General features: G+C 69.8%; 57 protein-coding genes and 4 pseudogenes (1 of these 61 cut by a window edge). 29 read left to right on the forward strand and 32 right to left on the reverse strand.

Annotated features, from left to right (window positions below; translation table 11 throughout):
- On the forward strand, window positions 1-284 hold the 3' end of the coding sequence (locus tag OG230_RS00580) for a phosphatidate cytidylyltransferase (protein WP_328908126.1). 520 nt of this gene lie to the left of the window's left edge; the window shows 284 of its 804 coding nt (coding positions 521-804); the start codon falls outside the window, past its left edge; the stop codon is at window positions 282-284.
- Window positions 285-594: 310 nt separating this feature from the next.
- Here OG230_RS00580 and OG230_RS00585 read toward each other — a convergent pair whose 3' ends face one another.
- The gene (locus OG230_RS00585; protein WP_328908127.1) at window positions 595-1,056 is read right to left on the reverse strand and encodes a hypothetical protein; all 462 of its coding nucleotides are present in this window, start codon (window positions 1,054-1,056) and stop codon (window positions 595-597) included.
- A 347-nt stretch (window positions 1,057-1,403) separates the two neighbouring features.
- On the opposite strand from OG230_RS00585, the gene OG230_RS00590 reads away from it, so the two are divergent.
- Window positions 1,404-1,901, forward strand: coding sequence for a hypothetical protein (locus tag OG230_RS00590; protein WP_328908128.1), 498 nt, complete (start codon window positions 1,404-1,406; stop codon window positions 1,899-1,901).
- A 301-nt stretch (window positions 1,902-2,202) separates the two neighbouring features.
- Here OG230_RS00590 and OG230_RS00595 read toward each other — a convergent pair whose 3' ends face one another.
- A complete protein-coding gene (locus OG230_RS00595; protein ID WP_443051469.1) occupies window positions 2,203-2,775 on the reverse strand; it encodes a TetR/AcrR family transcriptional regulator in 573 nt (190 codons plus the stop codon).
- Window positions 2,776-2,882: 107 nt separating this feature from the next.
- Between OG230_RS00595 and OG230_RS00600 the strand changes: the two genes are divergently transcribed.
- On the forward strand, window positions 2,883-3,647 hold the full coding sequence (locus OG230_RS00600) for an SDR family oxidoreductase (RefSeq protein ID WP_328908130.1): 765 nt from the start codon (window positions 2,883-2,885) through the stop codon (window positions 3,645-3,647).
- A 357-nt stretch (window positions 3,648-4,004) separates the two neighbouring features.
- On the opposite strand, the gene OG230_RS00605 is transcribed toward OG230_RS00600, so the two are convergent.
- Entirely contained in the window at window positions 4,005-4,757 is a 753-nt protein-coding gene (locus tag OG230_RS00605) for an alpha/beta fold hydrolase (RefSeq protein WP_328908131.1), read from the reverse strand.
- A 71-nt stretch (window positions 4,758-4,828) separates the two neighbouring features.
- The gene (locus OG230_RS00610; protein WP_328908132.1) at window positions 4,829-5,035 is read right to left on the reverse strand and encodes a hypothetical protein; all 207 of its coding nucleotides are present in this window, start codon (window positions 5,033-5,035) and stop codon (window positions 4,829-4,831) included.
- Between the two features lie 56 nt (window positions 5,036-5,091).
- Between OG230_RS00610 and OG230_RS00615 the strand changes: the two genes are divergently transcribed.
- From OG230_RS00615 to OG230_RS00640, 6 genes are all read left to right on the forward strand, one after another.
- On the forward strand, window positions 5,092-5,523 hold the full coding sequence (locus OG230_RS00615; RefSeq protein WP_328908133.1) for a PucR family transcriptional regulator: 432 nt from the start codon (window positions 5,092-5,094) through the stop codon (window positions 5,521-5,523).
- Between the two features lie 155 nt (window positions 5,524-5,678).
- Entirely contained in the window at window positions 5,679-6,635 is a 957-nt protein-coding gene (locus OG230_RS00620; protein ID WP_328908134.1) for a GlxA family transcriptional regulator, read from the forward strand.
- Between the two features lie 131 nt (window positions 6,636-6,766).
- Window positions 6,767-7,765, forward strand: coding sequence for a type I glyceraldehyde-3-phosphate dehydrogenase (gene gap, locus OG230_RS00625; protein ID WP_328908135.1), 999 nt, complete (start codon window positions 6,767-6,769; stop codon window positions 7,763-7,765).
- Between the two features lie 460 nt (window positions 7,766-8,225).
- Window positions 8,226-8,873, forward strand: coding sequence for a hypothetical protein (locus OG230_RS00630; RefSeq protein WP_328908136.1), 648 nt, complete (start codon window positions 8,226-8,228; stop codon window positions 8,871-8,873).
- A 276-nt stretch (window positions 8,874-9,149) separates the two neighbouring features.
- The gene (locus tag OG230_RS00635) at window positions 9,150-9,794 is read left to right on the forward strand and encodes a dihydrofolate reductase family protein (RefSeq protein ID WP_328908137.1); all 645 of its coding nucleotides are present in this window, start codon (window positions 9,150-9,152) and stop codon (window positions 9,792-9,794) included.
- 184 nt (window positions 9,795-9,978) lie between these two features.
- A complete protein-coding gene (locus OG230_RS00640) occupies window positions 9,979-10,635 on the forward strand; it encodes a hypothetical protein (RefSeq protein WP_328908138.1) in 657 nt (218 codons plus the stop codon).
- 35 nt (window positions 10,636-10,670) lie between these two features.
- Here OG230_RS00640 and OG230_RS00645 read toward each other — a convergent pair whose 3' ends face one another.
- The gene (locus OG230_RS00645) at window positions 10,671-11,063 is read right to left on the reverse strand and encodes a hypothetical protein (RefSeq protein WP_328908139.1); all 393 of its coding nucleotides are present in this window, start codon (window positions 11,061-11,063) and stop codon (window positions 10,671-10,673) included.
- Window positions 11,064-11,127: 64 nt separating this feature from the next.
- Between OG230_RS00645 and OG230_RS00650 the strand changes: the two genes are divergently transcribed.
- Complete coding sequence (locus tag OG230_RS00650; RefSeq protein ID WP_328908140.1) at window positions 11,128-11,361, forward strand: transposase; 234 nt, start codon at window positions 11,128-11,130, stop codon at window positions 11,359-11,361.
- Window positions 11,362-11,504: 143 nt separating this feature from the next.
- Window positions 11,505-11,978 carry a GNAT family N-acetyltransferase gene (locus tag OG230_RS00655; protein ID WP_328908141.1) on the forward strand — a complete coding sequence of 158 codons (474 nt, stop codon included), beginning with the start codon at window positions 11,505-11,507 and terminating at the stop codon, window positions 11,976-11,978.
- A 348-nt stretch (window positions 11,979-12,326) separates the two neighbouring features.
- Here OG230_RS00655 and OG230_RS00660 read toward each other — a convergent pair whose 3' ends face one another.
- Window positions 12,327-12,986, reverse strand: coding sequence for a maleylpyruvate isomerase family mycothiol-dependent enzyme (locus OG230_RS00660; RefSeq protein WP_328908142.1), 660 nt, complete (start codon window positions 12,984-12,986; stop codon window positions 12,327-12,329).
- Window positions 12,974-14,452, reverse strand: coding sequence for a MocR-like pyridoxine biosynthesis transcription factor PdxR (gene pdxR / locus OG230_RS00665; RefSeq protein ID WP_328908143.1), 1,479 nt, complete (start codon window positions 14,450-14,452; stop codon window positions 12,974-12,976). The genes OG230_RS00660 and pdxR overlap by 13 nt, the downstream gene beginning before the upstream one ends.
- A gap of 55 nt (window positions 14,453-14,507) precedes the next feature.
- On the opposite strand from pdxR, the gene OG230_RS00670 reads away from it, so the two are divergent.
- The 4 genes from OG230_RS00670 to OG230_RS00685 all read left to right on the forward strand — a co-directional run bounded on the left by OG230_RS00670 (window position 14,508) and on the right by OG230_RS00685 (window position 18,402).
- Window positions 14,508-15,683: an MFS transporter gene (locus OG230_RS00670; protein WP_328908144.1), complete on the forward strand. Its 1,176-nt coding sequence runs from the start codon at window positions 14,508-14,510 to the stop codon at window positions 15,681-15,683.
- 133 nt (window positions 15,684-15,816) lie between these two features.
- On the forward strand, window positions 15,817-16,704 hold the full coding sequence (locus OG230_RS00675; RefSeq protein WP_328908145.1) for a ketopantoate reductase family protein: 888 nt from the start codon (window positions 15,817-15,819) through the stop codon (window positions 16,702-16,704).
- A gap of 105 nt (window positions 16,705-16,809) precedes the next feature.
- A complete protein-coding gene (locus tag OG230_RS00680; RefSeq protein WP_328908146.1) occupies window positions 16,810-17,208 on the forward strand; it encodes a RidA family protein in 399 nt (132 codons plus the stop codon).
- Window positions 17,209-17,607: 399 nt separating this feature from the next.
- A complete protein-coding gene (locus OG230_RS00685; RefSeq protein WP_328908147.1) occupies window positions 17,608-18,402 on the forward strand; it encodes an IS5 family transposase in 795 nt (264 codons plus the stop codon).
- Here the strand turns inward: OG230_RS00685 and OG230_RS00690 are convergent.
- Window positions 18,350-18,862, reverse strand: a complete 513-nt coding sequence (locus OG230_RS00690; protein WP_328911636.1) for a hypothetical protein — start codon at window positions 18,860-18,862, stop codon at window positions 18,350-18,352. The two genes, OG230_RS00685 and OG230_RS00690, sit on opposite strands and share 53 nt — an antisense overlap.
- Before the next feature lie 314 nt (window positions 18,863-19,176).
- Entirely contained in the window at window positions 19,177-19,596 is a 420-nt protein-coding gene (locus tag OG230_RS00695) for a hypothetical protein (protein ID WP_328908148.1), read from the reverse strand.
- 160 nt (window positions 19,597-19,756) lie between these two features.
- On the opposite strand from OG230_RS00695, the pseudogene OG230_RS36350 reads away from it, so the two are divergent.
- A pseudogene (locus OG230_RS36350) lies at window positions 19,757-20,260 on the forward strand (transposase); the annotation flags it as partial.
- Window positions 20,261-20,306: 46 nt separating this feature from the next.
- Here the strand turns inward: OG230_RS36350 and OG230_RS00700 are convergent.
- Window positions 20,307-20,690, reverse strand: coding sequence for a VOC family protein (locus tag OG230_RS00700; protein ID WP_328908149.1), 384 nt, complete (start codon window positions 20,688-20,690; stop codon window positions 20,307-20,309).
- 63 nt (window positions 20,691-20,753) lie between these two features.
- On the opposite strand from OG230_RS00700, the gene OG230_RS00705 reads away from it, so the two are divergent.
- A complete protein-coding gene (locus OG230_RS00705) occupies window positions 20,754-20,882 on the forward strand; it encodes a hypothetical protein (protein ID WP_328908150.1) in 129 nt (42 codons plus the stop codon).
- 419 nt (window positions 20,883-21,301) lie between these two features.
- Here the strand turns inward: OG230_RS00705 and OG230_RS00710 are convergent, their stop codons facing one another.
- Entirely contained in the window at window positions 21,302-22,171 is an 870-nt protein-coding gene (locus tag OG230_RS00710) for a hypothetical protein (protein ID WP_328908151.1), read from the reverse strand.
- Window positions 22,172-22,426: 255 nt separating this feature from the next.
- Here OG230_RS00710 and OG230_RS00715 point away from each other — a divergent pair.
- Window positions 22,427-22,874 (forward strand): annotated as a pseudogene (locus OG230_RS00715) (transposase family protein); the annotation flags it as partial.
- Window positions 22,875-23,114: 240 nt separating this feature from the next.
- On the forward strand, window positions 23,115-23,483 hold the full coding sequence (locus tag OG230_RS00720; protein WP_328908152.1) for a VOC family protein: 369 nt from the start codon (window positions 23,115-23,117) through the stop codon (window positions 23,481-23,483).
- 47 nt (window positions 23,484-23,530) lie between these two features.
- Here OG230_RS00720 and OG230_RS00725 read toward each other — a convergent pair whose 3' ends face one another.
- On the reverse strand, window positions 23,531-23,965 hold the full coding sequence (locus OG230_RS00725) for a transposase family protein (RefSeq protein ID WP_328908153.1): 435 nt from the start codon (window positions 23,963-23,965) through the stop codon (window positions 23,531-23,533).
- 259 nt (window positions 23,966-24,224) lie between these two features.
- Between OG230_RS00725 and OG230_RS00730 the strand changes: the two genes are divergently transcribed.
- Window positions 24,225-25,388, forward strand: coding sequence for a serine hydrolase domain-containing protein (locus OG230_RS00730; protein ID WP_443051470.1), 1,164 nt, complete (start codon window positions 24,225-24,227; stop codon window positions 25,386-25,388).
- 387 nt (window positions 25,389-25,775) lie between these two features.
- Here OG230_RS00730 and OG230_RS00735 read toward each other — a convergent pair whose 3' ends face one another.
- Together OG230_RS00735 and OG230_RS00740 are read right to left on the reverse strand one after the other, a co-directional pair.
- The gene (locus tag OG230_RS00735) at window positions 25,776-26,288 is read right to left on the reverse strand and encodes a hypothetical protein (protein ID WP_328908154.1); all 513 of its coding nucleotides are present in this window, start codon (window positions 26,286-26,288) and stop codon (window positions 25,776-25,778) included.
- Entirely contained in the window at window positions 26,285-26,827 is a 543-nt protein-coding gene (locus OG230_RS00740) for a hypothetical protein (protein ID WP_328908155.1), read from the reverse strand. The genes OG230_RS00735 and OG230_RS00740 overlap by 4 nt, the downstream gene beginning before the upstream one ends.
- A gap of 8 nt (window positions 26,828-26,835) precedes the next feature.
- On the opposite strand from OG230_RS00740, the pseudogene OG230_RS00745 reads away from it, so the two are divergent.
- Window positions 26,836-27,219 (forward strand): annotated as a pseudogene (locus OG230_RS00745) (transposase); the annotation flags it as partial.
- Between the two features lie 17 nt (window positions 27,220-27,236).
- Here the strand turns inward: OG230_RS00745 and OG230_RS00750 are convergent.
- Both OG230_RS00750 and OG230_RS00755 read right to left on the reverse strand, forming a co-directional pair.
- Window positions 27,237-27,821, reverse strand: coding sequence for a histidine phosphatase family protein (locus tag OG230_RS00750; RefSeq protein WP_328908156.1), 585 nt, complete (start codon window positions 27,819-27,821; stop codon window positions 27,237-27,239).
- Window positions 27,822-27,937: 116 nt separating this feature from the next.
- Window positions 27,938-28,918, reverse strand: a complete 981-nt coding sequence (locus OG230_RS00755) for a phosphotransferase family protein (RefSeq protein WP_328911638.1) — start codon at window positions 28,916-28,918, stop codon at window positions 27,938-27,940.
- A gap of 425 nt (window positions 28,919-29,343) precedes the next feature.
- Here OG230_RS00755 and OG230_RS00760 point away from each other — a divergent pair, with 425 nt between their 5' ends.
- On the forward strand, window positions 29,344-29,901 hold the full coding sequence (locus OG230_RS00760; protein ID WP_328908157.1) for a TetR/AcrR family transcriptional regulator: 558 nt from the start codon (window positions 29,344-29,346) through the stop codon (window positions 29,899-29,901).
- A 102-nt stretch (window positions 29,902-30,003) separates the two neighbouring features.
- Window positions 30,004-31,689, forward strand: coding sequence for an alpha/beta fold hydrolase (locus tag OG230_RS00765; RefSeq protein ID WP_328908158.1), 1,686 nt, complete (start codon window positions 30,004-30,006; stop codon window positions 31,687-31,689).
- Between the two features lie 172 nt (window positions 31,690-31,861).
- On the opposite strand, the gene OG230_RS00770 is transcribed toward OG230_RS00765, so the two are convergent.
- The 11 genes from OG230_RS00770 to OG230_RS00820 form a co-directional block, all read right to left on the reverse strand.
- Complete coding sequence (locus OG230_RS00770) at window positions 31,862-32,452, reverse strand: hypothetical protein (protein ID WP_328908159.1); 591 nt, start codon at window positions 32,450-32,452, stop codon at window positions 31,862-31,864.
- A 152-nt stretch (window positions 32,453-32,604) separates the two neighbouring features.
- A complete protein-coding gene (locus tag OG230_RS00775; protein WP_328908160.1) occupies window positions 32,605-32,934 on the reverse strand; it encodes a nuclear transport factor 2 family protein in 330 nt (109 codons plus the stop codon).
- 143 nt (window positions 32,935-33,077) lie between these two features.
- Window positions 33,078-34,424: an FUSC family protein gene (locus tag OG230_RS00780; protein WP_328908161.1), complete on the reverse strand. Its 1,347-nt coding sequence runs from the start codon at window positions 34,422-34,424 to the stop codon at window positions 33,078-33,080.
- A 119-nt stretch (window positions 34,425-34,543) separates the two neighbouring features.
- Window positions 34,544-36,025, reverse strand: coding sequence for an aldehyde dehydrogenase family protein (locus OG230_RS00785; RefSeq protein WP_328908162.1), 1,482 nt, complete (start codon window positions 36,023-36,025; stop codon window positions 34,544-34,546).
- Window positions 36,026-36,328: 303 nt separating this feature from the next.
- On the reverse strand, window positions 36,329-37,222 hold the full coding sequence (locus tag OG230_RS00790; RefSeq protein ID WP_328908163.1) for an SDR family NAD(P)-dependent oxidoreductase: 894 nt from the start codon (window positions 37,220-37,222) through the stop codon (window positions 36,329-36,331).
- 194 nt (window positions 37,223-37,416) lie between these two features.
- Entirely contained in the window at window positions 37,417-38,427 is a 1,011-nt protein-coding gene (locus tag OG230_RS00795) for an alcohol dehydrogenase catalytic domain-containing protein (protein WP_328908164.1), read from the reverse strand.
- A gap of 274 nt (window positions 38,428-38,701) precedes the next feature.
- Window positions 38,702-39,697, reverse strand: coding sequence for a GlxA family transcriptional regulator (locus OG230_RS00800; protein WP_328908165.1), 996 nt, complete (start codon window positions 39,695-39,697; stop codon window positions 38,702-38,704).
- Window positions 39,694-40,887, reverse strand: coding sequence for a trans-sulfuration enzyme family protein (locus tag OG230_RS00805; protein ID WP_328908166.1), 1,194 nt, complete (start codon window positions 40,885-40,887; stop codon window positions 39,694-39,696). The genes OG230_RS00800 and OG230_RS00805 overlap by 4 nt, the downstream gene beginning before the upstream one ends.
- A complete protein-coding gene (locus tag OG230_RS00810; protein ID WP_328908167.1) occupies window positions 40,884-41,357 on the reverse strand; it encodes a rhodanese-like domain-containing protein in 474 nt (157 codons plus the stop codon). The genes OG230_RS00805 and OG230_RS00810 overlap by 4 nt, the downstream gene beginning before the upstream one ends.
- Before the next feature lie 95 nt (window positions 41,358-41,452).
- On the reverse strand, window positions 41,453-42,475 hold the full coding sequence (locus OG230_RS00815; RefSeq protein WP_328908168.1) for a helix-turn-helix domain-containing protein: 1,023 nt from the start codon (window positions 42,473-42,475) through the stop codon (window positions 41,453-41,455).
- Between the two features lie 85 nt (window positions 42,476-42,560).
- On the reverse strand, window positions 42,561-43,757 hold the full coding sequence (locus OG230_RS00820; protein ID WP_328908169.1) for a L,D-transpeptidase: 1,197 nt from the start codon (window positions 43,755-43,757) through the stop codon (window positions 42,561-42,563).
- A 192-nt stretch (window positions 43,758-43,949) separates the two neighbouring features.
- Between OG230_RS00820 and OG230_RS00825 the strand changes: the two genes are divergently transcribed.
- Genes OG230_RS00825 through OG230_RS00845 form a run of 5 tightly spaced genes read left to right on the forward strand, consistent with a single transcriptional unit; the run spans window position 43,950 to window position 49,666 of the window.
- Window positions 43,950-45,122: a lipid II:glycine glycyltransferase FemX gene (locus OG230_RS00825; RefSeq protein ID WP_328908170.1), complete on the forward strand. Its 1,173-nt coding sequence runs from the start codon at window positions 43,950-43,952 to the stop codon at window positions 45,120-45,122.
- On the forward strand, window positions 45,119-46,786 hold the full coding sequence (gene murJ / locus OG230_RS00830; RefSeq protein ID WP_328908171.1) for a murein biosynthesis integral membrane protein MurJ: 1,668 nt from the start codon (window positions 45,119-45,121) through the stop codon (window positions 46,784-46,786). The genes OG230_RS00825 and murJ overlap by 4 nt, the downstream gene beginning before the upstream one ends.
- A gap of 47 nt (window positions 46,787-46,833) precedes the next feature.
- On the forward strand, window positions 46,834-47,517 hold the full coding sequence (locus OG230_RS00835) for a response regulator transcription factor (RefSeq protein WP_328908172.1): 684 nt from the start codon (window positions 46,834-46,836) through the stop codon (window positions 47,515-47,517).
- An 11-nt stretch (window positions 47,518-47,528) separates the two neighbouring features.
- On the forward strand, window positions 47,529-49,040 hold the full coding sequence (locus OG230_RS00840) for an ATP-binding protein (protein WP_443051621.1): 1,512 nt from the start codon (window positions 47,529-47,531) through the stop codon (window positions 49,038-49,040).
- A 35-nt stretch (window positions 49,041-49,075) separates the two neighbouring features.
- Window positions 49,076-49,666 (forward strand): hypothetical protein, encoded by a 591-nt coding sequence (locus OG230_RS00845; protein WP_328908173.1) that lies wholly within the window; start codon window positions 49,076-49,078, stop codon window positions 49,664-49,666.
- A gap of 95 nt (window positions 49,667-49,761) precedes the next feature.
- On the opposite strand, the gene OG230_RS00850 is transcribed toward OG230_RS00845, so the two are convergent.
- The 4 genes from OG230_RS00850 to OG230_RS00865 all read right to left on the reverse strand — a co-directional run bounded on the left by OG230_RS00850 (window position 49,762) and on the right by OG230_RS00865 (window position 53,550).
- Window positions 49,762-50,532, reverse strand: a complete 771-nt coding sequence (locus OG230_RS00850; RefSeq protein ID WP_328908174.1) for a crotonase/enoyl-CoA hydratase family protein — start codon at window positions 50,530-50,532, stop codon at window positions 49,762-49,764.
- Between the two features lie 51 nt (window positions 50,533-50,583).
- On the reverse strand, window positions 50,584-51,792 hold the full coding sequence (locus tag OG230_RS00855; protein WP_328908175.1) for a cytochrome P450 family protein: 1,209 nt from the start codon (window positions 51,790-51,792) through the stop codon (window positions 50,584-50,586).
- Between the two features lie 167 nt (window positions 51,793-51,959).
- Complete coding sequence (locus OG230_RS00860; RefSeq protein ID WP_328908176.1) at window positions 51,960-52,838, reverse strand: class I SAM-dependent methyltransferase; 879 nt, start codon at window positions 52,836-52,838, stop codon at window positions 51,960-51,962.
- Window positions 52,839-52,953: 115 nt separating this feature from the next.
- Entirely contained in the window at window positions 52,954-53,550 is a 597-nt protein-coding gene (locus OG230_RS00865; RefSeq protein WP_328908177.1) for an XRE family transcriptional regulator, read from the reverse strand.
- Window positions 53,551-53,648: 98 nt separating this feature from the next.
- Here OG230_RS00865 and OG230_RS00870 point away from each other — a divergent pair, with 98 nt between their 5' ends.
- Window positions 53,649-54,662: an NAD(P)/FAD-dependent oxidoreductase gene (locus OG230_RS00870; protein ID WP_328908178.1), complete on the forward strand. Its 1,014-nt coding sequence runs from the start codon at window positions 53,649-53,651 to the stop codon at window positions 54,660-54,662.
- Window positions 54,663-54,833: 171 nt separating this feature from the next.
- Here the strand turns inward: OG230_RS00870 and OG230_RS00875 are convergent.
- Window positions 54,834-55,372, reverse strand: a pseudogene (locus OG230_RS00875) (DUF1062 domain-containing protein).
- Window positions 55,373-55,585: the final 213 nt, after the last annotated feature.

A 55,585-nucleotide genomic window follows, 5' to 3' on the forward strand; every position in this document is an offset into this window, starting at 1 on the left:
TGGGCGGGCCACGGCTGTCACCGCTCTCCCCGGCCAAGCGGTGGAGCGGAACCCTCGCCGGCGCCGCGGCCGCCGTCGGCGTGCTCGCCGCGCTGTCCGCGCTGAGCTGGCCGGCGGCGGTCGCGGTGGCGGTCGGCGCCCCGGCGGGGGACCTGCTCGAATCCATGGTCAAACGAGGCGCGCGGGCGAAGGACTCCGCCCACTGGCTGGCCGGATCCGGGGGCCTGCTCGACCGGATCGACTCACTCCTCCTCGCCCTGGCCGTCCTGCTCCTCCTGCGCTGACTCCGCGACGCCGGGGCCCCGGGACTACTCCGGGACTCCGGGACTCCGACGGGAGTACGACCTCCGGCCAGCAGCCGTCGCCGCAGATCGCGCGCACTCGTCTCGTCGAATCCGATGCCGAGGCATATAGACAGCGGAATGCTGTCGAGCGACGCAACAAACAGGTTGAAGCAGTGGCGTGGAGTGGCGTGGAGTGGCCTGGCCTGGCCTGGCCACGCGAACGGACAAGCTCGCCCTCGCCTACCAGGCCGCTCTCCTCCTCGCCACCATCCTCATCCGGGCACGGCGGTGACGATGGAGAGACGGCCTTTCAGTCATAGAAGAAGCGCTCAAGGTCCTCGATGGATCCTGGCCCGGTGAAGAAGCCCTCGGCCTTCGCGATCTCGTCTTCTGGTGGCACTTCGCCCTTCAGGAGCTGCTTCATCCAGATGTCGCCTTGCTCTCCGACCGCGTAGATACCAGACAGCAGCTCGGTCATGCCGGCAGGGTTCGGAGGGAGGAGTCCGGCGACCGGTTGGAGAGCCCAGCCGCCTGACCTGGCAGCGAGGCGCAGCACCCCGGCCCAATTCGCGATCCTCCCGATGCGTATGTGCCAAGTGTCCTCGGTGAACGGGGCCATCCGCCCACCATGGAGAGGGTTTGTGGCGGCACCGATGTCCTTGATCACTTGCCGCTCCACGGCGTCACGGACCCAGCGCCCTTGCTGCGCTTCGTCGATGGCGGCCTCCCACCACTTCCACCCGCCGTCGAGTCGCTCCGCGAACGTGTCCATGTGGACAGGCTTGCATGCACGATGCCGCACGCGTCTAGGGGCACCAATCAGTGGAGATCGTGTGCCCTGTCGTGGCGTAGGGGATCAAGGCGGTGAGCCTGGGTCGGTGCGCCCGGCATGTGCTTCCGCTGCTCCGCGTCGTGCCCCTGAACAGGCCACGGCCATGGTGCAACGCTCCGGGCGAACGGCAAACGGCCTGGGGAGAATTTATGAGTCCCTCTGATTCACTGAGGCACATGGGGATCGGGGCACTCATCACACAGACGCGACGGCTGGCGGCACACGAGGGGCGGTGGATGGCGAGCCTCGGGCTGTGGGTGGCTCGGCGCTCGCATGGGGTCGGGGACATGGACATCGCTGTCGGGTACGCGCGTGCTCAGACGCCGACGGCGTACGGGCTGGTCTTCGTGTTCGCGATCGAGACGGTCGGGGTGTCTTTCATGCTCGCCCCGTATCCGGTCGCCCACCTGGTCATGCTGGTTCTCGACCTCTACACGGTGTTTCTGGTCTTGGGGCTGCACGCCGCCGCCGTCACACGCCCACACGTCGTGGGGCCGGGCGAGCTGCGGGTGCGACGCGGTGCACGGCTCGATCTGCGGATACCCCTGGAACGGATCGCGTCCGCCCGTTACGACCTCCGCTTCCCGGACGCGAACAAGTCCGAGGACGGTGTGCTGGACGTGGCCATCGCCTCTCAGACCTCGATCACCATTGCGCTGACCCAACCAGTCACCGCAGTAAGCCTGTTGGGGCGGCGCACGGAGGTTCATACGGTCCGCTGCCACGCCGACGAACCGCAGACCGCCGTCGCGGCGATCAAGAGGCTGCTGCCGATGGACAGCTGACAGGGGCGACACTGCCCACGCGAGTCGGTCATGCGGAACCGCGGACCGTGACATGAGACGGGCCGCACGAGTTGGGTGAGTCGCGAAGCTGACCTGGGCCCGCGCGGCCTGCTCCCATCCGGCCCTGTCCGGTGTCTCCCGCACATATTTCGGCGAGTTGGAGGCCACCGCAGTGCCGGCCGAAATGCATCGCCAAGGCCGTCCTCACCCTGGAGGGGCAAACGGAATGGGCTCACTGTTTGCTCGCCGCAAGGCCATTCGGGCCGAGTTGGCCCCGTCCTGACGGCGGGCATCGGCCGCCTCAGTCCCCTTGGCCGGTGGCGACGTCGCCGAAGGACGCGGTGAGCGCCCGCTCGATCAGTGCGGGCAGTTTCGTCTGCCCGTCGTCCTGGGCCCAGCGCGTCAGCGCCGTGTGCATCACGGCCAGGCAGGCGCTGGTCGCCGCCTGGGCGCGGAACGCGGCGTCGGGATCGGTCGTGTCGACCCCGAGGGCGTCGACGATGGCCTGTTGCAGCGCGTACTGGCTGTCCAGGTGCCGGGCTCGCAGTGCGGGAGTCGAGACCATGAGCCGGAGGCAGTCCAGCAGGAACCGTTCGCTTGCCTCCGGCGCGTCCCCGTCACCGCCGGTCAACGCCCTGGCCGCATCGACGAGTGCGCCGCCGACGCGGAGCACCAGGGGCTGCGTCGCTGACGACGCGGCTACCCGCTCGGCGATGAGCCGGGCAGGCTGCTCGATGAGGACGAGGTCTTCCTTGGTGGGGAAGTGCCGGTACACGGTCATCGCCGAGACGCCGGCGGCCTCGGCGACGTCGGCCACCGTCACCGCGTCGTAGCCGCGGTTGGTGAACAACCGTATCGCCTGCGCTTGGATCACGCGCCGTGTCTCAAATCGCTGCCGCTCGCGCAGACTGGGTTGCCGCTCTCTCATGTGATAGACACTACCGCAATGTTAGTGACTAACATGTGGATGAGGTGGTTGGTATGAGTGGTTCGGTCTGCAGGACGGCTCTGGTGACGGGTGCGTCGCGTGGCATCGGGCAAGCGATCGCGGCCCGGCTCGCGGCCGAAGGGGCCATGGTCATCGTGCACTTCGGCACGGACGAGGGTGGGGCGGCGGCGACGGTCGAGGCGATAGAACGCGCCGGTGGGACCGCCCTCGCCGTCGGGGCGGAACTGGGTGTGGACGGCGACGTCGAGACGCTCTTCGCCGGCGTAGAGGCCGGTTTGGCCGGTCGACCGCTCGACATCCTCGTCAACAACGCCGCAGCCGCACCGGCCGGCCCTCTCGGCGCGACGACACGGGCAGAGTTCGACCACCTGTTCGCGGTGAACGTGCGAGCTCCCTACTTCATCATCGAGCGCGCGCTACCCCTGATGCGCGATGGCGGCCGGATCATCACGATCTCGTCGGTGGCGACCCGGATGGCCAACCCGGCCCAGACATCCTTCGCGATGACGAAGGCCGCGGTCGAGACGATGAGCAGGACCCTGGCCAACCAACTCGGAACCCGAGGAATCACGGTGAACGCGGTCGCTCCCGGAGCAACCAGGACACCGACCAACGGAGCCGTGTTCGACGTGCCGGAACTCACCGAACAGATCGCCGCCATGACAGCACTCGACCGGCTGGGCGAGCCAGCCGATGTCGCCGACGTGGTCGCGTTCCTGGCATCCGACGCCGCCCGCTGGATCACCGGCCAGGTCATCGACGCGAGCGGAGGCCTGTTCCTCGGGCCACGCCTCTGACCGACAAGGACAACGCACCGGCCCCCGCTCAACTCCGTCCAAGACGATGAACATTTTTTCGACACACCCAGGCGTACCAGAACGTCCTTCACCGCATCGCGTTCCGCGCCTCTTCGCGGTCAGGAGCTCCGGACCCATGATCGATGGGCGCCTTCGGCGGCTGGTGTCTCGCGGCGGACTCAGCCACGCCCGCCCAAGAGGCAGGCAGGCAGGCCACCACAACCCACTCCGGCGCTCAGATACCGAGGTGCCGGGCCGCGAACGCCAGTACGTGATGAAGGACCATTTCCGCGTCGTCGTCGTGGAGCAGTTCGTGTCGGCCGCCTTCGACCGACAGGTACGAGCTGCCATCCGCAGTCAGGAGTCGCGCGAGGCGGTGGCTGGCCGGCGGTCGGTCGACGTGTCCGAGGTGCCGTGGACGACGAGGCACGGCGTCTGCCACTGCGGGGCACCGGCCCAGACGGTTGCCGCAACGTCGAGGGAGCTGGCCCCCACGAGCAGGGGCAGACGCCGGTGGGCCATCAGCGGGTCCTGCTGCGCTTGCCGCACGACGTCCTGGCGGCGGGTCAGTTCGGACGCGGGAGCGGCAGGGAGTGGCGCCGGGGCCGCGGGAAGGATCCGGGCTACGGCGGAGAGGAGCGTCCGTACCGGTGCGGGGAGGGCGGGGGGAAGGGCGGGCGCGAGGAGGATCGCCCCCGAGATGCCGGTGGCGTCCGCGGTGACGCTGCCCGCCGTGATCAGCCCGCCCAGGGAGTGCCCGAGTACCAGCAGGGGAAGTAAGCGGGCGAGCATGTCCCGTCGGACGGCGACGTGGTCCGCAACCGCCAGGCGTACGTCGACGACAGCGCGCCGCCCCGGTGAACGACCGTGTCCGAGCAGGTCCATGGCCCACACCTCGATGCCTCTGCCGAGGAGGCTGGGCACGAGCTGGGAGTACTGGTGGAAGAAGCGCTCGGAGTACTCGGCGTAGCCGTGCTGCAACTGGACCATCGCCACCGCCGGTTCATCGGGGGTCCAGATGTGCACTACGGCTTCCGATGGCAGGACCCGGGTGCTGTGGGTGCCGCCACCGGGACCGTTCGGGCAGGTGAAGGGGCGGTCGTCTGTCATGGGGCTCAGCTCTGGGGCTGTTCTCTGCCCTTGCCCGGTTCGGCTCTGGGCAAGGGCAGTCGCGGGGGAGGTCAGCGGATGGTACGGATGGGGACGACGAGGATCGCGCCGAGCGCGCAGGCGGCCATGGCGCCGATGAAGGCGGGTGAATACCCCATGCCGAGTCCGACCAGGGCTGAGCTCGCGACGGGGGCCAGGGCCTGTCCGCCGGTGTTGGCGACGTTGAGGATGCCGAGGTCCTTGGCCCGTGCCTGCTGGTCGGGAAGGACGTCGGCCATCAGGGCCGCGTCCACGGCGTAGTAGCAGCCGAAAGCACCTGATCGACATCCTCGACGTGGACCTGCACGTGGGCGCCGCACTCGTCGCCGTGGCCGACATCCCGGCCGCCGTCGCCCAGTGCGCCGACGTCTGCGAGATCGCCGTGGCCACGCACCGTCCCCCCGGCGTGTACCACCTCGAAGACGTACTCATCGAGTACCAACTGACCCGCCCCGGGCCAGCACTGCAGCTGCTCCTGGACCGGCTCACCCCCTTGGACCGGCACCCGGACTGGGAAGACACCCTGCGCGTCTATCTGCGCCATCACTGCGACAGAAGGCTGACCGCGGCCGAGCTTCATCTCCACCCCAACAGCGTCGACTACCGGCTCTCCCGCCTGGCCGACGCCTGCGGCTTCGACGCCACCGACCCCGCGCAGCGGGCCGTCGCGCACACTGCCCTGTGCGTACGTGACCTGGCTGCTCACCGGGCCCGCCGGCGCGCCTGATCCGCCTCCGCCTGATCCGCCTGCGCACGCAATCCTGCGCAGGGTGCTGATCTGCGGCAGGCCCCCGGTCCTCGGCCCCTGTCGACCCTGTTCCCGGCGGACCTGCGCGCCTTCGAAAAGGGCTGATACATCCCCACCCCACGTATCCTCTTCCCGTGCCAGCCTCACCCCTGCATCACGTCGCCGTCCTCGTGCTCGAAGGTGCGAAGCCTCTCGATGTCGGTATTCCTGCGCAGGTGTTCACGACCCGCGCGAGCATGCCGTACGAGGTGCGGGTGTGCGGCGCGGCACCCGGTCTCGTAGCCGGCGGCGACGGCCTGTCGTACTACGTCGCCCACGGCCTCGATGCACTTGCGTGGGCCGACATCGTCTTCGTTCCCGGCTACCGGAACCCGGACAGTGACGACCCGCCGCAGGCCGTCGTTGATGCGCTGATCGCCGCCCACCATCGAGGCGCGCGGCTCGCCGCCATCTCCACGGGCGCCTTCGCGCTCGCTGCCACGGGCCTGCTCGACGGAAAGCGCGCCACGACGCACTGGCATTACACGCGGGCACTCGCGGCGAAGCGTCCGCTCGTCCAGGTCGACGAGAACGTGCTGTTCGTCGACGAGGGCAGCGTACTGACGTCGGCCGGCGCCGCCTCGGGCATCGACCTGTGCCTGCACATTCTGCGCGGCGATCTGGGGGTGTCCGCGTCGAACCACGCGGCCCGCCGCCTGGTGGCGGCCCCCTACCGCAGTGGCGGTCAGGCGCAGTACGTGCCGCGCAGTGTGCCCGAGGCGCTCGGCGAGCGCTTCGCCGCCACCCGGGAGTGGGCGCTGCACCGGCTCGGCGAGCCCCTCACCCTTGAAATTCTCGCCCGGCATGCGGCGGTGTCTCCGCGTACGTTCTCACGACGCTTCGCCGAAGACACGGGGTACACGCCCATGCAGTGGGTCATGCGAGCCCGCATCGACATGGCCCGTGAGCTGCTCGAACGTTCGCAGCGCGGCATCGAGCAGATCGCCGCCGACGTCGGTCTCGGCACCGGCGCGAATCTGCGGTTGCACTTCCAGCGCATCCTCGACACCACGCCGAGCGAGTACCGGCGAACCTTCACTCAGGGGCAGTAGCCCGTCACCGCGTCACGTGGCCGTCACCTGGCCGTCACGTGGCGGGATCCTTTCGGACCGTGGCGATCACGCCGCTGTCACGAGCGGATGCTGCGAGAGAACCTGGTGGCGAACCCGAAGGGACACCACTCATGACTCGCATCGCCATCAACGGATTCGGCCGCATCGGACGCAATGTGCTGCGCGCGCTGCTCGAACGCGACAGCAAGCTGGAGGTCGTCGCCGTCAACGACCTCACGGAGCCCGCCACCCTCGCGCGGCTGCTCGCCTATGACACGACGGCGGGCCGGCTCGGCCGCCCGGTGACGGTCGACGGGGACGCCCTCGTCGTCGACGGCCGTCGCATCACCGTGCTCGCCGAGCGCGAACCGGCTCAGCTGCCGTGGGCCGAGCTCGGCGTCGACATCGTGCTTGAGGCGACCGGCCGCTTCACGTCGGCCAAGGCCGCCCGCGCTCACATCGACGCGGGCGCGAAGAAGGTACTCATCAGCGCGCCGGCGGACGGCGCCGATGTCACACTCGCGTTCGGGGTCAACACCGACGCGTACGACCCGGCCGTGCACACGATCGTCTCGAACGCCTCGTGCACGACCAACGCGCTTGCGCCGCTGGCCAAGGTGCTCGACGACCTTGCCGGCATCGAGCACGGCTTCATGACGACGGTGCACGCCTACACGCAGGAGCAGAACCTGCAGGACGGTCCGCACCGCGACGCCCGCCGCGCCCGCGCGGCGGCTGTCAACATCGTGCCGACCACGACGGGCGCCGCCAAGGCGATCGGCCTCGTGCTGCCGAACCTCGACGGCAAGCTGTCGGGTGACTCGATCCGCGTACCGGTTCCGGTCGGTTCGATCGTCGAACTCAACACGACCGTGGCCCGCGACGTCACGCGCGAGGACGTGCTGGAGGCGTACCGCGCCGCGGCGCAGGGGCCGCTCGCGGGCGTACTCGAGTACTCGGACGACCCGCTCGTGTCGTCCGACATCACGGGCAATCCCGCCTCGTCGATCTTCGACTCAGCCCTCACCCGCGTCGACGGCCGCCACGTCAAGGTGGTCGCCTGGTACGACAACGAGTGGGGCTTCTCGAACCGCGTGATCGACACGCTCGAACTCCTCGCCGGCAGCTGACCGGAAACCGGGGCGGCCCGCCTACGGAGGCCGCTCCGCCCAGCACCTCCTGCTCGGCGCTGTAGTTGGTCAGCGGGGCCAACTGCGGCGCTGAGCCAGTTGCTTCCTGGCACGGTCGGACGCTGGCGCGATCCGAGACCGGCGCATACAGGCGTGGCACATCACCGCAGATGCCGACACGAACGTCCCGCCGGTTCCCACCGCAGAGTCCCGCCGCCCGAAGAGACACGGGTCGCCAGGCCCACGCCGTTCCAACTACCGCGTCGAGGCACAGCCGTCGGCCGTGCAAGAGAGGCACCCGAACATGGGCGGACAGGCCGATCACTAGGCTCGATGCCATGGCCCATGCATACGGACTCATCTGCTCATACGGTGGTGGGCATCACCCTGATCAAGAGATCGCCGCCGCGGTGCCCGCCTCCCCCGACGCGAGGCAGCAGCCGTGACGGAGGACACCCGAGTGCCCCTGACCCCTCAGGCGCCCGAAGGCTTGAGCCGACGAGCTCGGTACTTCGTCGAGGGGCACGGGCTGCGTGTTCCCCGCCGCGATCTCACGCTCTGCCGGCATGCCTGGCTCGAACGCGGGATACCGGCCGCGGAGATCGACCGGGCCACGGCCTTCCAGGAGCGCTGGGGCGGCATCGCTCTGCCCCCGGCCCCCGCATACGAGGGCGGCCCACACGTGCTGAAAGCCGATGCGCCCAAAGGCTCGGCCGCGGACGGATGGCGGTTCCGGGCCGGCAACACTCGTGTGTCCATGGCCCACGGGTTCATGATCGGGCCGGGTGGCGAGTTCGGGATCGACGCCGACCGCTGGACACCCCTGCACGCCAGCACAGAGGGATGGGTGGAAGCCCTGGCGCTGGCCGACCACGCGGCCTACTGGGCCAAGACCATCACGAAGATCAAGGGCGGCGCCGTCGAGGAGCTGGACCTCGACGGATTCGAGCCGGTACCTGAAGTCCAGGGACTCTCTGACACCTGGTGGCGGGGCAAGGACTCGCTCATCGCCGTCTACCGCGGCGAAGCCTTGGGCTTTGACGCCCCCCAGTGCCTGAGGGCCCATATCTACGGCGGACTCGACGCATGGGGCCTGGGCGGCACCTGACACACGAAGGCCAAGCCCTTCGCCCGCCGGCTGAGCGCTGGCGGGCGGCCCCTGAGCGTTCCAGTTGGCCTGGGTGAGCGCTGTAGTTGGCCCGCGAGGGAGCGGCCACCGCGGTGAATCTCCCCGCAACGGACAGGCCCTTGTCGTTCCCCGGCAAGGCGACCTCGTGATTACTCCGCCCGACTGGGTGAAACCGGCTTCCGTCGCGGCGATGAGTCTGCAGGCATCCGCAGGTCTACCTTCTGAGGGAGAAAACCGACTCATCGGGAGTAAGCCATGGGCCTCATCCACGTCGAGATGTTCGCGACCCTCGACCTCGTCGGGCAGGCGCCCGGCAGCCCCGACGAGGACCCGGTGGGGTTCCCGTTCGGTGGCTGGCAGGCGCCCCTGCTGGACGAGGTCGCCGGGGCGCAGGTCGCTGCCGCGTACGAGGGCACGGACGCTCTCCTGCTCGGCCGGCGAACGTACGACATCTTCGCCGCCTACTGGCCTCACCAGGAGGGCGGCGAGGACAACGAGATCGCCACACTCTTCAACAGCGTCCCGAAGTACGTGGCCTCTCGCGGCAGGCCCGACCTCTCGTGGGCCGGGTCCACGCAGCTCGGCCCGGACCTCGGCGAGTCGGTGCGCGAGATCCGTGACCGGCACAAGCACGTGAAGGTCGTCGGGAGCCTGAACCTCGTGCAGACCCTCCTGCGCGAGAAGCTCTTCGACCGTCTCGACCTCTGGGTGCATCCGATCGTGCTCGGCGTCGGGAAGAAGGTGTTCGACGACGGCGCGGTGCCCACCAACGTCACGCTCCTCGCACCCCCGGTAGCCAGCCCGAAGGGCACCGTGTACCTGCGCTACGGGCTCGCCGATGGCACTCCCGCCACGGGAGACATGAGCGCACCCGATCGCGGTGTCGGACAGGACGGCTGAGGCCACCCCACGCTTGGTGGCACCGTTCCGGCGCATACGGCACGCCGATCGAGCACTGTCTCCGCGAGCGAGAACAGTGAGTGCGCTCAGTCACCATTTGTTCGTGAGCCGTCGACGACGGCGGGGATAGAGGTGTGCCGGGCCGCTCGACGAGCTCATTCACCGCTGGGCGAGAATCCTCTCCATGGCAGCCACCTCCCCCGCATCCCGGTTGGTCACCGCAGCAGCTCGGCAACATCTTCGTCCGCTCGGCCTGCGGCAACGAGGCCGGTCTCGGCTCTGGCTCGACGATCACGGGTGGTGGCTCGGTGTAGTCGACTTCTTCTCCCCGCAGTGGAGCCAGGGCAGTGGCCTGACCGTCGGCGTGATGTGGCTGTGGCAGGACGTCGGGCATGTGACTTTCCACGTCCATGAGAGGGTCGAAGCCTCGCAGGAGTTCCGCCACGAGAAACAGTTCGCTGGCGTCGTGGAGCGACTCGCTCACGACGCTGAGGAGCGTGTGGGCGAGTTCAGGAACCGCTTCGCCGATCTCGATGCCGTGGCTCGCGCGTTGCTGAGCCAGCCGGTCCGCGGAAATGATCTCTGGGGCAACTTCCATGCCGGGGTAACCGCCGCGCTCGTCGGCCGTGCGAGCGAGGCCCGCGAGCGCTTCTCCGCGGTTCTGGCCCAGGACCCTTTCGCTGACTGGATCCAGGAGTGTCAGCAGACTGCGCAGTATTTGTACGGGGCGGCTGAGGACGCCGCTGCCGTACGCGCGTGGGCGAGAGATGCGGTCGTCTCGTGCAGGGCAAAGCTGGCCCTTGGAGACGTGCCGGCCTCCGCGGGCGATTTGCTGGCATAGGCCGTGCATATCGGAAGTGGGTCTTGCGCGTCAGCTCAGCTGAGGTGTCGTCGGACGAAAGGTGCCGTTCCCAAGACGAACGCAGTGAAAGCGACCAGTCGCTGGAGGCCGGGCTGAGCGGCGAGGTTGCTGTGCTGAATACCGTAGGCCGCGTACCAGTTGGCGGCGAGATCGGTCGCCATGATGGCGCAAGCGAGCTCTGTCCCTCGACGCTTGCCGCTGATCAGAAGCACGGCTGCGAGCAGGTCGAGGAGCGCCAGCGAGGACCAGTAGAAGTTGAGCCACCTCGGAGCCCAGTCGTAAGCCTGTAGGCCGTGGTGAAGAAGGTCGGTGACATGGGCGACGGCGCCAACGAGGAGCAGGCCGGCTGCAGTAGCGCACACCACTGTCACCACCCAGTGTGGGGTGCGGTGCATCCAAGCGATCACGTCACGGATCGTCCCAGCCGCTGGCGCGTCCCGTCAGTGAGTTGGCGGAAGATGATCTCCCTTCGTGAAACGTGGAGATCTGACCGATGCGCAGTGGGCCCGGCTGGAGCCGTTGTTGCCAACGGGCAAGCGACGGCCTCCGACTCGGACCCGTCGGCAGCTGATCAACGGCATACGGTGGCGGACACGGACCGGGGCACCGTGGCGGGATGTGGCGGAGCGGTGTGGTCCCTGGGGCCGCGTCGACCTGTTCCGTCGCTGGCAGCGGGACGGCACCTGGAAACGCTTCCTCGCCTAACTCCGGGCCCGTGCCGACGCGAAGCATCTGATCACTCGCCGTCCGCTACGAAACCACCGTCCTCGTCGTGGCCATCAACGAATGGCTGTGACCGGCACGGAAATCAGATCGCCCCACCGCGGTGTGACCGGGAAACTCGCCCCATGACCACAGACTTCAGCGTGCGCCCCGCCCGACCCGCCGATGCGGGCAGCCTGGCCGAACTCCGATGGACGTTCAAGCAAGAAGACCACGAAGGACGACCACCGACCCTCGCGCGACCCGGAGAAGAGGCAGAGCACTGGATCCACGACCGGCTCAGGGACGGCCACTGGTTGGCCTGGGTCGCGGAGGCCGAAGGCGAAATCTGCGGTCACGTCTTCCTGTGCCTGGTGGAGCGGATGCCGGAGCCCTACGAGGACAACAACCCGGTCGGCTATGTCACGAACTACTTCGTCCTGCCGTCACATCGGAACAAAGGAGCTGGCTCCGCGCTCCTTGAGGCGCTGAAGCAGCATTCACGCAGCGCATGCCTCGAGGGCTTGATCGTCTGGCCGTCAGAGCGCAGCACCCCGCTCTATCAGCGCCTCGGATTCCAGCCCCCGGAGGAACTGCTGGAACTTCCACTCGGCACCTGACGAGATCCACTATGGCCACCTCCTGTGAATCGCCGCCGCGCGTCCCGGCCGGTCCTCAGAAATCACCGCCACCCGTCACAACATGCCCATCGAGCGGCTGCGGCGCAATCGGAGACCTTGACTTCAGCGGCTTGGACCAAGACAACGCGAACTCAGCACTCAGTGTTCAACCTGTCTGGCCTTGAGAAGCCGTTGTAGTACCGAGAGGTTCGCTTGGCGGTCGAACGAGGGTTCCCGGTTGGGTAATCTTCGCGTGGTCGGGGCATGAAGGCAGGGGCCTTCCGAACAACTCGACGCCCCGTAGGGAGGTCTTCGCGATCAGCTCCAGCCGGGGGCTGGTGGTAGGGGTCAGTCGGGCGGGACCGGCAGTGGACGGTCGGACGTGAGCGGGGGGTCGAGCGCGCGGCCGCTGAGCCAGCCGAGGAGGGCGTGGCCGGAGCCGGTGATGTTGGGGCCGGTCGGGGACAGGGTCCAGGATCGGCCGATGTCGAGGGCTTTGACCCGGGCGACGGGGAAGTCGAGTGCGGCGAGCGCCGTGATGGTGTCGTCGAGTGCCCAGGTCACGTACGTGCTGGGCCAGTCGGTGGTGCGGTAGCCGGCGTTCAGGTCGACGTGGTGCGTTTCGAGTTCGCGCCAGCAGCGGTGGAGGGTGTACCAGGCCGGGTGCCGCCAGCCCGCCAGTGCCGTGACCAGGGTGTCCCAACGTTCCACGGGCATCGATGTGGCGTCTTCGGCCAGGTGTGCAAGGCGGCTGCGCAGGTCGGCGCCTTCACGGACAGTACGGGCGAGCGACTTGGCGTCCGTCCTCGGGGCGGGTTCGATGCCGGTTCGGGCCACGGCGAGCAACCACCCATAGGCGTCGATGCTGCGGGCCAGGTGGGTGATGACGTGGCCGCAGGTCCAGCCGGCCAGCGTCGAGGGTGCACGCATCTCCAGGTCGGTCAGCGCGTCGAGGGTGGCGGTGATCCTGGCACCGGAGCGGGTGACTTCCTCGATTATGTCGAGCATGTTCGTACCGTAGTGGCGGGGCAGTCGTCGCCGAGCGTCGGACGGACCTGCGACGCGGGATATCGGCCCCTCAGCAGGCCTCCGACCGCCGTGATGCCTGCCGTGATGGCGCGTTCACCGACGTTGCCGAACCCCAGGATCAGCTGCACTGGCTCTGTCGCATGCGAAGAACGGCAGGTGCTCATTCCGTAGAGGCCCACGGATCGGGCGTGGGCGGCGGCGATGAGGTCTTGCTCGTCGGCCGGTCCGTGGAGGTGCGCTACCGCGTGGAAGCCCGCCGCGAGGCCGGTCACCCTGACCTCGTGGGCATGTTCGGCGAGCGCCGCCACCAGGGTCGTGCGCCGTGCCGCGTAGGTTGTCCGCATCCGGCGCAGGTGCCGGTCGAAGCGGCCGGACTCGATCATTCTCGCGAGGGCGAGCTGATCGAGTGTGGGCGACCCGCGGTCGTTCAGCTGCTTGTGCTCGATGATCAGCTCGGTGAGCGCGGGCGGGCAGAGCATCCACCCGATGCGCAGCGCGGGCGCGAGGGACTTGCTGACGGTGCCTATGGAGATCACGCGGTCGGCGGCGAGTCCTTGCAGGGCGCCCACCGGCTCCCGGTCGTAGCGGAATTCGGCGTCGTAGTCGTCCTCGATGACGACGGCGTCCCGGCTCCTGGCCCACTCGATCAGGGCGAGCCGCCGCTCGGGTGCAAGAGCGACACCGGTGGGCCACTGGTGCGCAGGGGTCATGACGACGGCGCGGGCGTCGGTCGCGGCGAGTGCCTGCACGTCGATGCCGCGCTCGTCGACCGGTACCGGGATCGCCGACAGGCCCGCCCAGGACGCGGCAGAGGAGATCGTGGCCGGTGAGCCGGGGTCCTCGTACGCCACCGTACGGACACCTGTCCGGGCCAGAGCGTGCAGGGCCAGACCGAGGCCCTGCGCGTAGCCGGAGCAGATCACGATCCGTTCCGGATCCGCTGCGGCGGCGCGCACCCGCCGCAGATATCCGGCCATGACCTCGCGCAGAGCCACATTGCCGCGCGGGTCTCCGTAATCAAGCGCCGCCGTCGGCATGGTGCGTGCCGCCTCGCGCGTGGCCCACAGCCAGTCGGCGAGCGGGAAGCTGCTCAAGTCCGGGACGCCCCACTTGAAGTCGGCCACCAGGCGTGGAGGTGCCGAGGGCGGTGACGTGGGCGCTGGCGGTGCGCCCGCGCCGGCGGCGACCCGGGTGGCTGAGCCGACGCGTGTCACGAGGTATCCCTCGGCTTGGAGCTGGGCGTAGCAGTCCTGCACCACCCCGCGCGACAGCCCGAGCACCCGAGCGAGTTCACGGGAGGACGGCAGCCGTTCGCCGATCTGCAGCCGCCCGGTCCTGATCGCGTCCCGCAGCCGGAGTTCAAGCTGGGATCGCAGCGGCTCGCCGCTGTCCCGGTCGATGACCAGCAGCAGATCGGGTGACAGACCGGACCACTCCAGAGGCATGGAATTGGATCTTACTGGCGATCCGCTTGGCCTATAGCTTCGTCGTGTGACCAGGATGATCAACTCTCGAGCTGAGGGCGCCGGTTCGCGGCCGCCGCTGGTGACGCGGCCCCTGCTGCTGCGTTTCGTCTCGGTCATCGGTGCCTCGACGAGCTTCTACCTGCTGTTGTCGGTCGTCCCCCTCTATGCCGAGGTGTGCGGAGGCAGTTATGCCGCGGGACTGGCCACGGGTGCGCTGATGCTGGCGACGGTCGGAGGCGGGCTGGCCACTCCCCGGTTCGTTGCCCGCTTCGGCTACCGCCTGGCGCTGGTGGCAGGGCTGGTCCTCCTCGGCACGCCCACGCTGGTGCTGACCGCTTCCGGGAGCACGGTTTGGATCACGGCGGTCTGTGTCGTGCGGGGTCTGGGCTTCGCGTTCACGGTCGTCGCGGGTGGCGCTTTGACGGCGTCGCTGATCCCGCCCGAGCGCCGTGGTGAGGGGCTGGCACTGGTTGGCATCGTGTCCGGGGTTCCGTCGCTGGTGGCCCTGCCGCTGGGGGTGTGGCTGGTAGGGCACGTGGGGTACGTACCGGTCTGCATTGCTGGCGCAGTGGCCGCGCTGGCCGCTATCGTCTCGGTGCCGGGCCTGCCGGACCGCGAGCCGACCTCGGGACGGTCGATCGGGGTGCTGGCCGGGTTCCGGACGGCCGCTCTTCTGCGGCCCGCCGTCGTCTTCTCGGCTACTGCGCTCGCTGCCGGAATCACCGTCACCTTCCTCCCCCTTGCCGTCCCGTCGGCTTCTACCGGAATCGTCGCCATGGCCCTGTTCGTCCAGTCCTCGGCATCAACCGCGGCCCGCTGGGTCGCGGGCCGACACGGCGACCGGCACGGACCGGCCTCACTCGTCCTGCCCGGCCTTGTTGTCTCCGCCGCAGGGACGCTGCTCACCTCTCTGACCCACAGCCCGGTCGCCGTTGTCGTCGGCCTAGCCCTGTTCGGGGTCGGTTTCGGAGTCACCCAGAACGCCACGCTGACGCTGATGTACGCGCGTGTCCCCGCGTCTGGCTACGGCACCGTCAGCGCCCTGTGGAACTTCGCCTACGACGCGGGCATGGGCGTCGGCGCCGTCGGGTTCGGGGTGCTCGCAGGCCAGACCGGCTACCCATTGGCTTTCACCCTCACCGCCGCGCTGATGCTCACCGCCCTTGCCCCGGCCTGGCGCGACCGCCTGGCCAACGGCTCCCGTCGATGACCGGCGCAACCACACACGGCCGGGGCCAAGGCTCCACCACCAGCACTTGCCGACGCGATCCCGTCGACGAACTGACCGCATTCAGCAACGAGACCGCCCAACGGGCACTGGTCTCCCAAGAACAGGAGCGCACATGACCACGAACACCGTGACGGTGGCCATCCTCGGGCCGGGCGGTGTCGGTGGCCTGATCGGCGCGCTGCTCGCCCGCGACGGACACCGCGTCGTCTGCCTGGCCGGCGAGGAGACCACCGCCGTGCTGTGCCGCGAGGGCCTGCGAGTGCAGAGCACGCAGTACGGCGACTTCACCACTCCGGTCGAAGCTGACACCTTGCTGCGCGAACCGGTCGACGTCACCTTCGTGACCGTCAAGCAGACCGCCCTGCCCGCCGCCCTCGACCGTGTTCCGCCGCAGGTCCTCGGCGACGGTATCGTCGTACCGCTGCTCAACGGACTCGACCACCTCGCAGCACTGCGCCGACACTATCCGGCCGGCCAGGTCGTGGCCGGAACTATCAGGGTCGAGGCCACCCGCACCTCGCCCGGACGCATCGCGCACACCAGCCCCTTCACCGCCCTCGAACTGGCCGCCCCGCTCGCCGACCTCGCATCCCACCTTCGGCATGCCGGCCTCGACGTGACCCTGCGCACCGACGAGAGCACGATGCTCTGGGACAAACTCTCCTTCCTCGCCCCGTTCGCCCTGCTGACCACGCGCTACCAGTCCGCTGTGGGCGCCATCCGCGACGAGCGGCGGTCCGAACTGCTTGCCGTACTCGACGAAATCACTGCCGTGGCCCGCGCCGCGGGCACACCGGTGACCACCGAGGCCGTGCTCTCGTTCTTCGACCGGGCCCCCGAGATGATGAAGTCCTCGATGCAGCGCGACGCGGAGAACGGCCACCCGATCGAGCTCGACGCCATCGGCGGGGCTGTCCTACGGGCCGCGGCCACTCACAGGATCGAGACCCCGATTACCGCACGTCTCGTCGCAGAGCTGGTTCCCACAGCAAGTCAGTAGCAACACCGGCCCGTACCGACGGCGGCGGGGGACACCTCGTCAAGTGCCGACAGTCCAAAGCCATACACAACACCCCGGCGTGTTCACCGCCCGCTTTCAGGAGACATGATGCAGCACTTCGTCCGACCCGACGGCACCCCTCCGGTCAACGGCTACAGCCATGCCGTGGCGTTCACGGGGCCGATGGTCGCCGTCTCCGGACAGGTCCCGGTGGACGCCCACGGGCAGGTGGTGGGCGCGGGGGATACCGCGGCCCAGGTACGCCAGGTCTTCGCGAACCTGGTCACCGCGTTGGAGGCGGCGGGTGCCTCCATGGAATACGTGGTCAAACTGACGGTATTTCTGACCAACCTGGCCGATCTGGACACCTTCCGCCAGGTGCGCGACGAGTACCTGGACACGGCCCGCCCGCCAGCCTGCTCACTCGTCAAGGTCGCCGGGCTGGTCCATCCCGCGTTCCGGGTCGAGATCGACGCACTCGCAGTGCTACCCGCTGGGGCGTGAGCTCAGGGAAGACACGAGTCGATCACCGGACGCCATTGTCCGGCATCTCCTGCCCGAGCCCGACTCGGAGCCCCTCCCCCATTGCGTGTTTGTGGCCGCGCAACGGGGCGCCCGGCCTCCGGAGCTGGCATGAGAAGCCGCATCTCAGCCGATCTTGGAAGCTGCGGGTCAAACAGAGTTCCTGGTCGGGTGATCTTCCGGTTGTACGCGCATGAAGACAGGGCCTCTCGGTAGCTCGGAGATGTACATCGAACCAAGCGATGTCGGGAGGCCCCTTTGTTGTTGTACGCGCCCGCGCACGTTGACTTCAACTCGACCGTCGTGTCATGTGATTGCCTCGCGCATGTGTACGGGAACGCGGCCGATCATCCGGACCGGGTACGCCCGTATCCGTCGGACATGACGGACGCGGAGTGGGCGCAGGTGAAGCCCCTCTTGCCGGTGCCGGCCTGGCTGGAGGGCCGGGGCGGGCAGCCCGAGGGCTACTGCCACCGTCAGATGCTGGACGCGATCCGCTACCTGGTCGCGGGAGGTATCTCCTGGCGGGCGATGCCCACGGACTTCCCCGTTTGGAATCGGGTCTACGCCTTCTTCCGCCGCTGGCGGCAGGCAGGACTGATCGCGGAGTTCCACGACCGTCTGCGCGGGATGGTCCGCGAACGCGAAGGACGCGAGACGGAACCGACGGCGGGGATCATCGACGCTCAGTCGGTACGGGCTGCCGCATCGGCGCCGGCCGCCTCACGCGGATACGACGGCGGCAAGAAAGTACCGGGCCGCAAGCGACACATCGTCACCGACTGCCTAGGCATGCTCCTGGTCGTCGCGGTGACCGCCGCGAACATCCCCGACCGGGATGCCGCCATCGGACTGCTGGGGCGGCTGCGGTCGCTGCACCACGAGATCACCTGGGTCTGGGCCGACGGCGGCTATACCGGCGGCCTTGTCGACTGGGCGAAGGAGAAACTCGACCTCACCCTGCAGATCGTCAAGCGCACCGACGACATGGAGGGGTTCGTGGTGCTGCCGAGACGCTGGGTGGTGGAGCGCACGTTCGCGTGGTTGATGCACTCGCGCCGCCTGGCCCGCGACTACGAAACCCTGCCCGCCGCCAGCGAGGCGATGATCCGGTGGTCGATGATCACGCGGATGGGCCGCCGACTGGCCCGGCCACGGGCCGGCGGCCGACGCTGAACATCCCCGACGCTTCCTGGACCAACCACCCGCGCTCCGCCAGGCGTTTCGCCTTCGACCGCACCCCCTCGACCTTCGCCCGCGACGTTTCCAGCCCCAGCACCACCGCGATGTCCTTGGCCCGCACCGGCCCCTGCCCCCGCCCCGGCCGGTCTTCCAGCACGCCCAGGATCCGCTGGTAGTCCGGCGAGAGAAGGGTCGCAGGCAGCCCTTCCCGCCAGGGCGGCACCGTCGTCCCCGACACTGGCGCGGGCGCCGATTCCCCCTCGGCCTCCGTCACGGCGGTGGTCTCGGCAGCGGACACAGCCAGGGCCTCGGCGAGCTCCTCCCGCGCGATCACCCGCCGGTCCAGCTCGATCTCGGCGGCCTCCAGCGCCTGAGCCGCCCGGTCCGCCTCCTCTCCCAGATCCTCGACCCGCTCACGGGCAGCCGCTTCCCGCGCCTCCAGCAATCCCAGCATCGACGCCACCGCGCACCCCTCAACGATCAAACGGAAACAGGACGCCTCATCCCTCCCTCACCCCGCCCGAAGCCATGCCTGACCAGTACCAATCAAGCGACCACGTTCGGTTGAGCAACGGCTTCTGAGCTTCCCCCGTATGTCAGGTGCCGTGGCCGCAGACGATGCGCACCTCGGTCAGCGATTTCGCCGGGCGCGCATCTGCCGGTACTCGTAGCCGGTGAGTCGGCCGCGCTTGGTGGCCGGGCTCACCGCCTGGAACTGCGTGAGGCCCGGCCGCATATGGTCGCGGCCGGGCCAGCGTTGGTGGCTGATCAGGATTCGGGGCAGAGCGTCTTGCGCAGCCCGATGTTGATGTGGCTTCCGTCGTCATCAGTCAGCGTGACGCCGTCGTAGGAGAACCGCTGTGCAGCGCTGTGGTCCGGGTTCGTCGCGCCGCCATTGAGGGCCGCGCACTGGTTGCGGGCGGCGTTGATGGCCTTGTCCTCGTCATGGACGAGGTTGCTGTTGACGTCCAGGATGCTCGCGAGGACGGCGTCGCGCTCGGCGCCGGTGGGCTCGGGTGGCATACCGGCGTTCTTGGCGGCGCCACTGTTGTCTTCGGCACTCGACGCCTCGGGTGCGGTGCTCTTGACGGTGTCGGCCTTGCTGTCGCTGCCCTTTTCACTGCTGCAGCCAACCGCGGCGACGGCAAGTATGGCGGCGATGGCCGCGGTGGTGGTGCGGATGCTCATGATCCCCCCTGGTGTGACACGAGTAGGGCCATGGTGCGGCAGGCAGGGCGCCGGGGCTGCAGTGGTGACAGAGCCGTAACCCGCTGTGGACGCGTTTGAAGCGATCCGCTCCCCGTGGCGGTCGCCGCCTCCGGGAAGTCGCGCGCCGTTTCCTCGGTGACCGGAAGTCGGCGTCCTTACCGAGCCCCGCGATCACGCACTGGGACGCTCGCGCGGCGGGTTCACCACCAAGCTCCACCTGGCCGTCGAGCAAGGGCAGAAGCCCTTGTCGATCGTAGCCACGGCAGGGCAGCACGTGGATTCGCCTCAGTTCGAACCCGTGCTGGCGAAAGTCCGCGTGCCCGCAGCGGGCCGGGCCGGCCACGTGTCTGCCCGGACCGCGGGCGGGTGGACAAGGCGTATGCCTCCCGCAGGAACCGCGCCTACCTGCGCCGCCGTGGAATCCGCTGCACCATCCCGGGCATGGCCGACAGGGCCGCAACCGCAAGAAGTTGGTTCCCGCGGCGGTCGTCCGCCGATATCTGACCCGGAGGATTACAAGGCCCGCCACGCGGTCGAGTGCGACATCAATCGCCCCACAAGGCACCGCACCGTGGCCACAAGGTACGACAATCTCGCGGTCCGCTACGAGGCGACCCTCCTCGTAGCGGCCATCAGCGAGTGACCGTGAGCAGCGGTCAGCCGGACCCGGCCAGGATGGCGCGTGATCGTCAGGAAATCATCGCGGCGCGGTCGGACTCGCTGCGAAGAACGCAGAATTCGTTGCCTTCGGGGTCAGCAAGGACTGCCCAGCCCGAGCCATCGGGATTCCGGTGATCGGCGACGAGGGTGGCACCGAGACCGAGCAGCCGTTCCACCTCCTGCTCACGCGATGTCTCAGGGCGCAAACACAGATGGATCCGGTTCTTGATCTTCTTGGGCTCGGGTACCTGGCTGAAGTACAGCGCTGGCCCCTCCGCCAGCAGCACCTGCGTCTCCGGGGTGCCCGGTTTGTCCTCTGGATGCAGCGGACGGCCCGTCACCCTGCTCCAGAACCGTGCCAGCTCGTAAGCATCCGCACAGTCAATAGCCACGTTCTGCAATACCGAAACCATGCGCGCGAGCCTGCCTCACTTCCACACCAGACGCCACCAAGTTGCGCCGCTGTCGCGTGGTCCTTGCAGCGCGCGGAGGACGGCGAGGACATCGACGCGGAGATCGCCTCCGTGATCCTGGGTGATCTGGCTGCTCTCGTCAGCAGCGCCCGACGCCAGGGCCATGGGGTCTACTGCTGGTTCGCGTCTTGAAGTGGTTCTCGTCGAACCCGGGCGACGGTCTGCCGCGTGAACCCTTTCGCAGGCGGGCGGCCTGGCTGTCGGTCTGCTCCGGAATCGTGTGGCGGATACCCGCCGCCTCAGGTACTCGCGAAGAGGGCCGTTGCCATATACCTTGTCGGCCGCGAGGCCGTCCCGCTTCACACGTGGCTTTGCCGGTCCGGATCTGAGGACGCGGATCATCACCAGCACCGCGATGAAATTGGGGTAGTCCGCCCGCCGGCCTGGAGTGTTGATCACCTACCGGTGACCTCGCCACCGGCCCACAACGCCCGTTAACGAGGGCAGGAACGGCCGCAGCCGTTCCCACTCGGCATCTGTCGGATCGCCCCGCCCCATGTCCACATCGACAACCAGGACAAGCGACCGTCACACGATCGGCCGGACACGTGCTAGAGACCGCTCTGCCGTTCCAGGTGCTGAACGGCTCGGGCGGCATGCTCAGCACTGTGGCGTGCCTCCCGCAGGGCGCGCTCCGCCGCCTGGAGCGCCGAATCAGCCTCCGCCGCGGCAGCCCCGGTCTCGGCCTTGGCCCGCCGGGCCTCTTTCAGCTCGCGCTCCAGGCGGCGAACCCGCTCGGACGCCTCCTCGGCCTTCCCTCCGGCAGCCTCCTGCGCATCGCGGGCCTCATCGAGCTCTTGCTCGAGTCGGCCAGCCTTGGCATCGGCCTTCTCCGCTGTCGTACGCGCCCGTTCGAGGTCCTTTCGCCGATCCGCTCCACGCCCTGGCTTCTTCGGCTCAGGCCGTTCGGCCGGGGCCGGGCGGTCCGGAGCCGTCTCCGGGGTGACGGCGGCGAATCCGACCGTGGCTTCGGGCACCTTCACGAGGCGGCCCTTCGACCACTGCTCGGCAACGTCCGGGTGGGTAAGCACGGCGTGGAGGCTCTGCTCGATCTCGTGCAGCACCGTGCCGCTCACCGGCTGCCCGGCTTCCTTTGCCAGTCCTGCGGCCGTACGGGCCAGGGTGGTGATGAGCTGGTGCTGTTGGCGGGTCGCCTCACGCAGCCGCTCGGCATCGAGTGTCCGGTGGGCCTCCCGCAGCGCTTCCCCCAGCGCCAAGAATTGCTCCGCCTCCTGGCGCCGCTCACGGGGCAGAAGGTTCGAAGCCCACGCCGCGAGCGCCGGCCGCCGCAACGCGGCGATCGCCTTCGCCCCCGCCGTGTCCTTCGCCTTCCGAGCCTCGGCAGCGTACGCATCCCGCACCTGAACGAACTCGGCCGGCTTCAACCCGTACAGCTCATCGGCGATCTTCTCGACATCCACGCCACCCACTCTGCGCCGCCCACGCCCGGCCGACGCATCTCACCCGCCGCGCCGCCGCCGGTTGCCCGCCTCGATCACCCACCCGGGCCGCTGCTTCGTCGCGACCCCGCACTTTGGCTGCTTGTTTGCCTGCGGTCCGACCCAGCCTTTGCCCACGGTCCGATCCAGCATTCGTCCTGCAGCTTCCTTGCCCCCATCAACTTGTGGGCGAGATGCCGTCGAGCCATACCTGGATCCACTGGGGGAAGGTCTGGCGTGGCTGGTGTGATCAACGGCGTCTGAGCCGTCCTGGTTGCGTCCGTTCGCCGGGCTGAGCCCCGCTGCTTCAGCAAGTTAGTGACCGCAGTTCAGCGCGAGAGTGCAGCCTCCATGGACGGGTCATCCGTGGAGGCTGTCGCTTGGGGACCGTATTCCCTTGGTCGTGGCCTACAGGTGGCGTACCAACTTGGCCGTGCCCCAACTGGCCCTGCCGTTCGGCATTTCGAAGTCGGCGGCCCACCGGATCATCGACCACACCGGCCTTCTTCCGGCCTTGTCGGCCCGACGCCGGTTCGCGAGGGGCACTGTGCTGATCGTGGACGGGACGTTCGTGCCGACCCGCGATCACGCGGCGACCGAGCGGCCGAGGAACTATCGGTACTCCCTCAATCACCAAGTCGTCATTGATGCCGACACCCGCCTGGTCGTTGTGGTCGGACGGCCCCAGCCATCACAGGAAGGGGCCGAAACCAAGACGCGTCACGGGATACGCAACACACTCATTGAGGCTGCGCCATCTTGAAGTGGCTGGTCAGCAGGGGTGGGGTGACCCCGTTTCGGGCTGCTCGTACCGGTCGCGGGCGGCAGGCTGGGGTGTAGATCGTCTGGCGGGGTGGTTTTACCGATGAGTTCACCGTCCTCGAACGGTCTACCCAGCGACACGACCGTTCTCGACAGGAGTGCCATGTCCACTATCCAGCCAGTGATCATCACTGCCGACCAGGACGTCCTGCTCGGCTTCTATACGAAATTGTTCGGCGCCGAGGAGATCTTCCGGGTACCGGCGGAAGGCCCGGCCTTCTACCTCGGCCTACGCATCGGCGACACCGACCTCGGCCTGGTGGCCAAGACGGCCCCGGGGACCGGGGCGGCACCGCGGATCCTGCTCAGCATCGGTGTCGACGACGTCGACGAGACGCTCGGCCGGGTGGCGGCGCTGGGCGGCTCGGTCCGCAGCGGCCCCAACGACATGCCGTGGGGACAGCGCGTCGCCCACATCCAGGACCCCGACGGCAACCCGGTGAACCTCACCCAGCCGATCCCGACTCAGTGACGCTGTTCCGGGTGCTTGTGCTGGCCGTGGGCTGCCTGCGGTCCAGTTCATTTGCCAGTGGTGGCCTCGTCGATGTTCGTCAGGACGAGGGCGAAGCCGCGTTCGACCGGGGCGCGGCCGGCGGCCAGGATGCGGTTGGCTTCTCTTTCGGCGGGTGCGAGCTTGCGGGCACGGGTGGCTTTGAATCCGGTGACGACCATAACGACCATGGGGTCGTCCCTGTCGTCGTCCAGGCCGATAAAGCCCAGGGCGACCAGGGCGCCGAGACCGGCAGCGCGCAGGCGGGCCAGGATATGGCCGCGGCGGGCGGCGGTGATGTCGTGGGTGCGGCCGGGCCGGGCGGCCGATAGCCACACCAGACGGCCCCGCTCGTCGGTCAGCGCAAGCGCCTGCAGGCCGTGGCGGCGATGCTTGCCGGAGTAGTTCGGGCGGTTCGCCTCTCCGGTACGGCGCTGGGTGGGGCCAGTACGCGAGCCAAGCATCGAAGGCTCCTGCGGTTGAATCCCAAGCTTCGTGCGTGACCGACGGGTCGGAGCCGGGGCCCCAGGCCCCGTCGTGTCCGCTCTCCTGACGCTGCCACGTACGCGAGGTGTCCCCCGCCCTGCTCCCCGCCGACGGAGTGCGCCCGGGGGCCAGCCCTACCTGAAGTTGGGCGGGTAGCACGATCGTCCTGCGCAGTCACATCCGGAGATGCTGGCTTCCAAGCCGCTGGTTTCCCAATGATTTCTCAGGAGTTGGCTCGTGCGTGAGCAGGTATGGCAGCTATTTCGTTCGTCCGGGCGGCGGAGTGACCGGCGCAGAACCGTGCCGGTCGCAGCCGCAGTTGCCGTCGGCATCATGACGATGGGCACCCTGGCACCGCCCGCGGCGTCTGCCGCCGCCAAACCGGGCACCCCCCAGAAGGGCCTGAACGCGCTGGTGCACACCAACGGTGTGCCCGCCGCGCTGGCGAGCGTCGGAGACCGTGACGGCCGCACCCGCGCCTACTTTGCCGGGGTCGGCGACCTGGCGACCGGTGCTCAGGTCCCCCGTGACGGTCAGGTGCGCATTGGCAGCAACACCAAGTCGTTCACTGCGGTGGTCGTGCTGCAACTGGTCGGTGAAGGGAAGATCAGCCTTGACGCCCCGGTCGATACCTACCTGCCCGGCCTCGTCCGCGGGGACGGGATCGACGGGCGCCGCATCACCGTCCGCCAACTGCTCCAGCACACCAGCGGACTTCCCAACTACAGCAAGTATCTCAGCGAGAGCATCCGTTACTACGACCCCCGCGAACTCCTCGGCCTCGCTCTCCAGCACGAGGCCGACTTCGCCCCCGGGACGAAATGGGCCTACAGCAACACGAACTACGTGGTGGCCGGCCTGATCGTTCAGAACGTCACCGGCCGCTCCCTCGCCGAAGAGATCGACCGGCGCGTCATCAAGCGCATCGGATTGCACCACACCTACTTCCCCGCCCCGGGCGAGGTCGCGATCCGGGAGCGCCATCCCAGGGGCTACTACCAGGATTCGGCGGACGCACCGCTGATCGACGCCACGGAATGGGACCCTTCGTGGGCCTGGGCCGCAGGGCAGATGGTGTCCACCGGCTCCGACCTCAACCGGTTCTTCACCGCGCTGCTGGCCGGCAGACTCCTCTCAGAGGCGCAGCTTGACCAGATGCGCACCACCGTCCCCGCCAGTTACCCCTTCCCCGCAGGTGCCCGCTACGGGTTGGGGCTCGTGAGCACTCCTCTGTCGTGCGGCGGTGTGTACTGGGGCCACGGCGGCAGCATGACGGGATACGAGACCCGAGGCGGCGCCACCGACGAGGGTCGCGCCGCCAATGTCGCTGTGACCACGCAGCCAAGCCAGGCAACCAAGGAGCGCATGGACGGGGTCGTGGACACAGCCCTGTGCCGCTGAACCGGACCTAGAAGTGTCCGGCGGGTCACTGAGTCGGTCCGGTCGCAGTCGGCCTTGGGACCGAGTGGTAGCGGCTTTCACCGGTGTCCTGGATGCGGAGCACGTGGGGGGCCGTCTGTCTCTGACTCTGATGTGGTTCAGCGGCACCGACATGTCGGCTTCCAGCGGACCCAGTTGGAGGGTCGCTCGGACGCATTCACCCCAGGACGGCCCTCCTGCTCGCTGCCGCACACCTCGCTCCCTCACTCGACAAGCTTCTCCCTCACCAGCCTGAACCAAAGACGCTCTCAACCTCGCACGACGGCGGCAGCGTCGCCATCACCTCCAACGAGTCCTTCGGCAAAGCGCACATGTTCCGGCGAACCTGTGCCAGGCGGCACCGAAGCGTCACAGGTTGGGCTTGGAGAGCCACATCGGTCCGTACGACTGTGTGAAGTCTTCGGCTACTTCGTGTGTGGCGGGGTTGTCGGTGTCCAGGGCACGGCGCACGAGCTGGCCGAGGAGTTCCCAGGCTTCGATATGGGCGAGGAGCTCGGCGAGGCACCGGTACTCGTCATCGTCGGCCGAGCCGAGTCGCTCCAAAATGAGTGGTTCGATCAGCGATACCAGGTCGTCATGCGGGATGCAGTCGATAGCCTGCCGGGCGGCCAGAGCCCACCCGTGAGACAGGGAGAGGCCGACAAGGTCGCCGAGCAGAGCCGGGACGTCATCGGGGAGTGCCGCGAGGAAGTCGAGGGCGCCGCCCTGCTGCCATGGTCCTGCGCCTGCGGTCAGCGCGGCTTTGAGGAGCCCTGGCCTGTCGTAGGCCTTTTGGTAGAAGTCGGCTTGGCGGCGGTGCATTTCCCGCTTGGCCTCGATGAATGCCTGCCAGAGCTCGTCGTCGGATTGCGGGATGCTCATGGCCATTTCTCCGTCAGGGTGTCGGGGAGCCGTGTCCGGTCGACGTGGTCGGCGAGATAGATCACGACGCCTTCGGGTTCCATGCCGAGGGCTGCGGCAACGAGTTTGGGGTCGAGAATGTTCACCAGGTCGGAGAGGCGGGTGCATCGCAGCGTCCTGGGCGGGATGCCGCAAGGGTCCAGGACGTGGCTGATATAGGCGGTCGACGCCGGCGCCCGACCGGTCTCGGTGATCCGGGTGACCACCACGTGGGGATTGTCGGTGTGCTGGTTCTCGCGATGGGCCACGCATCGTTGCAGAACCGACCAGCTGGCCGGGTCCAGAGGCACCGGATTCGGGCGTTTGCCCAGACGGACGGGGCGGTCGGCCGGATCGATGTCGTCCACGAGCAGGAGCCGGACTTCTCGGCTGGAGGCCGCGTGCAGGAGGGCCAGGATGCCGAGCAGGGCTTCGTGGGGGTGCGCGTCGGTGGCAGTGGTCCAGCGGCGGAAGAGCTCGCGCTGCTGGCCGACGGCCACGGTGGTGATCACCGAGCGCACCGGTCTGCCCCCTCTCGATCGGCATCTCCGGGGACAACACCCACGACAGCCAGGCGCTGGAGCCGCTCGTGCGCGGAATTCCGCCGATCCGCTCCCGACGGGGGCCGCGCAGGCGGCGTCCCGCCAAGCTCCATGCCGACAAGGGCTACGACTACGACCACCTGCGACGATGGCTCCGCGCCCGCAATATCACCCCGCGCATCGCCCGACGGGGCGTTGAATCCTCCCAGCGGCTGGGACGCCATCGCTGGACGGTCGAACGCACTGTCTCCTGGCTCGCCGGATGCCGCAGCCTTCACCGCCGCTACGAACGCAAGGCCGAGCACTTCCTCGCCTTCGCCGGCATCGCCGCGGCACTCATCTGCTTCCGGCGCCTGTCACGTCAGATGTGACGCGGCGGCCTTTTGCCCTACGGGACGTTCCAAGCGGAGATGATGGGTTGCCCGTCCTCCGTGGCCAGGAAGCTGAGAGTGCCCGGATGCGGGTGGCCGAGCAGTCGGCTCGCGGACGCGTCGAGACCGAGCCAGCGCACGGTGAGCACGCGCGCCAGGTGGCCGTGCGCAACCACGGCGACATCTCCCTCGCTCAGCAGCGGACGGATGCGGTCCAGCACCGCGTCCGTGCGTGCGGCCACCTGCGCGAGCTCCTCGCCGGGGCGGGCGGCACCGGGAATGACGCCGTCGCGCCACAGGTCCCAGCCTGGCCTCGCCTCGCGGATCTGTTCGGCGGTCATGCCTTCGTAGCCGCCGTAGTCCCACTCCAACAGGTCGGGATCGGGCTTGGCCGCGGTCAGGCCAGCAAGCTCGGCCGTCCGCATGGCGCGGCTCAGCGGGCTACTGAACACGGCAACCAGACGGCGGTGGGCCAGCCTCGGAGCAAGAGCACTGGCCGCAGCCTCGCCCGCTTCGGTCAGAGCGACGTCGGTCCTTCCAGCGTGCCGGCCCGACAGGCTCCACTCGGTCTGGCCGTGCCTGATCACTATCAGCTCACCCATAGCCACGCACGCTATCTGATCTTGTGGCACGCCCGAGACAGCTTCTTCGCCTTCGCCTTCGCCACCGTCGCCGGTCCCTCATCGTCTGCGCTGGGCTCGCCAGATGAGATGACCTCTTAACTAGCCAGGACCGATGCCAGCGCTTCGTTCAGGTGATGCTCGGCGACCCCTCGCATGAAATCCCGGTCGGGGAAGTCCCCGTCGAGCAGGCGCAGCGGGCCGGCTGTCAGCGACAGATGCTGGGTGAGTTTGTAGAGCGCGAGGCGGTCCTCGTCGAGGCCGTCCACCGCCAGCCGCTGATACTGGCTGGCGGTATGGCGGAGGCGCAGGAACACGTGCTCCCACTCGACGTCGAAATACAGCAGGTTCTCGATGTCGATCACGACGGGATGGCCGTCCCGGTCGACCATGACGTGGTCCAGCCCCAGCTCGCCGTGGACGACAGAGTACTCGGCGCGTGGCCGAATCGCCGTGGTCAGCTGACGCAGCCGCTCCTCCAACTGATCGCGGGCGTCGGCGATCCTGTGGTCGCGCGCTGTCGCGTCGGCGAGACCGCGCAGCGCGAAGGCGAGCGCTGCCTGCTCGCACGAGGCCGACCGTGACGTGCCGCCCCCGTCGATCAGGGCGACCTTGCCGAAGGACGGTGCCCGGTGGCCGCGCATCATCGCCAGGCTCTCAGCGAGGCGCGTCATGGTCGGCTCCGCGGCGCGCGGGTCGCGGTTGCGCAGGTCCATCAGTTTCTCGCCGGGCACGTCCTCGACGATCGCCAGGTCGGCCGGGTAGTGCGTGCCGTCACGATCAGCCAAGTGGATCTCAAGGACCCGAAGGCCCAGCGCCTCCAGCCGCGCGTGCGCGGCTTCGAACAGGTCGAGCCCGATGCCGGGCGAGAACGGGTCGGCGAGGTCGCCGTCGTGCTCGGTGGCCGGCCAGTAGTTCTCGGAGTCCTCCCACAGATAGGCGATCGCCGTCATGGCGTCGTCCATCGTCAGCCGATAGACGCCCTTCGTGGTGCCGCCCGCGAGTCGCTCCACCGCCTCCAGCCGTCGCCCGCCGCCCAGTGCGGCCCGCGCCGCACCCGCCAACTGATGCCGCGTCACTTTCTTGGGTGCCACGCCCGCAACCCGCCTTCCGCTTTGATAACTGGGGCACCCTACGCGAGTCATCGTTCATCGCCGAACGAATTGCTCCGAAGGGGTCATGCATGATTCAAGAACGGGTGTGGGATGCGTGCGGCCGGTCGGACTCTTCAGTCGATCGCCGCCCTGCGACCGGGATTGCGCCGGCCCCCTGCCTTGCGTCGGGCTTCTGTGGTGTGCCGGGGCCACCGGGTCCGGCCGTGCTGTTCGGTGCCTGCGGACAGGTGGCCGATGGTGGCGTAGCTGCGGACAGCGGACGAGTCGATGCGTGGCGCCGCGATCCGTCGGTCTCGGTGCGGTCGGTGCCGGTCGCGGTGCGATTGGTCGACCGCAGATGCAGCAAGAGACCGGTTGAAAAAATATGCAGACCGGTCTAGTTTGGCGTCATGGGACAGAAGGGCGCCGAGACGCGGGACCGACTGCTGGATGCGACACAGGAGTTGGTCGAGACCGGAGGTTACTTCGGCACCGGACTCAACCAGGTGATCGCGGCCAGTGGCGCACCCCGTGGTTCGCTCTACTTCCACTTCCCCGGCGGCAAGGACCAGTTGGTCGGCGAGTCCGTCCGGAGGGCCGGAGAAACGATCGCCGATGCCTTCGGGAACCTGGCGGACTCCAGCTCGCCGGTGGAGGAGTTCGTCGACGGGCTGCTGCGGCATCTGGGCGACCGACTCCAGGAGTCCGGGTGGCGCAAAGGATGTCCGGTGGCCACCGTGGCACTGGAGACCGCCGCGACCAGCGATCCCCTGCAGGAGGCGTGCTCGGAGGTGTACACCTCGTGGGAGGCGGCCCTGCGAGCACGACTGGCGGGCCGCCCGGGTGCCGACGACTTGGCGGTCACGATCCTGGCCCTGGTGGAGGGGGCGCTTCTGCTGGCCCGGGCGCACCGCAGCAGGGGGCCGCTGGACATTGTCGCCCGCCAGATCGGCGCCCTGTTGAGCTGACTCGGCCGCTCGACGCCGCGCAGCCGGACCAGGCCGACGCACCGGAACCGGCGGGTCCTTTTTTCGCCGAAAAATATGTAGACCGATCTATTAAGGAGCTTCATGGACGCGATCGTCTTCGGCGCGACCGGCTTCATCGGCCGCTCTCTCGTCGCCGAACTGCTCACCCGGGGGCAGCGGGTGGCGGCAGTCGTACGTAACGACTCCCTCACCCCGTGGCTGGCCTCCCAGGGCGTTGACACCGGCGGGCTCGTCATTGTCACCGGAGACATCACGCAACCCCTGTCGGGTCTCCCGGAGGTGCGCGACGTCTACAACACCGCCGCCCGCTTCGCCTTCGGCCTCGGTGTGCAGGAGGCACGGGCGACCAACGTCACCGGTGCGCTCAACGTGCTCGAGTGGGCCGCCACGCTGCCCGGGCTTCGACGGCTGGTGCACATCAGCGGATACCGGGTGAGCGCAACCGACGGCCACCCCGACTACGCAGAGCTGGGCGCGTACGAGGCGTCGAAGATGGAAGGTGATCTCGCGGTGCGCGCCCGGGCTCGCGCGTTGCAGGTCCCGCTGACCATCGTCAATCCCAGCACCGTGATCGGGCCGGGCCAGTACATCGGCCTGGCCACTCTCGTCGAAGACCTGTGGAACGGCCGGCTCCGAGCGCTGCCCGGCGGCCCCGACACCTTCCTGCCGATCGCCACGATCGACTACCTCGTGCGGTTCCTGGCAGAGGTCCCCGCCTCGCCCGCGGGTGAGCACTATTGGGTGCTCGACGACAATACGGGCCTCCTGCCCGAGCTGATCCGTACGATCGCCGACCACACCGGAGTGCGGGCGCCTAGTCGGAGCGTTCCCGTCGGTCTGCTGCGGCGCCTGCCCCGCAAGCTGACCGGGGCCGATCCCGAGACACTGTCCTTCCTGTCGGCCGACCGCTACCCGACAGCCTCCGCCCACGCCTTGGCCGCGAGCGCCGACTTGGAGATGCCTCCGGCCGCCGACGCCCTGCGCGCGTGGGCCGACGACCTGGTGGCCGCCCGCTTCGGTGCCGCATCACCCTGGCTCAGCCCCTACGGCTTCCGCACCGTGGCGGGCACCCGTACCTGGGTGACCGGCGAGCGGCACCAACCCGACCATGTCCTGCTGCACGGACTGCCGATGAACGCCGACCTCTGGGCTCCCCTCGCCGCCCGCCTCCCCGGCCCGGTCCTGGCCCCCGATCTGCCGGGCCTGGGACGTTCGGCCGCCACAACCCAGCCGGTGGAGACGTGGCTGGCCGACCTGCTGAGCGCGGTACGGAGCCGCCCGGTGCTGGTCGCGCACTCGATGGCCTGCGGACCGGCGCTGCGCTTCGCTGTCGATCACCCCGACCGCATCAGCAGACTCGTCCTCGTCTCCCCCTCGTTCCTGCAGGCGCCCGCTTCACGGCTGGCCCGTTCCGGCCTGGCCATACCGCTGTTGCGTCGCATGTCCGCCGCTCGGCTGGCTCGTACACTCGGCGTCCCCGAAGGGGCGGAGGTGCGGAGCGCCGCAGCGGACCTGCGCCGTAGCGGGGTGGCGCGTCGGGTGGCCACAGCAGTACGCACGGACCTTGCCGAGCATCAGCAGTCGCGGGCGCTGCTGGACCGGGTGAGGGTCCCGGTCCAGATCATCGTGGGCGCGGCCGACCCGCTGGTCCCGGCCTTCGACCACCCGGCGACCGAGATCGCCGGGGCCGGGCACTACCCCCAGCTGACCCATCCCGCCCAAGTCGCCCGGCATCTCGCCGCTTCCCCCGCTTCGATCGGCGAATGACGCCGAGTCCGCCGCGCTCCGAACCCCTCCACGCGACGGGTGCCGCGACGCGGCTGGAGCGCGGCCAAGTTCTCTCGGTGACAGATGGTTCGCCGAGTTGAACGATGTGGTCGAAGAGTGGGACCGGCAGGACGACACCCGCTGCATCGGTCCAGGCCCAAGACGGTCATCTCTACGCCTGGCGCTGGGGAAGTGGTCGTGCCGCGCGAGAACGGGTGTGTGCCATCAGTGCCCGGGCAACGACGGCGACGGCGGCCGGTACGCCGAAGTTCAGTGCCAGGAGAGGCAATTCCTCTCTCAGGGTGTAGCCGATGTTCACGCCCAGGGCCATGTTGAGCAGCATGAGGAGCAGCCAGAAAGGGAGGAACACAGCTGCTGCCGCATCAAGCGTGCGTACGATCGTCCGTTGGCTGTTCCAGACCGCCGCCAGCTGCAGAATCGCCGCCCAGAGGGCGATTCCCGCTGCCAGGACCCAGGGTGTGCGGGCGGAGTCGATATCTGATCCGCCCGCGGACCACAGGCCCAGGGCGACGGTAGCGGGGACGGCGAGAACGAGGACGGCGAGGCCGGCTTCCAGGCGGGGTGGGTGCCCTTGCGCGATTCCTCCCAGGGCGTTGACCACCACCACGACGAACCACACGGAGCAGAACACGGCGACGGCGACCGTGGCGGAGTTCCCTGCCTGGGTCACCAGGAGGGAAGCGAGGACGAAGACGGTGCCGGTGAGGACGAGGCCCACGAGCACGAGGCGCAACGAGCGCATGAGGAGATCTCCGAAGAAGGGAGCGAGCCACAGGCTCGGTCGCTGAGGGGCGGGGCAGCGCCGGGGCAAGGGTGGGCCGGTCCGGGCGTGCTGTTCGGCCCACGTCCCGTCCTGCCTCTTGCTCCGTCGGGTCCGGTTCGGACCCGGGGTTCCTACGCGGTGATGCGCATCAGGGTGATGCGGTCGTCGTGCACGGTGAACGCAAAGTGGGAGGGTCCGTTGAAGCCGTCGCCACCGACCTGCGCCGTCACGGTGACGGTGTCGTCCTGACTCGTGAACTCCGAGACCCGCAGGGTGACGTTCGCACCGATGAACTCGGTGTCGCTCCAGGCGCGCATGGCGTCGTGGCCGGTGAAGAGCCGGCCCCAGTCGTCCACGGCACCGCCGTCGGTGAAGGTCCTCAGCCACGCGTCGGTGTCATGGGCGTTCGCAGCCTCCAGGGACGCGGTGACGACAGGAGGCAGAGCAGGACGGGCGGACATCGGGGAACTCCTTGGTGGACGAGGGAGAGGAGGCGTGGTGGAGGAGCAACTCGTCGCCGCCCACCCACCGGTCACGAGCACAGCCGTGAGAGCGGCAGCGCGAAGGGTCTGCGCCGATGCTCGGCGGCCCGGTGACGACCGGCTCATACGGGCCGGCTTTCCGGTTCGGAGCAGGCAGGCAGCGAAAGCGCGTCCTGCCGGGTGGAGGCGTCGCCCTGCAGGGGGCCGGGGCCGTTCAGAAGGGTCCGCGCCTGGGCGAGGGCCCGGTCGGAGAGGATCCGCAACTCCTCAGTGGCCGCCCGGATCCCACGGCGTTCCGCCGCAGTGCGGGTGGCCACGGTTTCGAGCCGGTGCACGGCGCCTGCGAGGCGCCCTGCTCGTTCCTGTGCTTCTCGCGGGCTCGGCGCACCGGACGGTTCCTGTGCGGTGAAGCGCAGTACTGCTTGCAGCGCCCGGCGATGGTGACGCACGGCCCAGCGACGGGTCACCACCTGCGACACCGCCACGGCTGCGGCACAGCCAAGGAGGGTTTCTCCGGCGCGTGAGGCCAACAGGGGCCCCACGGGCAGCGCCGGCCCGGCGGCATCGGTGAGGAGCAGCGCCATGGGGGTGACGAACACCATCGCCAGCGCGTAGTTGCGGGCGACGAAGAGTTCGGTGCCCAAGGTCAGCGCCGCCAGTACGAGGGCCGCGACCAGATCGCGGGGATGAGCCAGAAGCAGCAGGCCGGCGACCAGGCAGCCGGCCAGTGTGCCGGTCAGCCGCTGTACTGCACGCAGAAGCGCGGTGGCTGCCTGGTTGCCCCGTCCCAGGACCGCCGCGGTCGCTGCCATGGCCCAGTACGGGCGCTCGGCGCCTACGGTGACGGCAGCGGAGCCGGCCAGGGCGACGGCGAGGGCGCTGCGCGCCGCCATGACGACCAGGGGTGATGCCTTGGGGTTGAGGGACCACCGGGCCCGGGTGAGCCGTGCCCGGAGCGTGTCCGTGAGCATCGGCGTCGTCGTGCTCGGCCGACTCCGGCGTTGTCCGGCGGCGGTGAGGGCGGCAGCTGTGGCGCCTGTGGCCGCGGTGGCCAGGACCGACGTGAGTGAGGTACCAGGAAGGACAGTGCCGAGGGTGCACAGCAGGATGAACATCATCGCTCCCGGCGGGCGGGGGGCGAGCGCCGCGCACCCGTATGCGACGACGGCTGTCCACGCGGTGGTGACGGCTACCGCGGACCACGGCCCCGTGGCCAGGGTGCCCGCCGCCAGGGACACGCTGAGCGCGGCTGCCGCCGTGGCGACGCCGACGGCTTCGCGCCGTGCGGTGCCGTCGGTGGCGTAGAGGGCAGCCAGTGATCCGGTGCTGGCGATCAGCCCGGTGTTCGCGTGGCCGGTGGCGGCTCCGATCGTCACCGCGAGGCCCGCGCAGAGGGCTGCGGTGAGGGCCACTCTCAGACGTGTCAGGTTGGGGGCGAGAACGAGCAGGCCGCTGGTGAACGCGGGCACTTCTTCCTCCTTGGGCGCGCGGCTTCGTGCCCGGCCAGGCGCCGGAGTCGTAGGCAGTGGGGCGTCGAGGATGCGACGGGCGGGCCGGTCCCAGGTCGCGGCAGGCGGTGCCGGACGGGTCAGACGGGGTAGGTGGTGTGGCGGTCGGCGAGGGTGATCCACCGGGTCTCGGTGAAGAACTCGGCTCCCCATTCGCTGCCGAAGTGGCCGTAGCCGCTGTCCTTGACGCCGCCGACGGGGGCTTGCGGTTCGTCGGACACCGAGTGGTCGTTGACGTGGACCGCGCCGTGGCGCAGCAGTCGGGCGACCGCGAGTCCGCGGGATCCGTTCTCGGTGTAGACCGCACTGGAGAGGCCGTACGGGGTGTCATTGGCCAGGTCGACGGCCTCTTCCGCGGTGGCCACGCGGAAGAGCGTGGCCACGGGCCCGAAGACTTCCTCGTGGTAGATGCGCATGTCGGGGGTGACGTCGCTCAGGACGGTGGCGGGGTAGAAGGCACCGTCGGCGTCCCCACCGCCCGCCAGCACGTTGGCACCCTTGTCGACTGCGTCCCTGACTAGTTCGGCCACGCGTCGCGCGGCCCGGTCGTTGATCAGCGGTCCGACGAGCGTGTGCGGGTCATCGGGGTCGCCCTGGCCGAGGGTGGCGATCTTGGCGAGGAATGCTGCGGTGAAGGCGTCGTACGCACTGTCCTGGACGATGACGCGGTCGACGCACATGCAGATCTGGCCGGAGTTCATGAACTTGGCGACGGTGACGCCCGCGGCCGCGTAGGCGATGTCGGCGTCGTCCAGGACGACGATGGGGTTCTTGCCTCCCAGCTCCAGGATGGCGGGTGTCAGGTGTTCGCCGGCCAGACGGCCCACGATGCGGCCGACAGGGGTGGAGCCCGTGAAGTTGACGCGGCGTACCCGGAGGTCGGCGACCAGGGCGGCGACCACTTCGGGGGCGTCCGCGCGGTCGTTGGTGACGACGTTGACGACGCCGGCGGGCAGTCCCGCCTCCGTCAGCAGGTCGGCGAGGAAGTATCCGGAAGTGATGGGCCCGTCCTCGCTGGGGCGGATGACCACCGGGTTGCCGGTGGCGAGGGCGACGGCGATGGCCCGGGCGCAGAGGATGAGCGGTCCGTTCCAGGGGACGAACGCGGCGACGACTCCGGCGGGTTCCCGTACGGCCATCGACCATTCGCCCGGCACGTCGGTGGCCAGGACGGAGCCGGTGGGCGAGGTGGCCATGGTCGCGGCCTGACGCATCAGCGTGGCGGCCATGTGGACGTTGAAGGCGGCCCAGATGCGGGTGCCGCCGGTCTCGGCGGTCATGATCTCGGTGAATTCCGCTACGCGCTCTTCGAGCAGATCGGCGGCGTCGTTCAGGATCTGCCGGCGTCGGGAGGGCGCGGTGGTGGCCCACCCGGTGAACGCTTCCTGCGCTGCGTCGACGGCGAGCTGAACGTCGGCCGGTTCGGCCGCGGGCACACGGACAAAGGGTGTGCCGGTGCGCGGGTCGAGGTCCTCGGTGGTGCGGCCGGAGACGGCGGGGATTTCCTTGCCGCCGATCAGCAGGCCGCGGGTGGAGGCGGTGGGCAGAGGGATCACTGTCATGGCGGAGCTCCTGGAACGAACCGGGCCTGGGGCGGCCGGTGGTGGGCAGAGGGGCCGGTGCGGAGCCGGGGAAGGGCTCCGCACCTAGGGTCTTTCGTTTGGATCAGGCCGGATCAGGGAGTGGGGTCTGGTGTGGGCAGCTGCAAGGCGGAGGAGGGAGTCGACGCGGAGCGTCGGTGACCGACGACAACGCCGCAGATGCGCGCGCCAGGGCACGCGAGCCCGGCATGATCCAAACGAGAGGCCCTAGGAGGGGCAGGGGTTCCGTCTCCGCGAGGCCGCGGGGCCTTCGGTGGGCGGGGGTCAGCTGTTGTGCGGGTGGAGGAGGTCGTCCAGGCCGATGCGGGTGAGGAACTCGGCGCGGATGTGGTCGGCGACGGCGCTGACGGTCTCGCTGCCGTCGTTGGCGGGATCGATGTGCACGCGGAACGGGCGCTTGCCGTGCTCGGTGCCCACGACCTCGACGATGGCGTCGGCGACCTGGGAGACGTCGGCGTCGGCCGGGGCGAGGTCTGCCAGTCGCTGGGAGACCTGGTCCATCAGCCCGGCGTAGTGCGCCTCGTAGTCGGGCACGACGGTCTGGTCGCCGGGACGGCCGCCGGTGGCGAAGTGGTTGGTGCCCCGGGTGAACGAACCCGGGACGATGATCGAGGTCTCGACGTTGAAGCGGGCGAGCTCGGCGGCGTAGGAGACGGCGAGCGCGTCCATGGCGGCCTTGGCCGCGAAGTACGGGGCCAGGTAGGGCGGGGTGCCGCCCTTGGTGGAGGTGGAGCCCACCCACAGCACGAGGCCCTCGCGGCGGGCGCGCAGGTGAGGCAGCGCGGCCCGGTTGACGCGCTGGGTGCCCAGGACGTTGGTGTCGTAGACGGCGACCATCTCGTCGGGGGTGAACGCCTCGGTGGGGCCGGTCACCATGTGGCCGGCGTTGTGGATGATCACGTCCAGCCGTCCGGCCTCCGACAGGACCGTGGCGATCGCGTTGTCCGCCGACTCCTGTGAGAGGACGTCGAGTTCGACCGTGCGCAGGTCTACGCCGTGCTCGGCGGCATAGCTCTTGGCGTCCGCGACCCGCTCGGCGTTGCGGGTCGTGGTGTTGCGCATCGCCGCGTACACGGTGTGCCCGGCGTCGGCGAGGGCACGGGCGGCCAGCGCGCCGAAACCGGAACCGGCGCCGGTGATCAGAATGGTGCTGCTCATGGGAGTTCTCCTGTTGGTGAGGGTGTGACGGGGTGGAGCAGGGTGGGTGGGACGGCACACCGCCTGGGTGATGCCTCGCCGCAGATCGAGGGGATCTGGATCGGTGGGTGACGGGGGCGGGGCAGCCCGGGTGCCCGCGTCTGGGCGGGGGCGGGCGCGGCAAGGTCAACTGGTGCGCCCAGCACGGTGAAGGGTCAGGCGAAGGTGATGACGGAGCGACCGCCTCCGGAACCGGTGGCCATGGCGTCCAGCGCCGCCGGGGCCTGCTCCAGTGTGATTGGCGTGACGGAGGGAAGGATGTCGTGCTGCGCGGAGAAGGCGAGGGCGTCCCGCAGGTCGTGGGGCGAACCGGACGGGGAGGCCATGACCCGGAGGCGGTTGAGGACCATCGGCTGGGTCGGCAGGGTCAGTGGGTCGCTGCCGTAGCCGCACAGCAGCAGCGTGCCGTCGGGGGCCAGTCCGCCCAGGGTGGCGGAGGCCGCGGCAGTGGACGGGGCGGCGTTGAGAACGAGGTTCGCGCCGCCGTCCCACGACGCGAGCGCGGCGGCCGGGTCGGTGTCGGCGGAGGCGATGAACAGTTCGGCGCCGAGCTCCTTGGCCTGGTCCTCGCCGCGTGCGGAGCGGCCGATGACGGCCACCCGGGCGCCCATGGCCACCGCGTAGCGCACGGCGAGCGCTCCGATGCCGCCCGCCCCGATGACCGCGACGCGGGAGCCGGCCTTCGCGCCGCCCTGGCGCAGTCCGTTGAAGGCGGTGACGCCCGCGCACATCAGCGGTGCCGCGGCTACCGGGTCGAGGCCGGCGGGCAGGGGCGTGACGTACGGCGCCTTGAAGAGGGCGTATTCGGCGTATCCGCCGTCGGCGACCACGCCGGTGATCCGCTTGCGGGGGCAGAGGATCTGCTCCCCGGCGGCGCAGTAGCCGCAGTGGCCGCAGGAGTCGTAGAGGAACTGTGCCCCCACCGCGTCGCCTGTGGCGAGGCCGGTGACGCCCGCTCCGACAGCGGCGATGGTTCCGGTGATCTCGTGGCCGGGCACGACGGGGAACCGGGCGAAGGGGTAGTGGCCGCGCAGCAGGTTGAGGTCGGAGAAGCACACACCGCACGCGGTGATCTTCACGAGGACCTCGCCCGGCCCGGGCTCGGGTACGTCGCGCTCGGTGAGGGACAACGGGGCTCCGGCGGCGGTGGCTATGGCTGCACGCATCGAAGGACTCCAAGAAGTGGGGGTGTTCGCGGTTCCGGAATGCGATGTATGCGGTTCGCGTCCGGTTACCCGGGGGTCTCTCCCGGTGTGTCTCCACGATCTCCCGGCGGCCGGTGGCGGCGATACGGGTTGCCTGGCCAGCACTTCCAAGTATCCGGACAGGCCGTACGGAGGTAACGTGCCTGGTCATGCGTGGTGCCCGCCGTGCGCTCCTCGCCGTTGAGGAGTGCAGGGCAGGCAGCGCCCAGCGGGTGTACCGGGGTGAGGTGGTGCGTCAGAAGCCGGTGCGGAAGGTGGCGCGGTAGGCGGTCGGAGTGGCTCCGACCCGACGTGCGAACTGCAGCCGGAACGCCTCGTGGGTGCCGAAGCCGACGCGCTCGGCGATCCGGCCCACGGTCAGGTCGCTGGCCTCCAGCAACTGCTTGGCCCGCTCGATGCGCTGCTCGCTCAGCCAGGTCACCACGGTGCTACCGGTGACCTCACGGAACTTGCGGCTCAGGGAGCGCACACTCATGTGGGCGTGCGCGGCCACGTCGTCCAGCGTCAGCGAGCGGTCGAGGTTCTCGCGCATCCAGGCGAGTGTGTCGCCCAGCCCCTGGGCGTCCGAGGGCCACGCGTGCATCACGAACTGCGACTGGCCGCCGTCACGGTGGGGCGGGAACACCAGGATGCGGGCGGTCCGGTTGGCCCGTTCCGTGCCCAGGTCGCGCCGCAGGATGTGCATGCACAGGTCCATGCCGGACATCACTCCGCCCGAGGTCAGCACCTGGCCGTCGTCGATGTAGAGGTGATGGTCGATGACCCGGACATCAGGGTGCCGCTCCTGCAGCAGGCGCGAGAACATCCAGTGCGTGGTCGCCCGCCGCCCTGTCAGGACGCCGGCCTGGGCCAGGGCGAACGCTCCGGTGCAGATGCCGACCATACGGGCGCCCCGTCGGCCCGCGGCGCCGATCTGGGCCAGCAGTTCCGGATCGACGGCGGCCATCGGGTCGCCCATGGCCGGCACGATCACCGTGTCCGCCTGACTCAGGGACTCCGGCGGGCGGACGTCCCGCATGTCCATCCAGTCACCGAGCGTGCGCGACGTGCCGGCCGCCCCGACGAGGTAGGTCTCGTAGGGAGCCAGGTCCCAGTTGGGCAGGGGGCGGTCGAGGTCCGGCTTCGGACCGAACACGTCCATCGGCACGGCCAGGCCGAGGGGAACGAGGTTCGGCAGGACGACCAGAGCGACCCGGTGCGGCGCATGGCCGCCTGGTCTGCGGCCCGTCACAGTCCGTCCAGCGCGGTGGTGAAGTCGGCCAGCAGGTCGTCCAGGTCCTCCAGCCCCACGGCGATGCGGACGGCCCCGGGGGAGATACCCGCCGCGGCCAGTGCGGCGTCGTCGAGCTGACGGTGGCTGGTCGAGGCGACGTGGGAGACCCCTGTGGCCGTCCCGCCCAGCGAGGTGACGATGTGGCACAACCGGAGGCTGTCGCAGAGCCGCAGAGCCGCGCTCTCCCCGCCACGGAGGGTGAGGGTGACGACGCCACCGAACCGGCCGGGCGCCAGAACGGCACAGGCAAGAGCGTGGTCCGGGTGCCCGGACAGGCCCGGGTGCTGGACCGACTCGACCTCAGGGCGCGCGCCGAGCCCTTCCGCGAGCCGAGCCGCGGTCCGGTTCTGGCGCTCGACCCGTAGCGGAAGAGTCTGCAGCCCCCGCAGCAGGAGGAACGCCTCATCGGGTGCCAGCGATCCACCCAGATCCGTGCGCAGGGCGCGCACGGCATCCAGATGGTGACGGTCGCCGACAACGACCCCGCCGGTGGCGTCGCTGTGCCCCCCGATGTACTTCGTGGCGGAGTGCACCACCAGATCCGCACCCAGGGACAGGGGGCGGCACACCACCGGAGTGGCGAACGTCGAGTCGACCGCGAGCAGCGCTCCCCCGGCGTGCGCCACCGCGGCGAAGGCGGGAATGTCCGCCACCCGCAACGTCGGGTTGGAGATCGTCTCGCACCACACCAGCCGGGTGGTCTCCGTCATCGCCGACGCCGCCTCCTGCGGCGAGTCGACGAACGAGACACCGATCCCCCAGCGCGGCAGCACCCGGGTCAGGACGTGGTGCGTGCCGCCGTACAGCTGCCGCTGCGCAACGACGTGATCGCCGGAGGAGAGGAAGGCCAGCAGCGTGGTGGTGATGGCAGCCATGCCCGAGGCGAAGGGCTGCGCCGCCTGCCCTCCCTCCAGCGCGGCAACGGCCCGGGCGAACTCGTCACTGGTGGGGTTGTCGATCCGGCTGTACGCGTAGCCCTGGGTGTGGTCCGTCATGACCGCGGCGAAGCTGTCCGAGGAGTCGAAGGTGAAGGTGGCGGTGCGGTGCACGGGGGGCGCAGCAGGCCGGCTCAGCGAGCCGGTGCGGTGCGCAGGTGGGTGGACGGCGCGGGTCTGCAGCGCGTCATCGGCCCGGTGTGCCTGCGTCATCGGACGTCTCCTGATGCCGGGGATGCGGGCACGGGGCCGGTCATCGGGTCCGGCCAGCTTCTGACGAGGCCCTTGGGTGTCCGCACGGGAAGGCCGCGGCGCACCCAGTACTCGTAGCCGCCCAGCATCTCCTTGACCGGGTAACCGAGCAGGGCGAACTGTTCGGCGGCCCGCGTACCGGAGTCGCAGGCGGGGCCCCACCCGTAGGTGACGACGACGCCGGACGCGGGCACGATGCGGGCCGCGTCCGTCGCGACGGACGCGGCCCGCATCGGGACGGCGCCGGGCAGATGCCCCTGCCGCCAGTTCTCGTACGGCCGGGAGTCGATGATGACGAGGCCGTCGACACCGGCCTCCAGGTCTGCGGCGACGTCGTGGACGTCGGTGTGGACCGCGAGCTGCGCGGCGAAGCGGGCAGCCACCGCACCGGCGTCGCCGGGCTGGGGAAGAGCACGTTTGACCAGGGACATTCGAAGATCCTTCGGAAGCACAAGGGACGTCGAAACGACGTCTCCCTGGATCTTCCGACGGTCGGCCCCGCCCCCAACAGTGGCGAAATTGCTGGTTACCGTGCAATTCCCGCCACGTCGAGAACGGCGGGAGCCGACGCTCCCCCGTGCGCGAACGCCCTGCGGTACGCGGTAGGAGAGGTGCCCATGACGCGGTGGAAGTGGTGCCGGAAGGTGGCGGGGCTGTCGAATCCCACCGCTGCCCCCACCTTCTCCACGGGAAGGTCCGAACCCTCCAGCAACGGCAGGCCGGCGCGGATCCGCTGATCGACCAGCCATCGGATCGGGCTGGTGCCCGCCCGCTTCTGGAAATGCCGCACGAAGCTGCGCTGACTCATGTTCGCCTGCCCGGCAAGATCGTCGAGCGTGACGGTGTCCGTCAGGTGCTCCAGCGCCCAGCCCATCGCACGCCCCACCGCGTCGTCCTGCCTCGGGGCCGGCACCGCGGCGTCGATGTACTGGGCCTGCCCGCCCTCTCGGTGCGGCGGGGCGACCATGTGCCGTGCGACGGTGTTCGCGGCCACCGCGCCGAAATCGGTCCGCACGATATGCAGGCACAGGTCGATGCCCGCCGTCGAGCCGGCGCTGGTGAGGACTTGGCCGCAATCCACGTACAGCACGCTCGGGTCCACCCGGACCGCCGGGTGGCGCGAAGCAAGGAGGGGCGCGAACTTCCAGTGGGTCGTGGCGTCCAGCCCGTCCAGCAGCCCCGCGTCCGCGAGGGTGAACGCTCCCGAGCAGATGGACACGATGCGGGCACCACGCCGGTGAGCCCGTCGCAGCGCATCCCGGACCGGCTCCGGCGTCGTTCCCGGAACGTCGGCGCCGGGCACGATCACGGTGTCCGCGAGATCGAGGGCCTCCAGACCGTGATCGACCTCCAGCGACATGCCGCCCGCGATCCGGAAAGGGCCACGCTGGGCGGCACAGACCCGCAGGTCGTACCAGGGAAGGTCCAGCTCGGCACGTCGCAGCCCGAAGATCTCCACCACGAGCCCCAGCTCGAACGGAGCCATCCCGTCGTAGACCAGGGCCGCGACGACGTGAGAGCGCCCCGAGGCTGCGTTTTCGGTGTCCACAAGGACCCAGGCTACGTCCGCCGCCACGGTGCTCCTGACGGCATCCCGTGTTGCACGCACGACACGCGCATCAACCGCTCCAGGGTCAGCGCAGGGCGCTCTTCGCCTGCCACTGGTCCCACGACACATTCCAGTCACCGAAGCCGTTGCCCGGTGCGACCGTGCCCTTCGTGTCGCGGCCGGTGATCTCGAACGGGTCACCCGGGCGGACCTGGCCGTAGAACCAGGCGGCGTCGGCAGTGCTCATGCCGATGCAGCCCGAGCTCATGTTGGCATTGCCGAACCACCGGTCGTTCCAGGGTGCGGCGTGCGCGTACATGCCGGACCACGTGAGCCGCATCGAGTGGTCGACCATCTTGTCGTACGCGTCGCCGAGGCCGACGGTCTCCGAGTTCATGTTGATGGTGCCCTCCTTGGCCATCAGCACCGCGGTGCCCCGCCAGGAACGCTTGTCGCCGCCGGGTGTGCCACCGGAGACCGGAATCGTGCGGACCGTCCTGCCGTCCCGTTCGAGGGTCAGCAGCTTGCGGTCGAGGTCGACCTTCGCAACCTGGCTGGTGCTGCCTATGGTGAACGTGGTCGAGTAGTCGCGGACGAACCAGCCGCCGTCTCCGGAGTCGGTGCCGTTCAGCTCGGCGTCGAGGGTGACCTTCGTACCGGGCTTCCAGTACTCCCTCGGCCGCCAGTCGACCCGGTCCCGGCCGGACCAGTCCTTCATCCAGCCCCAGGAACCCTCGGTCCGGTCCGAGGTGGTGATCTTCAGCTCCTTCTCCACCTCGGCCTTGTCGGTGACCGGATGGTCGAAGACGAGGGAGACCGGCTGCGCGATACCGACGGTCGTGTGCGTCCCCGGCCGCCAGTCGACCTTGTTGACCTTGTCGGCCCCGGCTGTTGTGAACACCGATGTGGTCGTGCTCTTCGTACCGGCCTTCGCCGCGGTGGTGGCCGTCACCGTGTACGAGGTGCCTGGTGCCGTCTTGCGTTGGGAGGCCCAACTCGCCCCGTCCGCGGAGACCGTGCCGCGCAGCGCGTGGCCGTCGGCGTCGGCAACCCTGACCGAGGTGAGGGTGCCTCCCGCCGCGGTGACCGTCACGGGAACGCCGGCCCTGACCCCTCGGCCCTCGGGCACCACGGTCACGGTCGCGGGGCGGACCCGTGCAGCCTCCGTGGCGCCGTGGCCGGCGCTCCGGACCGTGGTGTCGGGGCCGGATCCCGACGAACAGGCAGCGAGCGGTGCCAGTAGCACCGCGACCGCCGCGATGCGCACCTGTATGTGGCTCAACTGAGCCTCCGTCCATGGTCGATCGGTGGGAACACAGCGAATGTAGGGCGGACGAACCGCAGGTGAGAGGGATTGCGGCCGTGTGACGGCGACTGCAGGGAAACGGTCGCCGTCCGGTCACATACGGCGCGTGGAGGGGTCACGGAGGGCTGTGAGCATCGGCCGTATTCCGCCCAGAGAAAGGCTCACACCGTGTCAGAGCTGCTCGTGACGGCCGACCGCGGCCACGACATACCGCTGGGGCCCGTCACGCCCTCCGCGTACCGGGCCTTCCTGGCATCCGGTGAAGGGGCGGAGCTGGGCCCCGGGTTCCTTCAGTGCCCGTCCTGGGCGCAGGTCAAGGACGGCTGGCGTTCGCAACTCGTGGGCTGGGGGCCGGAGCCGGAGTCCGGCGGGCTGTCGGGTGCGGCGCTCGTTCTGCTGCGTCAGCTGCCCGGCACCCGTAAGTACTTCGCCTATCTGCCGGAGGGACCCGTCGCCGACTGGGCGGACCCCGACATCGACGGCTGGCTCCGCCCGTTGCTCCGGCATCTGCGTGCGCTGGGCGCCTTCGCCGTACGGATCGGGCCCTCGCCTGCGTACCGCACCTGGACCGCGGCGCGGCTCAAGTCCGCGACGGGGCCGGGGCGGAGGCTCTCCGACGTCCTCGCGAGCCGGGTCGACCCGTTGGGTATGGCGGTCGCCGAGCGGCTGCGCGCACGGGGATGGCAGCGGTGCGGCGGCGAGGAGGACGGGGACGCGCAGCCGCGCCACGTCTTCCAGGTGCCGCTCGCCGGGCGCGGACCGGACGACCTGTGGTCCGGGCTCAACCAGGAATGGCGGCGCAACGTCCGCCGTGCCGAGAAGGCCGGGGTCGAGGTCGTCGTCGGCGGTGAGGCGGACCTGCCCGAGTTCTACCGTCTGTTGCGGATCACCGAGGAGCGCGACGGCTTCCGGCTGGGCAGGTCGCTGGAGTACTACGAGCGCCAGTACGCGGCGCTCAACGCGGAGGAGCCCGGCCGGATGCGGCTCTACCTCGCGCGTCACGGGGGCGAGACACTGGCCGCGCACACCATGGTCCATGTGGGCCGCCGGGTCTGGTACCAGACGGGCGCCTCCGCGAGCCACCGCCGTGAGGTGCGCCCCTCCAACTTGCTGCAGTGGCGCATGCTGCTCGACGCCCACGCCCTGGGCGCCGAGGTCTACGACATGCGCGGGGTACCCTCGACCCTCGATCCCGACGACCGTTCCCACGGACTGCTGCGCTGGAAGCTCGGCACCGGAGGCGAGGTCGTCCAGACGCTGGGGGAATGGGAGAGACCGTTGGACGGCACGGCCAACTATGCGCTGTACCGCGCATTTCAAGCGTATCTGGCGCGCCGGTGAGTACGCCGGCCACGACGACGCCTGCGGCCGACGCAACGGCGCCGTCCCGGACACCGTCCGTCCTGCGCAGCGGCGCGATCATGGCCGCCGGGTCGGTCGTCTCCCGGGCGACCGGGTTCGTGCGGTCCGCCGTGGTCGCCGCCGCGCTCGGACTAGGGCTGGCCGCGGACGGGTACGCCGTCGGCAACTCCGTCCCCACGATCGTCTACATGCTGCTCCTCGGTGGCGCCCTCAACGCCGTGTTCGTACCCGAACTCGTCAAGGCCGCCAAGCAGCACGAGGACGGCGGGACGGCCTACACCGACCGGCTCCTCACCGTCTGCACCCTCGCCCTGCTGGTGATCACCGGGGCGGCGGTGTGGGGCGCGCCCGCGATCGTCGGCGCGTACACCGACTACACGGGCGGGCAGGCCACCATGACGGTCGCCTTCGCGCGCTACTGCCTGCCGCAGATCTTCTTCCTCGGACTGTTCACCCTGCTCGGCCAAGTACTCAACGCGCGTGGCCGGTTCGGCGCGATGATGTGGACGCCCGTCCTCAACAACGTCGTCGTCATATCCGTCTTCGGCCTCTACCTCGCGACCGGCGACGGCGGTTCGCTCACCTCGGCCGAGACCGCGCTGCTCGGCTGGGGCACCACCGCGGGCATCGCCGTCCAGGCCCTGGCCCTGGTTCCCGCCCTGCGTGCGGCCGGCTTCCGCTTCCGTCCCCGCTTCGACTGGCGCGGCAGCGGACTCGCCCGCCCGCTGCGGTCCGCCGGCTGGCTGGTGCTCCTGGTGCTCACCAACCAGGCTGCGTACTGGGTCACGACCCGGCTGGCCACGGCGGCGGGCCTGCGCGCGCAGACGGCCGGCATCGACGGGGGCGCCGGTTTCAGCGCGTACAACAACGCCTACCTGCTGTGGGCCGTGCCGCACGGCATCATCACGGTGTCGCTGGTGACCGCGCTGATGCCCCGGATGAGCGCGGCCGCCGCAGACGGCGACACGACGGGGATACGGCGTGACCTCTCGTACGCCCTGCGCACCAGCGCGGCGGCCATCGTCCCCGCGGCGTGCGCCCTGTTCGCCCTGGCTCAGCCCGCGATGACGCTCGTCTTCCGGTACGGCGAGACCGACGCGGGCGAGATCGCCGTCATGGCGGGCACGCTGATGGCGTTCGCACCGGGGCTGATCGCCTTCTCGGGGCAGTACGTCCTCTCCCGCACCTTCTACGCGCTGTCCGACACACGCACTCCCTTCCTCATCAACCTGCTGATCGCGGGCCTGAACGCGGGCCTGTCCGTGACCGCGTACGCGCTGCTCCCGGCTCGCTGGGCGGTGACCGGCATCGCCGGGGCGTATTCGCTGGCGCTGTTCGCGGGCTGGGCAGCCACCGCCTTCGTACTGAACCGCAGCCTCGCGGCGCGGCCCACGCAGGCGCCCGGACTGATGCGGTCCCCCACCGTCGCCGCGCAGGCCCGGCTGCTGCTCGCCGCCGTCCCGGCGACGCTGCTCGGATACGTCACCGCGCGCTGGGCGGCCCCGGGCGGAGCTGTCGCGGCCACCGGCGCGGGGGCCGTTGCCATCGGCGCTGTCTTCCTCCTGCTGTCCCGTCCCCTGCGGCTGACCGAGATCGCCGCGCTCGTCACGGGCGCGGCCGACCGTCTCCGCCGCAGGCCGTGAACGGCCGCACCACCACCCCGCCCCCGGCTCCCAGGGATACTTTGCCCATGCCACGCGTGCTCCTCATCGAAGACGACCCCTCCGTACGCGAAGGGGTCGAGCTCGGACTGCGCCGCCGCGGCCACGACGTGCGGACTGCCGCCACCGGCGAGGCCGGGCTCGCCGCACTCGCCGAGTTCCGGCCCGACCTGCTCCTGCTCGACCTGATGCTCCCGGGCATGACCGGGGTGCAGGTCTGCCGCCGGGTGCGGGAGGACAGCCAGCTGCCGATCATCATGCTCACCGCCCGCGACGACGACTTCGACGTCGTCGTCGGCCTGGAGGCCGGTGCCGACGACTACATCGTCAAACCCGCCCGCACCGAGGTCATCGCGGCCCGCATCCGTGCCGTGCTGCGCAGGATCGAGGAGCCCGGCGGCGGACGACCTGCCGTGGAATTCCACGGTGACCTCGCCGTCGACCGCGCCGGGCTCACCGTCGCCAAGAAGGGGGCGCGCGTCGCGCTCGCCCCGTCCGAGACGAAGTTGCTCCTGTACCTGTCGGCCGCACCCGGGCAGGTGTTCAGCCGCCAGCAACTGCTGGAGCACGTGTGGGAGCACAGCTACCACGGCGACGCGCGCCTCGTGGACACCTGCGTACGACGGCTGCGCAACAAGATCGAGGACGCCCCGGGCAGCCCACGCTACATACAGACCCTGCGGGGCTTCGGCTACCGCTTCGGACCGCTGTGACCACCACCGGGATACCGCCCTCCCGCGCCACGAGGCGTGCTCCGCGCGTCGGTCGCCCGCACCGGACAGCGCCCTTCGGACTGCGTACCCGCCTGGTCCTCGCCTTCCTGCTGGTCGCCGCGGTCAGCGCCGGGACGACCGCCGCACTCACCTACCGTGAGGCGCGCAACGCCGTTCTCGCCGGCGCCCAGGACACCGCGGTGACGTCCTTCCGCGAGCAGGCCGAGACCCTGGCCCCCTCACTGCCGGTGGACCCCGACATGCTCCGGGAGTCGCTCTTCGTCATCGCGAGCAAGGCGAAACCGCACCCCTGGATCGTCTTCGCGGAGTACGGTTCGCTGCGCGTCTCCTCCGGCACCAACCCCACCTCCTCGGTGGTCACCCCAGAGCTGCGACGCGTCACGCTCTCCACCCCGCACGGCGGTTTCCAGAGAGTCGTCAGCAACGGCGTCCCCTACCTCACCATCGGCATCCCCGTCGTCACCAGGACCGGCGTGAGCGACAGCAGTGTGCCCACCGGGCTCCTCCTGTTCGCGGTGATGAGGATGACGGCCGAACAGGACAACGTCGACGCCCTGCTCACGGCTGCCCGCAACGGGGCACTGCCCGGCCTCGTCATCGCCCTCGTGCCCGCGCTGATCGCGGCAGGCAGTGTGCTGCGCCCCGTCCGTGCGCTGAGCAAGGCGGCCCGTTCCATGGGCAGCGGCCGGCTCGACACGCGTATACGCGTCAGAGGCAGCGACGAACTCGCCGACCTGGCAAGTACGTTCAACGAGTCGGCTGGCCAACTGGAACGCTCCGTCGACGAGCTCAGGCAGGCCGAGGCCCGCGCCCGTAGGTTCGCCTCCGACGTCTCGCACGAACTGCGCACCCCCCTCGCCGGCATGCTCGCCGTCACCGAGGTCCTCGACGAGGACGCCGACGGCCTCGACCCCGATACCGCGCGGGCGGTCCGGCTGATCAGCGTGGAGACCGGCAAACTCGCCGTACTTGTCGAGGACTTGATGGAGATCTCCCGCTTCGACGCCCGCGCAGCCGAGCTGAACACCGACGAGGTCGACGCCGCGGAAACCGTACGCAAGACCCTCCACCACCGGCACTGGGACGACCGCGTCCGCACCGAGCTGCGCGAGGGCATCCGGGTCCGCCTCGACCCGCGCCGGTTCGACATCGTGGTCGCCAACCTGGTCGGCAACGCGCTACGGCACGGCAGCGACCCCGTCACCGTACGCGTGGACACGGGTTCGGCCGCGGACGGAACGGACGTGCTGGTCACCCAGGTCGCCGACAACGGTCCCGGCATCCGGCCCGAGGTGCTGCCGCATATCTTCGACCGGTTCTACAAGGCCGACGCGGCTCGTAGCCGCTCCGCGGGCAGCGGTCTCGGACTCGCGATCACGCAGGAGAACGTGCGCCTGCACGGTGGCACCGTCCGGGCCGCGAACAGGCCGGAGGGCGGTGCGGTCTTCACGGTGGAGATGCCGCTGCGCACGCGGCCCGAAGAAGATGAGGAACCGGAATGAGGACGTGTCTTCGTCCTGCCGCAGCTGTGGCGGCAATGGCCGCACTCACCGCGTGCGGCATCCAGGAAACGGACGTGGTGGGGGCGAGCGGCCCGGCGACCATCGACGTACTCCCGGCGCGGCAGGTCAGGATGCTGCTCTTCTTCCTCTCCCCCGACGGCGCCCTGCTGCCGGTGCCCCGGATCGTGGGCGGCGGGGACTCCGCGGATTTCGGCGGGGAATACAGCAGTGGCACCGACGACAAGGCCGGCTCGGCCGACCCCACTCGGCCGCCGACCGTGAAGACCGTGGCCGCGCTGGTGGCAGGCCCCCGTGAGGCGGAGCTCCGGGCCGGGCTGCGCAACGACCCGTCTCTGACCGCTGCGGCCGGCAACGTCCGCATCTCGCTTGCCGGGGACACCGTCGACGTTGTCGTGGCGGCCCCCTTGGGCGGCCTCGAAGAGCCGGCCAGACGTCAGCTCGTCTGCACCATCGCGTACGCGGAAAGCGCCGACGGCGGCATCCTGGTGGCACTGCGGGGCACGGACCGTGCGCTGGCGCCCGAGCGCTGCGACACCTGGCCGACGCAGACCGGGACGCCGCCGAACACGCGGACGCAGAGCGCGGACGGAGTGGATCCGAACTGACACGTGGAGGGGCCGGACCCGGTGGTACCCCTTGATCGCCATGCGGCTGGGGACCTCACCGGGGCGGCAATGGAACTCGCAGCCCCCCGAAGGTCCTACCGCTGCCAGGCCGGTGAGCGTTTCTCGGTGAACGCGTGGGCGCCTTCGGTGGCGGCGTCGGTCGTGAACACGGGGCTGCTCAGCGGGTCCTGGACGGCGTAGGCGGTGAGGTCGTCGAGTCCACGGGTGTCCTGGACGACCTGCTTCGTGACGAGGACGGCATCGCGCGAGTGGGCCTGTACACGGTCGGCAAGCGCAAGGGCCGCATCGAGGGCTTCACCTTCGCGGGTGAGCCGGTTGACGAGTCCGTACCGGGCTGCTTCCGGGGCGGGCAGCGGAGCCGCCGTCAGAAGCAGCTCCATGGCCACGTGGTAGGGCAGGCGACCGGGGAGACGGATGGCTCCGCCCTCGGCGGCGACGAGTCCGCGGGCGACTTCGGGCAGGGCGAAGAACGCGGTGTCGGCGGCCGCGATGAGGTCGCAGGCGAGCGCGAGCTCGAAGCCGCCTGCGACGGCTGCACCCTCGACGGCTGCGATGAGTGGCTTGCGGAGGCCGGAGCGGGTCAGCCCCGCGAGCCCGCGGTCGGCCACGACCGGGACGCCTTCGGCGGGGAATGCCTTGAGGTCCATGCCCGAGCAGAAGTGGCCGCCCTCTCCGGTGAGGATGCCGACGGCCAGAGCCGGGTCGGTCTCCAGACGGGTGAGGGCCGCGTCCATGGCTTCGGCCAGGGACCGGTCGATGGCGTTGCGGACGTGGGGCCGGTTGAGGGTGATGAGAAGGACGCCTGCGCGTGGCTCGGTCACCATCACGGGGTCTTGAAGGTCCATCGGGAGTGCTCCTGGTCGGGGGGATGGTGCGGCGGGGGGGGCGGGAAGAGATCAGATCCGTACGACGGGGAGTGCGGCCAGACCTCGCATCACCCGAGCCGGCCGCCATGGGAGCTCGTCAGTGGGCTTGGCCAGTGCCACGGGGCCCAGGCGTTCGAGCAGCCGGGGGAAGGCGACGGAGCCTTCGAGGCGTGCCAGGGCCGCGCCGATGCAGAAGTGGGGTCCGTGGCCGAAGGCGAGATGGTCGTTGGGCGTCCGGCCCAGATCGAGGCGGTCCGCGTCCGGGAAGCGGGCCTCGTCCCGGTTGGCGGAACCGATCACCAGGCTGACGATGTCGCCCTCGCCGATCATCTGCCCGTGGAGGGGGATCGGTTCCGCGGCGCACCGGAACGTGGCGTCCCGCACCGGGGAGTCGTAGCGCAGCAACTCCTCGACGGCGGTGCCGACCAGGCCGTTTGCGGCTTCCGGTCCGGTGAGTCGGGCTGTCTCGGCGGGGTGGCGGAGAAGGGCGAGCAGGCCGTTGCCGATGAGGTTCATCGTGGTGTCGTGTCCCACCAGCAGCAACAGGTAGGCGGTGGAGCGCAGCTCCTCCTCGCTCATCGCCCCGCTGTCGTCACTCGCCTGCACGAGAGCGCCCAGGAGGTCCACTCGGCTGTGCTCACCGCCCGCGCGCTTGCCCGCGATCAGGGTGTCCAGCAGGGCATGCAGATCGCCTTCCACCCGGGCCGGATCCAGGCCAGGAGCAGGCGCGATGGTGGCCATCAGAGTGTCCCGAGTCACCGCGTTGTCCAGTTCCCGGGGGACGCCGAGGATCGCGCAGATCATCCGGAAGGTCAGCGGCGCCGCGAAATCCGCGATCACATCCACGTGGGTGTGCTGCTCGATCCGGTCCAGCAGCCGGTTCGCGATATCGCTGATGAAAGGTTCCAGCTGGGCGATGCGGCGGGGTACGAACGCCGAGTTCACCAGGGTCCGCAGCCGGGTGTGGTCAGGAGGATCGGCGTGGACCAGGTGCCGGTTCAGCCCCGCCGGCCCCGGAACGTAGCCGGGCACCCTGCCGGGGTCCTTGCTCAGCCGCCCGTCGGTCAGCAGCGTGCGGACATCGTCGTAACGGGAGATCTGCCAGACGGTGGGCCTCCCGGGTCTGCGGTCCGGTTGGGCGGGCGCATGGCGGCGAAGCCAGGCGAAATACGGGTACGGGTCCCGTACCCGTACGGACAGCAGGTCAGGGGGTGGGGACGGTACTGCGGGAGCGGGCACGGAATCTCCGGACTCGGAAACCGACACGGACACCGCACCAACGACCGATGACGGCCGGAAGATGCGGAATCCGGTGGTTCCGCCGCATTCCAGAAGACGCTGCGTGCGTACGGCCCCAGGCAGTGCGCAGAGGCTGCCGCGCGGGCCCACCCCGCGCGGATGGCACGTCAGTTGCGTCGCGCGGCCCAGACGGTGCGCTCGGTGCGTACCGCGAGGTCGTCGCGGCGCAGGATGCTGTGCGGGCTGCTGGTGTCGAGCAGCCGGTCGAGCGCGGCGAGGTCTTCCGCCGAGAGCTCCTCGGCGGCGGTGCCGCGGATGCGCTGCAGTGCCCCCAGGGCGTAGCGGCCTATCGACTCGTGGCGGGACCCCTCAATGTCGACCGCGACCCCGAGTTCGCCATCGACGGTGAATCCGGCGGCGCTCAGCATGGGTCCCCAGTCGGCGCCGCGGTGGGGCACGTGCTCCGCGTGGAAGCGGTCGGTCGCGGCGTGGCAGCGCTCTTCCAGTCCGGGCCGGTCCTCGGGGGCGTTCTCGGGCAGGAAGCGGGGGAAGCCGGCCAGCTCGACGACGGCGAACAGGCCGCCGGGCGCGAGCAGGTCGTGGACGGTACGGAGGGCGTGGTCGGGATCGGCCATGTGGTGCATGGAGGCCGACGCCCAGACGAGGTCGGGCGTACCGAGATCGGGCCAGGTGGCGTCGTCGAGATCGGCCTGTACGGTGCGTACCCGGTCGGCCACACCGCGGGCGCACGCCTTCTCGCGCAGCCGCTGCAGATGCCCGGGCGAGGCGTCGACGGCTACGACGTGCGCCTCCGGGAAACGGTCGAGGAGCGCGAAGGTGCCCGCTCCCGTTCCTGAGGCCAGATCCACGATCCGACGCGGACCGGCCTTCAGAGGCAGCCACTCGGTGATGGCGGCGATGTGCTCGGCGAGGACTTCCGCGTCCAGGTCGAGCATCTCCGCCTGACCGTCGTCGTGCTCCTGGTGGTGGCCGTGCTGTGCGTCGTGACGGCCGTGGTGGGGGGCGTGCGCGTGCGCTTGGGTCATACCGCCACATTAAGCCGACCATGCGCCCTCGGCACGCCCTCTTGCGGATTACGCAAGAAGATGGCTCTCCGTGCTGCCAGGCGCGCAAGGCGCACCGTCGCTACGAGCCTGCCCGTTACGCGCCCTGGTCTCCGTCACCACGCTGATCGCCGTCGTCGCGTTGATGGCCGCGACGCGCGTCGCGGTCGAAGATGCCCATGATCTCGCAGGGCCCGCCCTCGGCGCCGATGGCGTGCGGCATCATCGTCGGGAACTCCGCGGCCTGGTTGGTCTCGACGCGGAAGCGACGGTGGCCCAGCATCAGGATCGCGGTGCCGGACAGCACGACGAGCCACTCCCGGCCCGGGTGGGCACGCATGCGGGAGGGGTTGTCCGGCGGCGGCTCGGTCATCCGCTGACGCGTGACGGTCATCCCGGGATCACCCTTCACCGGCCAGCGCATCAGGCCGTGGGCAGCGTCGATCACGGGGCTGATGACGACGTCGGCCGCGGCGTTCTCGACGAGCTGATCCAGGGTGGTGTCCAGAGCGCGGGCGAGGGTGACGAGCTGATCCAGCGCGAGGCGGCGCTGACCGTTCTCGATGCGGCTCAACGAGGACTGGCTGAGGTTGGCGCGGGTGGCCAGTTCTTCCAGGGACCAGCCCTGAGCGACCCGCAGAGCGCGGATGCGTTTGCGTACGAGGCCGTCCAGAGCGCCATCTTCTTGCGTCATAGGCAACACCGTATGCCCTTGTCGCAATCCGCTCCTACCGTCGACGGCAGATGGCCCGGATCAGCTGGGCGCCACGGCCGAAAGAAGGGCGCGAGGACATGTCCGTACAGACTTCCGCGTACACGAGCGACGCACTGCCTGGTGAAATCGTCGACGCCGTAGTGATCGGCGGCGGCGCCGCAGGCCTGAACGGTGCGCTGATGCTCGCCCGCTCCCGCCGCTCCGTCGTCGTGATCGACAGCGGCGCGCCCCGCAACGCGCCTGCCGAGGCCATGCACGGCTTCATCGTGTTGGACGGCATGCCACCCGCCGACATCCTCCGGCGCGGCCGGGAGCAGGTGCGCCAGTACGGCGGCCGGGTCGTCTTCGGCGAGGTGGACTCGGCCGAGCCGGCCGCCCCCTCGGCCGACGGTGATCCGCGTTTCACCCTCACCCTTGCCGACGGCAGGACGGTCACGGCACGCCGTGTGCTGGTGGCCACGGGGCTCCGCGACGTGCTGCCCGACGTACCGGGGCTCGCGGAACACTGGGGGCACGGCGTCGCGCACTGCCCGTACTGCCACGGCTGGGAGGTCCGCGACGAGCCCATCGGCGTTCTCGCCACCGGCCCCGCATCCGTCCACCACGCGCTGCTGTTCGGCCAGTTGACCGGCGATCTCGTCTACTTCACCCGCGGCACCGCACTCGACGAGGACACCCGCGCGCGCTTCGCCGCCCGAGGCATCCGCATCGTCGACACCCCCGTGGAAGAGGTCGTGCGGGCCGACGGCGGCGGGATCGCGGGGGTGCGCCTGGCCGGCGGCGAGGTCGTGGCCCGCCGGGTCCTCGCGGTCGCCACGCGGATGCAGGCCCGCACGAAGGGCCTGGAAGGGCTGAAGCTACCGATGGAGGACCTGCCCGACGACATGGGCCGCCGCTTCGCCTCCGGCACGTCCGGAACCACCGAGGTGCCCGGGGTGTGGGTGGCCGGCAACGCCACCGACCCGACCGCCCAGGTAGGCGCCTCCGCCGCAGCCGGCGCCCTGGCCGCAGCCCACATCAACGCCCTGCTGGCCACTGCCGACACCGACGCCGCGCTGGCCGCGGCCCGGGGTGGCACGGCCAGCGCCTGACACTCGGCGTCGCCCTGCTGGGTGCGCTTCTGTCCGCGGGTTACCGCAACGCCATCGAGAGGGCAGGCCCCCGATGACCGCGTAAGGCCGAACCGGCTCCCCCGGAGGGCCTCGACTGCCGGTGGCAGGGCGCCAGGCGGGCAATGCCCGGCGCCCTGCCCGGGGACGGACTCAGCCCTTGAGCGTGACGGTGAAGTCCCCCAGGAGCTTTCCTCTCAGGCGGACTGTCGACACGAGGTTCCCCTCGGCTCGCGGGAAACAGAAACCTCCGGCGATCAGTCGCACCGGCCGCACAGGTAACCACTCCGCACAGCGGACCGAGACCTGGCCAACACCGGCACAGGCGCCCACCGGCCGCGGTGCGCCCGGTGCGGCGGCGGACCGTACGGCGACTGCCAGGCCGGCCTCGCGGTTCGGCCCGAGCCGCCGACGTCGCGACGCCGTACGACCGGGTCCTGGTACTGCCCGGCTGCCACGCCGGGGTCCCTGTCGTACAGCCGGTTCAGGAGCTCGGGTCGCACGGAACGTACGGTGAGCTCGGTGGTGCCCCCGCACCCGGTACACGGTGCGAGGAGCCAGGCATCGAGGAGCTTGTGGTTCACGTTGAGGCGGACTTCGCCGTTCGCCCGGAAGCGCTCGGACGCGCACCTGTGGCAACGGCGGAAAACGATTGGCAGGCAGGTGGGCACGACCACCCAGTTTTCGGACACAGAAATACACCGGTTCCAGTGAGAAGACCGCAGCGGAAAGGAGCGCGGCGCACAGGTGCGACGCGCGACGGATCAGCGCTCGGGGGTCTCACTTGGTGTACAACGGCATGTCCTTGACAGGGAGGGCAACGGTGGGCTGGAGCACAGTAACGGCCCACGGGAGTACGGCTCCACCGATTTTCGGGCGGGCGGCGAGGCTTCGCGGCGGGCGCC

The organism is Streptomyces sp. NBC_00234, assembly GCF_036195325.1.
GTDB lineage: Bacteria > Actinomycetota > Actinomycetes > Streptomycetales > Streptomycetaceae > Streptomyces.

Excerpts from the sequence above, each read along its gene's own strand:
- OG230_RS00585 (WP_328908127.1), bottom strand. The coding sequence starts at position 1,056 with ATGGACACGTTCGCGGAGCGACTCGACGGCGGGTGGAAGTGGTGGGAG.
- OG230_RS00590 (WP_328908128.1), top strand. The coding sequence starts at position 1,404 with ATGGACATCGCTGTCGGGTACGCGCGTGCTCAGACGCCGACGGCGTAC.
- OG230_RS00600 (WP_328908130.1), top strand. The coding sequence starts at position 2,883 with ATGAGTGGTTCGGTCTGCAGGACGGCTCTGGTGACGGGTGCGTCGCGT.
- OG230_RS00605 (WP_328908131.1), bottom strand. The coding sequence starts at position 4,757 with ATGACAGACGACCGCCCCTTCACCTGCCCGAACGGTCCCGGTGGCGGC.
- OG230_RS00610 (WP_328908132.1), bottom strand. The coding sequence starts at position 5,035 with ATGGCCGACGTCCTTCCCGACCAGCAGGCACGGGCCAAGGACCTCGGC.
- gap (WP_328908135.1), top strand. The coding sequence starts at position 6,767 with ATGACTCGCATCGCCATCAACGGATTCGGCCGCATCGGACGCAATGTG.
- OG230_RS00635 (WP_328908137.1), top strand. The coding sequence starts at position 9,150 with ATGGGCCTCATCCACGTCGAGATGTTCGCGACCCTCGACCTCGTCGGG.
- OG230_RS00640 (WP_328908138.1), top strand. The coding sequence starts at position 9,979 with ATGGCAGCCACCTCCCCCGCATCCCGGTTGGTCACCGCAGCAGCTCGG.
- OG230_RS00655 (WP_328908141.1), top strand. The coding sequence starts at position 11,505 with ATGACCACAGACTTCAGCGTGCGCCCCGCCCGACCCGCCGATGCGGGC.
- OG230_RS00660 (WP_328908142.1), bottom strand. The coding sequence starts at position 12,986 with ATGCTCGACATAATCGAGGAAGTCACCCGCTCCGGTGCCAGGATCACC.
- pdxR (WP_328908143.1), bottom strand. The coding sequence starts at position 14,452 with ATGCCTCTGGAGTGGTCCGGTCTGTCACCCGATCTGCTGCTGGTCATC.
- OG230_RS00670 (WP_328908144.1), top strand. The coding sequence starts at position 14,508 with ATGATCAACTCTCGAGCTGAGGGCGCCGGTTCGCGGCCGCCGCTGGTG.
- OG230_RS00675 (WP_328908145.1), top strand. The coding sequence starts at position 15,817 with ATGACCACGAACACCGTGACGGTGGCCATCCTCGGGCCGGGCGGTGTC.
- OG230_RS00680 (WP_328908146.1), top strand. The coding sequence starts at position 16,810 with ATGATGCAGCACTTCGTCCGACCCGACGGCACCCCTCCGGTCAACGGC.
- OG230_RS00685 (WP_328908147.1), top strand. The coding sequence starts at position 17,608 with ATGACGGACGCGGAGTGGGCGCAGGTGAAGCCCCTCTTGCCGGTGCCG.
- OG230_RS00690 (WP_328911636.1), bottom strand. The coding sequence starts at position 18,862 with ATGCTGGGATTGCTGGAGGCGCGGGAAGCGGCTGCCCGTGAGCGGGTC.
- OG230_RS00695 (WP_328908148.1), bottom strand. The coding sequence starts at position 19,596 with ATGAGCATCCGCACCACCACCGCGGCCATCGCCGCCATACTTGCCGTC.
- OG230_RS00700 (WP_328908149.1), bottom strand. The coding sequence starts at position 20,690 with ATGGTTTCGGTATTGCAGAACGTGGCTATTGACTGTGCGGATGCTTAC.
- OG230_RS00720 (WP_328908152.1), top strand. The coding sequence starts at position 23,115 with ATGTCCACTATCCAGCCAGTGATCATCACTGCCGACCAGGACGTCCTG.
- OG230_RS00725 (WP_328908153.1), bottom strand. The coding sequence starts at position 23,965 with ATGCTTGGCTCGCGTACTGGCCCCACCCAGCGCCGTACCGGAGAGGCG.
- OG230_RS00735 (WP_328908154.1), bottom strand. The coding sequence starts at position 26,288 with ATGAGCATCCCGCAATCCGACGACGAGCTCTGGCAGGCATTCATCGAG.
- OG230_RS00750 (WP_328908156.1), bottom strand. The coding sequence starts at position 27,821 with ATGGGTGAGCTGATAGTGATCAGGCACGGCCAGACCGAGTGGAGCCTG.
- OG230_RS00760 (WP_328908157.1), top strand. The coding sequence starts at position 29,344 with ATGGGACAGAAGGGCGCCGAGACGCGGGACCGACTGCTGGATGCGACA.
- OG230_RS00765 (WP_328908158.1), top strand. The coding sequence starts at position 30,004 with ATGGACGCGATCGTCTTCGGCGCGACCGGCTTCATCGGCCGCTCTCTC.
- OG230_RS00770 (WP_328908159.1), bottom strand. The coding sequence starts at position 32,452 with ATGCGCTCGTTGCGCCTCGTGCTCGTGGGCCTCGTCCTCACCGGCACC.
- OG230_RS00775 (WP_328908160.1), bottom strand. The coding sequence starts at position 32,934 with ATGTCCGCCCGTCCTGCTCTGCCTCCTGTCGTCACCGCGTCCCTGGAG.
- OG230_RS00785 (WP_328908162.1), bottom strand. The coding sequence starts at position 36,025 with ATGACAGTGATCCCTCTGCCCACCGCCTCCACCCGCGGCCTGCTGATC.
- OG230_RS00790 (WP_328908163.1), bottom strand. The coding sequence starts at position 37,222 with ATGAGCAGCACCATTCTGATCACCGGCGCCGGTTCCGGTTTCGGCGCG.
- OG230_RS00795 (WP_328908164.1), bottom strand. The coding sequence starts at position 38,427 with ATGCGTGCAGCCATAGCCACCGCCGCCGGAGCCCCGTTGTCCCTCACC.
- OG230_RS00805 (WP_328908166.1), bottom strand. The coding sequence starts at position 40,887 with ATGACGCAGGCACACCGGGCCGATGACGCGCTGCAGACCCGCGCCGTC.
- OG230_RS00810 (WP_328908167.1), bottom strand. The coding sequence starts at position 41,357 with ATGTCCCTGGTCAAACGTGCTCTTCCCCAGCCCGGCGACGCCGGTGCG.
- OG230_RS00835 (WP_328908172.1), top strand. The coding sequence starts at position 46,834 with ATGCCACGCGTGCTCCTCATCGAAGACGACCCCTCCGTACGCGAAGGG.
- OG230_RS00845 (WP_328908173.1), top strand. The coding sequence starts at position 49,076 with ATGGCCGCACTCACCGCGTGCGGCATCCAGGAAACGGACGTGGTGGGG.
- OG230_RS00850 (WP_328908174.1), bottom strand. The coding sequence starts at position 50,532 with ATGGACCTTCAAGACCCCGTGATGGTGACCGAGCCACGCGCAGGCGTC.
- OG230_RS00860 (WP_328908176.1), bottom strand. The coding sequence starts at position 52,838 with ATGACCCAAGCGCACGCGCACGCCCCCCACCACGGCCGTCACGACGCA.
- OG230_RS00865 (WP_328908177.1), bottom strand. The coding sequence starts at position 53,550 with ATGACGCAAGAAGATGGCGCTCTGGACGGCCTCGTACGCAAACGCATC.
- OG230_RS00870 (WP_328908178.1), top strand. The coding sequence starts at position 53,649 with ATGTCCGTACAGACTTCCGCGTACACGAGCGACGCACTGCCTGGTGAA.